Source organism: Streptomyces sp. NPDC059994 (assembly GCF_042737755.1).
Classification (GTDB): Bacteria; Actinomycetota; Actinomycetes; order Streptomycetales; family Streptomycetaceae; genus Streptomyces.
Genome location: NZ_JBHWUR010000006.1, coordinates 56,797 through 114,467 on the forward strand (window position 1 = coordinate 56,797; position 57,671 = coordinate 114,467).

General features: G+C 70.5%; 38 protein-coding genes and 5 pseudogenes (2 of these 43 only partly in view). 15 read left to right on the forward strand and 28 right to left on the reverse strand.

Annotated features, from left to right (window positions below):
* Position 1: a 1-nt sliver of a polysaccharide pyruvyl transferase family protein gene (locus ACFWA7_RS05495; protein ID WP_385534452.1), read on the reverse strand. It extends 1,232 nt beyond the left edge of the window; just 1 of its 1,233 coding nucleotides falls inside the window; only part of the start codon is in view: it crosses the left edge, with 1 base visible at position 1; its stop codon lies off the left edge, out of view.
* Positions 1 to 945, reverse strand: partial view of a glycosyltransferase family 2 protein gene (locus tag ACFWA7_RS05500; protein WP_385534450.1) — the 5' portion only. It extends 3 nt beyond the left edge of the window; the window shows 945 of its 948 coding nt (coding positions 1-945); the start codon lies at positions 943 to 945; its stop codon lies beyond the left edge, outside the window. Before ACFWA7_RS05500 ends, ACFWA7_RS05495 begins: the two co-directional genes overlap by 4 nt.
* The gene (locus ACFWA7_RS05505) at positions 942 to 2,252 is read right to left on the reverse strand and encodes a hypothetical protein (protein ID WP_385821251.1); all 1,311 of its coding nucleotides are present in this window, start codon (positions 2,250 to 2,252) and stop codon (positions 942 to 944) included. The genes ACFWA7_RS05500 and ACFWA7_RS05505 overlap by 4 nt, the downstream gene beginning before the upstream one ends.
* A gap of 5 nt (positions 2,253 to 2,257) precedes the next feature.
* Positions 2,258 to 3,580, reverse strand: coding sequence for a DUF4910 domain-containing protein (locus tag ACFWA7_RS05510; protein WP_385534446.1), 1,323 nt, complete (start codon positions 3,578 to 3,580; stop codon positions 2,258 to 2,260).
* On the reverse strand, positions 3,568 to 4,602 hold the full coding sequence (locus ACFWA7_RS05515; RefSeq protein WP_385821145.1) for an NAD-dependent epimerase/dehydratase family protein: 1,035 nt from the start codon (positions 4,600 to 4,602) through the stop codon (positions 3,568 to 3,570). Before ACFWA7_RS05515 ends, ACFWA7_RS05510 begins: the two co-directional genes overlap by 13 nt.
* Positions 4,603 to 4,605: 3 nt before the next feature.
* Complete coding sequence (locus ACFWA7_RS05520) at positions 4,606 to 5,253, reverse strand: PIG-L deacetylase family protein (protein WP_385821147.1); 648 nt, start codon at positions 5,251 to 5,253, stop codon at positions 4,606 to 4,608.
* Positions 5,250 to 6,044 (reverse strand): glucose-1-phosphate cytidylyltransferase, encoded by a 795-nt coding sequence (locus tag ACFWA7_RS05525; RefSeq protein WP_385534440.1) that lies wholly within the window; start codon positions 6,042 to 6,044, stop codon positions 5,250 to 5,252. Before ACFWA7_RS05525 ends, ACFWA7_RS05520 begins: the two co-directional genes overlap by 4 nt.
* Positions 6,041 to 7,276, reverse strand: coding sequence for a class I SAM-dependent methyltransferase (locus tag ACFWA7_RS05530; protein WP_385821149.1), 1,236 nt, complete (start codon positions 7,274 to 7,276; stop codon positions 6,041 to 6,043). Before ACFWA7_RS05530 ends, ACFWA7_RS05525 begins: the two co-directional genes overlap by 4 nt.
* Positions 7,273 to 8,514 carry a glycosyltransferase gene (locus ACFWA7_RS05535; protein ID WP_385534436.1) on the reverse strand — a complete coding sequence of 414 codons (1,242 nt, stop codon included), beginning with the start codon at positions 8,512 to 8,514 and terminating at the stop codon, positions 7,273 to 7,275. Before ACFWA7_RS05535 ends, ACFWA7_RS05530 begins: the two co-directional genes overlap by 4 nt.
* A gap of 2 nt (positions 8,515 to 8,516) precedes the next feature.
* Entirely contained in the window at positions 8,517 to 9,821 is a 1,305-nt protein-coding gene (locus ACFWA7_RS05540) for an O-antigen ligase domain-containing protein (protein ID WP_385534434.1), read from the reverse strand.
* Between the two features lies 1 nt (position 9,822).
* Positions 9,823 to 11,355: a right-handed parallel beta-helix repeat-containing protein gene (locus ACFWA7_RS05545; protein WP_385821151.1), complete on the reverse strand. Its 1,533-nt coding sequence runs from the start codon at positions 11,353 to 11,355 to the stop codon at positions 9,823 to 9,825.
* Positions 11,356 to 11,363: 8 nt separating this feature from the next.
* Positions 11,364 to 13,322, reverse strand: coding sequence for an alginate lyase family protein (locus ACFWA7_RS05550; RefSeq protein ID WP_385821153.1), 1,959 nt, complete (start codon positions 13,320 to 13,322; stop codon positions 11,364 to 11,366).
* Entirely contained in the window at positions 13,319 to 15,508 is a 2,190-nt protein-coding gene (locus ACFWA7_RS05555) for a bi-domain-containing oxidoreductase (RefSeq protein ID WP_385821155.1), read from the reverse strand. The genes ACFWA7_RS05550 and ACFWA7_RS05555 overlap by 4 nt, the downstream gene beginning before the upstream one ends.
* A 24-nt stretch (positions 15,509 to 15,532) precedes the next feature.
* Entirely contained in the window at positions 15,533 to 17,461 is a 1,929-nt protein-coding gene (gene asnB / locus ACFWA7_RS05560) for an asparagine synthase (glutamine-hydrolyzing) (RefSeq protein WP_385534426.1), read from the reverse strand.
* A gap of 3 nt (positions 17,462 to 17,464) precedes the next feature.
* Entirely contained in the window at positions 17,465 to 18,994 is a 1,530-nt protein-coding gene (locus ACFWA7_RS05565; RefSeq protein WP_385821157.1) for a Wzz/FepE/Etk N-terminal domain-containing protein, read from the reverse strand.
* Positions 18,991 to 20,388, reverse strand: coding sequence for a Wzz/FepE/Etk N-terminal domain-containing protein (locus tag ACFWA7_RS05570; protein ID WP_385821159.1), 1,398 nt, complete (start codon positions 20,386 to 20,388; stop codon positions 18,991 to 18,993). The genes ACFWA7_RS05565 and ACFWA7_RS05570 overlap by 4 nt, the downstream gene beginning before the upstream one ends.
* Entirely contained in the window at positions 20,385 to 21,665 is a 1,281-nt protein-coding gene (locus tag ACFWA7_RS05575) for a glycosyltransferase family 4 protein (RefSeq protein ID WP_385821161.1), read from the reverse strand. Before ACFWA7_RS05575 ends, ACFWA7_RS05570 begins: the two co-directional genes overlap by 4 nt.
* On the reverse strand, positions 21,655 to 22,971 hold the full coding sequence (locus tag ACFWA7_RS05580) for a nucleotide sugar dehydrogenase (protein ID WP_385534420.1): 1,317 nt from the start codon (positions 22,969 to 22,971) through the stop codon (positions 21,655 to 21,657). Before ACFWA7_RS05580 ends, ACFWA7_RS05575 begins: the two co-directional genes overlap by 11 nt.
* 73 nt (positions 22,972 to 23,044) lie before the next feature.
* Entirely contained in the window at positions 23,045 to 24,523 is a 1,479-nt protein-coding gene (locus ACFWA7_RS05585; RefSeq protein ID WP_385534418.1) for a sugar transferase, read from the reverse strand.
* 530 nt (positions 24,524 to 25,053) lie between these two features.
* On the opposite strand from ACFWA7_RS05585, the gene ACFWA7_RS05590 reads away from it, so the two are divergent.
* Both ACFWA7_RS05590 and ACFWA7_RS05595 read left to right on the forward strand, forming a co-directional pair.
* Complete coding sequence (locus ACFWA7_RS05590; RefSeq protein ID WP_385821163.1) at positions 25,054 to 25,278, forward strand: hypothetical protein; 225 nt, start codon at positions 25,054 to 25,056, stop codon at positions 25,276 to 25,278.
* A 483-nt stretch (positions 25,279 to 25,761) separates the two neighbouring features.
* A complete protein-coding gene (locus tag ACFWA7_RS05595) occupies positions 25,762 to 25,974 on the forward strand; it encodes an RICIN domain-containing protein (protein WP_385821166.1) in 213 nt (70 codons plus the stop codon).
* A gap of 26 nt (positions 25,975 to 26,000) precedes the next feature.
* On the opposite strand, the pseudogene ACFWA7_RS05600 reads toward ACFWA7_RS05595, so the two are convergent.
* From ACFWA7_RS05600 to ACFWA7_RS05610, 3 genes and pseudogenes are all read right to left on the reverse strand, one after another.
* Positions 26,001 to 27,026: pseudogene (locus tag ACFWA7_RS05600) on the reverse strand (endo-1,4-beta-xylanase); the annotation flags it as partial.
* Between the two features lie 242 nt (positions 27,027 to 27,268).
* Complete coding sequence (locus tag ACFWA7_RS05605) at positions 27,269 to 28,690, reverse strand: endo-1,4-beta-xylanase (protein WP_385821168.1); 1,422 nt, start codon at positions 28,688 to 28,690, stop codon at positions 27,269 to 27,271.
* 120 nt (positions 28,691 to 28,810) lie between these two features.
* Positions 28,811 to 29,848: a LacI family DNA-binding transcriptional regulator gene (locus ACFWA7_RS05610; RefSeq protein ID WP_385821170.1), complete on the reverse strand. Its 1,038-nt coding sequence runs from the start codon at positions 29,846 to 29,848 to the stop codon at positions 28,811 to 28,813.
* Positions 29,849 to 30,027: 179 nt separating this feature from the next.
* Between ACFWA7_RS05610 and ACFWA7_RS05615 the strand changes: the two genes are divergently transcribed.
* Genes ACFWA7_RS05615 through ACFWA7_RS05630 form a run of 4 tightly spaced genes read left to right on the forward strand, consistent with a single transcriptional unit; the run spans position 30,028 to position 35,430 of the window.
* On the forward strand, positions 30,028 to 31,320 hold the full coding sequence (locus ACFWA7_RS05615; RefSeq protein WP_385821172.1) for an ABC transporter substrate-binding protein: 1,293 nt from the start codon (positions 30,028 to 30,030) through the stop codon (positions 31,318 to 31,320).
* Complete coding sequence (locus tag ACFWA7_RS05620) at positions 31,317 to 32,213, forward strand: carbohydrate ABC transporter permease (protein ID WP_385821174.1); 897 nt, start codon at positions 31,317 to 31,319, stop codon at positions 32,211 to 32,213. Before ACFWA7_RS05615 ends, ACFWA7_RS05620 begins: the two co-directional genes overlap by 4 nt.
* Positions 32,213 to 33,031, forward strand: coding sequence for a carbohydrate ABC transporter permease (locus ACFWA7_RS05625; protein WP_385821177.1), 819 nt, complete (start codon positions 32,213 to 32,215; stop codon positions 33,029 to 33,031). The genes ACFWA7_RS05620 and ACFWA7_RS05625 overlap by 1 nt, the downstream gene beginning before the upstream one ends.
* Positions 33,028 to 35,430, forward strand: a complete 2,403-nt coding sequence (locus ACFWA7_RS05630; RefSeq protein ID WP_385821178.1) for a beta-glucosidase — start codon at positions 33,028 to 33,030, stop codon at positions 35,428 to 35,430. The genes ACFWA7_RS05625 and ACFWA7_RS05630 overlap by 4 nt, the downstream gene beginning before the upstream one ends.
* 119 nt (positions 35,431 to 35,549) lie before the next feature.
* On the opposite strand, the gene ACFWA7_RS05635 is transcribed toward ACFWA7_RS05630, so the two are convergent.
* Both ACFWA7_RS05635 and ACFWA7_RS05640 read right to left on the reverse strand, forming a co-directional pair.
* Positions 35,550 to 38,024, reverse strand: coding sequence for a glycoside hydrolase family 9 protein (locus tag ACFWA7_RS05635; protein WP_385821180.1), 2,475 nt, complete (start codon positions 38,022 to 38,024; stop codon positions 35,550 to 35,552).
* Between the two features lie 249 nt (positions 38,025 to 38,273).
* Positions 38,274 to 38,492 carry a hypothetical protein gene (locus ACFWA7_RS05640; RefSeq protein WP_385534401.1) on the reverse strand — a complete coding sequence of 73 codons (219 nt, stop codon included), beginning with the start codon at positions 38,490 to 38,492 and terminating at the stop codon, positions 38,274 to 38,276.
* A 487-nt stretch (positions 38,493 to 38,979) separates the two neighbouring features.
* Here ACFWA7_RS05640 and ACFWA7_RS05645 point away from each other — a divergent pair, with 487 nt between their 5' ends.
* Positions 38,980 to 41,904, forward strand: a complete 2,925-nt coding sequence (locus ACFWA7_RS05645; protein ID WP_385821182.1) for a glycoside hydrolase family 48 protein — start codon at positions 38,980 to 38,982, stop codon at positions 41,902 to 41,904.
* Between the two features lie 96 nt (positions 41,905 to 42,000).
* Here ACFWA7_RS05645 and ACFWA7_RS05650 read toward each other — a convergent pair whose 3' ends face one another.
* Positions 42,001 to 42,417, reverse strand: a complete 417-nt coding sequence (locus tag ACFWA7_RS05650) for a DUF4986 domain-containing protein (RefSeq protein WP_385821184.1) — start codon at positions 42,415 to 42,417, stop codon at positions 42,001 to 42,003.
* Here ACFWA7_RS05650 and ACFWA7_RS05655 point away from each other — a divergent pair.
* The 3 genes and pseudogenes from ACFWA7_RS05655 (at position 42,416) to yicI (ending at position 46,786) form a co-directional block, all read left to right on the forward strand.
* Positions 42,416 to 42,853 carry an acetylxylan esterase gene (locus ACFWA7_RS05655; RefSeq protein WP_385821253.1) on the forward strand — a complete coding sequence of 146 codons (438 nt, stop codon included), beginning with the start codon at positions 42,416 to 42,418 and terminating at the stop codon, positions 42,851 to 42,853. The two genes, ACFWA7_RS05650 and ACFWA7_RS05655, sit on opposite strands and share 2 nt — an antisense overlap.
* A gap of 174 nt (positions 42,854 to 43,027) precedes the next feature.
* Positions 43,028 to 44,507 (forward strand): annotated as a pseudogene (locus tag ACFWA7_RS05660) (family 1 glycosylhydrolase).
* Entirely contained in the window at positions 44,504 to 46,786 is a 2,283-nt protein-coding gene (gene yicI, locus ACFWA7_RS05665; protein WP_385821186.1) for an alpha-xylosidase, read from the forward strand. Before ACFWA7_RS05660 ends, yicI begins: the two are co-directional and overlap by 4 nt.
* Here the strand turns inward: yicI and ACFWA7_RS05670 are convergent.
* Together ACFWA7_RS05670 and ACFWA7_RS05675 are read right to left on the reverse strand one after the other, a co-directional pair.
* Positions 46,740 to 48,550: pseudogene (locus tag ACFWA7_RS05670) on the reverse strand (MFS transporter). The gene yicI and the pseudogene ACFWA7_RS05670 sit on opposite strands and share 47 nt — an antisense overlap.
* A gap of 149 nt (positions 48,551 to 48,699) precedes the next feature.
* Positions 48,700 to 49,251, reverse strand: coding sequence for a hypothetical protein (locus ACFWA7_RS05675; protein WP_385821188.1), 552 nt, complete (start codon positions 49,249 to 49,251; stop codon positions 48,700 to 48,702).
* A 161-nt stretch (positions 49,252 to 49,412) separates the two neighbouring features.
* Here ACFWA7_RS05675 and ACFWA7_RS05680 point away from each other — a divergent pair, with 161 nt between their 5' ends.
* From ACFWA7_RS05680 to ACFWA7_RS05690, 3 genes are all read left to right on the forward strand, one after another.
* Complete coding sequence (locus ACFWA7_RS05680; protein WP_385821190.1) at positions 49,413 to 50,552, forward strand: serine/threonine-protein kinase; 1,140 nt, start codon at positions 49,413 to 49,415, stop codon at positions 50,550 to 50,552.
* 142 nt (positions 50,553 to 50,694) lie between these two features.
* Entirely contained in the window at positions 50,695 to 51,045 is a 351-nt protein-coding gene (locus ACFWA7_RS05685) for a hypothetical protein (RefSeq protein WP_385534389.1), read from the forward strand.
* Positions 51,046 to 51,971: 926 nt separating this feature from the next.
* Positions 51,972 to 53,456 carry a UDP-N-acetylmuramoyl-L-alanyl-D-glutamate--2,6-diaminopimelate ligase gene (locus tag ACFWA7_RS05690; protein ID WP_385534467.1) on the forward strand — a complete coding sequence of 495 codons (1,485 nt, stop codon included), beginning with the start codon at positions 51,972 to 51,974 and terminating at the stop codon, positions 53,454 to 53,456.
* Between the two features lie 341 nt (positions 53,457 to 53,797).
* Here ACFWA7_RS05690 and ACFWA7_RS05695 read toward each other — a convergent pair.
* Positions 53,798 to 54,369: pseudogene (locus ACFWA7_RS05695) on the reverse strand (hypothetical protein).
* Positions 54,370 to 54,542: 173 nt separating this feature from the next.
* Here ACFWA7_RS05695 and ACFWA7_RS05700 point away from each other — a divergent pair.
* Together ACFWA7_RS05700 and ACFWA7_RS05705 are read left to right on the forward strand one after the other, a co-directional pair.
* Positions 54,543 to 55,357, forward strand: a pseudogene (locus ACFWA7_RS05700) (ABC transporter substrate-binding protein); the annotation flags it as partial.
* A 1,377-nt stretch (positions 55,358 to 56,734) separates the two neighbouring features.
* Positions 56,735 to 57,076: a DUF5713 family protein gene (locus ACFWA7_RS05705; RefSeq protein ID WP_385534387.1), complete on the forward strand. Its 342-nt coding sequence runs from the start codon at positions 56,735 to 56,737 to the stop codon at positions 57,074 to 57,076.
* The last annotated feature ends 595 nt before the right edge of the window (positions 57,077 to 57,671 follow it).

Here is a 57,671-nt window from a genome sequence, read left to right on the forward strand (position 1 = left end):
CGGCTGCCTCCCCTCACGGCCGGCGACGAGGGCGTCGACGGAGACAGTGAGCCCGCCCGGGCCGACCGGGGCGCGGTCCTCGACCCGCTCGCCCGCGCCCGGCCGGACCCGGCTGGTCATCCACGCGGCCAGGTGGCGGTAGCACGCGCGCCGTTCGGCCGGGGACAACGGCGCCCGCCGGATCGCCGAGGCGAAGCCCCAGACGTACTCGGCGAGCAGTCGGGGCGTCGGGTGCAGCGGCCCGGCCCGGCGCGGGTCCAGGTTGACGCACCGGGAACGCTTGGAAGGGTTCGCCCGCTCGGCGCGGTTGGGATGGTCGCGGCGGAAGTACAGCAGCTCGGGCACCTGGTGGAAGGGCCCGTGCAGAGTGATCTCGGCGACGAACGTGCGGTCCGCGTGGTGGTAGCTGTCGAGCGGCTTCACCCGGCGCAGCGTGTCGGCCCGCATCACCCCGTAGAAGTCGTCGCCACCCGGCTCGAACAGCAGACTCCGGAAGCGCTCCGGCGCGTGCGGCGAGTCGGTGGCGAGCCCGTACTCGTAGGGGACCTTCACCTGGCCGTCTCCGTCGATGACCGCCTGGCCGGTGTGCGCGAGGATCACGTCGGGCCGCTCGTCCAGTGCCTGAACGCAGCGTCGCAGCAGGTCGCGGCCGTAGAGGTCGTCGTGCGAGGCCCACTTGAACAGCTCGCCGCGGCACTCGTCGAACACATGGTTGTGGTTCGGCGTGGCGCCGATGTTTTGGGGCAACCGGAGGTACCGGATGCGCGAGTCCTCGGCTGCGTACTGGCGGCAGATGTCCTGGGTCCCGTCGGTCGAGGCGTTGTCGGAGATGACCAGCTCGAAGTCCTCGTAGGTCTGGCCGAGCAGGGCGTCGAGCGACTCGGCCAGGTATTCCTCGCCGTTGAACACGGGCAGGCCGATGCTCAGCCTGGGTTGGGCGGTCATGAGGTCCTCACTTCGGGGATGGAGTTGAGGTGGCGCTCGCGCAGGGCGGACCGCAGGTGCAGCCACCACACGGCCGAGCCGCTGACGGTCGCGGCGGCGACGCCCCAGGCCGAGCCGACCGTGCCGGCGACGGCCGCCCCGCCGAGCCCGCCGCTGACATAGCAGGCGGAGGCGAACAGTTGGGAGCGCAGGCTGCGCCGGGCCGCGCCGAGCGCGCGCAGCCCGGCCGCCGCGCCGGTGCCGAGGCCGGCGCCCGTGACGGCGAGGGTGACCGGCACGATGAGCTGCGAGGCGGAGTGCCAGACGCCGCCGAGCACGAACTGGCCGAGCCGGTCCGGCATCAGCAGCAGCGCCCCGCCCCAGAGCAGCGCGGCGGCGGCCTGCCCGCCACCCAGCAGGAGGCAGAACCTGCCAAGGCGGTGCGGGGCCTGCCGCAGCACCCGTGCCGCCTCCGGGACGGTGACCAGCGAAAGACCCATCAGCACGGCGAGGAACGGGCCGAGCAGGAGCTCGGCGCCCCGCACCGCACCCACCGCGCCGACCCCGACGATCGCGCCGAGCCCGTACGCCCGCAGCTGGCTCGCGCCACTGAGGCTGACGTTCTCGACCAGGTACCGGTAGCCGAGATCGCGCTGCTCACGAAGCCACCCGCGCGCCTCGGTCAACCGGGGCCGGATGCCGGACTGGATGTAGCCGTACCCCGCCGCCACCGTGGCGGACGCGCCCCAGGCGAGCACGAAGGCGGCCACGCTGCCCACGCGGGCCGCCACCATCAGGGCCGGTACGAGCGCCACACCCCACACGACGTCATTGACGAACGCCTTCCGCCCGGTGCCGGCGGCGAAGAACGAGAACCGCCAGGCGTCCTGCAGCAACAGCCCAGGCATCGTGAGACCAAGTGCGGCGAACGCGAGCCCCACGCGGCCGCCGAGGCCGAGCCCGACCACCAGACACACCGCGCCAATGGCTGCGCCGACACCGAGTGCGGTACCCGACGACCGGGCCACCGCCCCGCGCCAGGACGCGTCCGGCACGCCGCTGAAGCGCACCACGAGGGGATCGGTGGCCAGCCCGCGGGAGACGTTGAGCACCACGCCGTAGGTCACCCAGGCGAGGCTGAACACGCCGAACGCGGTCACCCCCAGGGAGCGGGCCACATAGACGCCCACCACGAAGTTGCTCACGCTGGAGGCCGCCTGGTCGGCCAGTCCCCAGGACAGGCGGCCGACGAGGGCCCGCTTGGCGGTCCGCCGGGCTACTCCGGGCGCGTCTGCCGGTGTCGTCGTCCTCTCCCCCTCGGTGGTCATCGGCGTCATGCCTTGATCAGCCCGGCGCCGTGCAGGGCGCCGGCCGCGGCGGCGACGGCGCTGAACGACAGCCCGGACCGCTCGGCGACGTCCAGCAGACTGTGCTCGCCGTCGGAGAGATTGAGCACCCAGAGCATGGCCATCTCGGCCTGCTTGGTGTCGCTGCGGCCGCCGAGCGCGTCGTACAACCCACGTCGGCCCAGCTGTGGTTCGCCGTAGGGGCTGAGGTTGACGTACCGCCGGTTGCGGTCCAGGACGGCGAATGCCTCGCGGCAGACGGCGAGCGTGTCCGCCATCGCCTCCGGGGAGACGAAGTCCAGGTTGTCCGCCGAGGTGTGGTACTCGGGGTAGCCGGCGTACGGGGTCCGGCTGAGCGAGCCCACGCCGAGGTCGAACCCGGGCGAGCAGAACTGCCGCTCGTCATAGCCGTACGGAGTGAACTCAGCGACGCGGTGCGGGCGTTCGGATGCGAGCAGCACGTGCCGCATCACCCGGTCGATCTCCGCGTCGCCGCGCCTGCTCTGTTTGTACGTCAGCTGCCCCGAGTCGCCCGCGCAGGCCAGCACAAGCCCGTGCTTCACCCTCCCCCGGGCTCTCGGCTCCGCTTGAGCAGGGGATACCCCATTCACCCGCTCCGCGTTGCGGGCCAGCCAGGTGATCGCCCCGATGGTGCCGGGCGCGAACAGGAACCGGTAGGTGTAGTACGGCGTCTGCTCCGCCAGCGCCCGGGCCAGGAACGTCGCCACCGCGATGCCGGCCAGGTTGTCGTTGGCCAGCGACGGGTGGCAGACGTGGCAGGAGACGATCACCTCGTCTGGGACCTGCCCGGGGATCACGTGCTCGGCGTAGGTGAGGTGGCCGTCTGAGAGCGTGGAGTCGATGCGCACCTCGTACTCGCCGTCCGGCAGCGCGTCCAAGGTCTCCTGGGCCAGGCAGAACCCCCAGTCCGGCTTGTAGTAGCTGGTGCGGTACGGCACCCAGGCCGGGTGGTCCGGCAGGGTGTGCAGGTGTCCGCGCAGCTCGGCCAGCGGCATGGTCGCCGACACCGGCACGCTGTAGCCGAGCACGTGCAGGCTGGACGCCGCGAAGTCGACGACCCGGTTGCCGGTGGTGTCGGCGATGTATGCGTCCCGGATGTTCCACTCCTGCGGCACCGTCCAGTCGAGCACCTGGGTCCCGGTGGGCACCTCGTGCACCTGCAGCGGAACGTACTCGCCGACGATGTCCAGGGTGGCGCGCACCCCGTCGCCGGTGATGCTCCGGCACAGCGGGTACAAACGCTCCACCAGCGCGTGCATCTCCGCGCCGACCGGGGTCATCGGCGCCACCGCAAGGTGTCGTCGACGGCACCGGCCTCGGACGCCGCGCGCAGCACGGCCAGCCGGGTGAAGCGCCGCTCGAAGTCCTCCCGGGTCAGCCCGTGTTTGCGGTAGGCGTCGGCGAGTTCGAGCGCGCCCTGCTTCACCGTCCACTCGCAGTCGAAGCCGGGCACCGCGGCGCGGAACCGCGAGAAGTCCACCCGGTACGACCGGGGATCGGCGCCGGTCTCCCCGGTGATCACCACCCGCGAGCCGGACACCGCCTCGGCGACCTGCTCGGCGATCTCGGCGACCGTGACGTTGTTGATCTCGCTGCCGATGTTGAACGCCCGGTCGTGCACCGCTTCCCGCGGCGCGGTCAGCGCGGCCGCGAAGGCCCGTGCGATGTCGGCGGCGTGCACCAGCGGGCGCCAGGGGGTGCCGTCGGAGAGCACAAGCACCTCGCCGGACAGGAGCGCGTGGCCCACCAGGTTGTTCAGCACGATGTCGGCGCGCAGCCGGGGTGAGTAGCCGAAGGCGGTGGCGTTGCGCATGAACACCGGGCTGAAGTCGCCGTCGGCAAGCTCATGCAGGTCGTCCTCCACCCGCACCTTGGACTCCGCGTACGGCGTCACCGGGCGCAGCGGGGCGTCCTCGGTGACCAAGTTCGACAAGTCCGGGTCGCCGGCGGCGCCGTAGACCGAGCACGTTGACGCGTACAGGAAGCGCTGCACCCCGGCCTCGCGGGCCAGCCGGGCGAGGCGCACCGACGCGTGGTGGTTGATGTCGTAGGTGAGCTCCGGCGCCAGCGATCCCAGCGGGTCGTTGGACAGCGCGGCCAGATGGATCACGGCGTCCACCCCGGCCACGTGTTCGGCCGTGACGTCGCGCAGGTCCACCCGCCGCCCCGGCGGGTCCGCGGGCGGCGGGCCGAGCACGCAGTCGGCGAACAGGCCGGCGTCAAGGCCGACGACCTCGTGCCCGGCGGCCGTGAGTACCGGGGCCATCACGGTGCCCAGGTAGCCCTGGTGTCCGGTCAGTAGTACGCGCAAGGTTCATTCCCCCAGGTTGAGCGTGAGTTTGGTGACGGCGAACGCCTCGGCGTATCGCTCGTGGCATTCGATGCCGCGGATTCGTGCAAGGCCGAGGAAGGCCTCCCGGTCGTACCAGGGCCGGTGCCGCTGCGAGGGGTAGTGCTCCTGCAGCAGCCGCACCTTTTGTTCGGCGATCTCCGGCGACAGTGGCTGGTACGCCGCCGGACGGCCGAGATCGCCGTCCCATTTGACGATCTCGTAGCCGAGTACCAGGTGGTCGCGGAACGCGGTGGGCATCAGCTTCGCCAGGCCGCGGTGGTCCTGGTGCGCGTCGTCGGTGCGCGGGGCCAGGATCAGATCCGGGTCGGTCTGCGCGCGCAGTTCCTCGACCGCGGCCTTGGCCTCGTCCCAGTGCACGGGCAGCCGGCCGTCCGGCAGTTTGTGCACGGTCAGCCGCAGGTCGGCGCCCGGGCAGAAGGCGGCGAGCGCGGCCTGCTCCTCCTGCTCACGCTCGCTGCCACCGCCGGAGAGCACCAGCGCGTCGATACGGATACCCGGCCGCGCGAGGCACAGCGTCAGCAGCGTGCCGCCGGCGCCGATGGCGATGTCGTCGCAGTGCGCGCCCACCGCGACGATCCGGTCCAGGCGCCCGGCCCCGAGCCGGATCACGCGCTAGCCCCCGCGCCGTCCCGCTCCCACACGGCCCACGGGCGGTCGCCCCTGGCGTAGGCGTCGTCGAGCGCGGCCCGCTCCTTCACGGTGTCGGTCGGCTTCCAGAAGCCGCGGTGCTGGTGCGCCACCAGCCGCCCACGCTTGGCCAGTTGCCCGCATCCGTCGGCCACCAGGTCACCGCCCTCCGGGATGTGGTCGAAGACCTCCTGGCGGAGCACGAAGTAGCCGCCGTTCTCCCACAGCGGCATGTCGCTCACCGCGGTGATACCCCCCACCAGGCCGTCATCGCCCAGGTCCACGCAGTGGAACGAGGACTGCGGCGGCACCACCATCATCGACGCGCCCGCGTCGCGCCGGGCGAACTTGTCGATCATCTCCGGCAGTGGGGCGTCGGTGAGCACGTCGGCGTAGTTGGCGAGGAACATCTCGTCGCCGTCCAAGTGGTGCCGCACCCGGCGCAGCCGTTCCCCGATCGGCGACGCGATTCCGGTCTGCGCGAACGTGATCGTCCAGTCGGCTATGTCGGTGGACAGCAGCTCGGTCCGCCCGCCCCGCAGCACGAAGTCGTTGGACGTCGTCTCCTCGTAGTTGAGGAAGAAGTCCTTGATGTGGTGAGCGCCGTACCCGAGGCACAGGATGAACTCCGTGTGCCCGAAGTACGCGTAGTAGCGCATGACGTGCCAGATCAGCGGCCGCGGGCCGACCATCGCCATCGGCTTGGGCACGTCGTCGGACGTTCCGTTGCGCATACGCAGCCCGTAACCGCCGCAGAACAGTACGACCTTCATCGCTTGACCTCGACAATGCTCAGTTCCGGTATCGGGAAGACCAGCCGGCCGCCCCAGTCGTGCACGAAGGACAACTGCTCGACCAGCTCGGCCCGCAGGTTCCACGGGAGGACGAGGACGTAGTCCGGTCTGTCGGCGGCTATCCGCTCGGGCGGCAGGATCGGGATGCGGGTGCCCGGGGTGAACCTGCCGTGCTTGTAGGGGTTGCGGTCGACCGTGTACGGGAGCAGGTCGGGCCGGATGCCGCAGTGGTTGAGCAGGGTGTTGCCCTTGCCCGGGGCGCCGTAGCCGACGACCGTCTCGCCGCGCTCGGCCGCCTCGATGAGGAACCGCAGCAGGTCCCTGCGCACCTTGGCCACCCGGGCGGAGAACTCGGTGTACCCGGACAGCTCCTGCAGCCCGGCGGCCTTCTCCCGGTCCAGCACATCGCTCACACGCCGGGACGGCTCACCGGCCACCTCGGCCGGCCGGGCCCACAGCCGGATGGAGCCGCCGTGCGTGGGCAGCAACTCGACGTCCACGAGCGTGAGTCCGCCGCTCGCGAGCGCCCGGGTCGCGGAGGCGACCGTGTAGTACTGGAAGTGCTCGTGGTAGATCGTGTCGTACTGGTTCTCCTCGATCAGGGTCAGCAGGTGCTGCACCTCGATGGAGACCCAGCCGTCGTCGGCGACCAGGGCGCGCAGCCCCTGGGTGAACCCGACCACGTCGGGGATGTGCGCGTAGACGTTGTTGGCCACGACCAGGTCCGCCGGGCCGTGCTCGGCTCGGACGGCCGAGCCGGTGGCCGGGTCCAGGAACTTCGTGAGCGTGGGCACACCCGCGTCCCGCGCCGCGGCGCCGACGTTCACCGACGGCTCGATGCCGAGGCAGCGGATCCCGCGGTCCACCACGTGCCTCAGCAGGTACCCGTCGTTGCTCGCGACCTCGACCACGAAGGCGTCGGTGCCGAGACCCACCCGCTGTACGGCGTCGGCGACGAACGTGCGCGCGTGCTCCACCCAGGAGGTCGAGTAGGAGGAGAAGTACGCGTACTGCGTGAACGTCTCCTCCGGCGTGATCAGCGGAGGGATCTGCGCGAGCCAGCAGTCGGTGCAGACCCGCAGGTGCAGCGGGTACGCCGGCTCCGGCTGGTCCAGTTGGTCCGCGGCGAGAAAGCTCTCGCACGGCGGGGTCGCTCCAAGATCGACGACGCTCGCCAGCGCCGCCGAGCCGCAGAGTCGGCATCGTGTCATTTACTGCCCCCCATTGATTCCCTCCCCACCGGCGGCGGGCTGTCCCCGCCGCCGGACCGACCCGCGATCGCGGTGCGGTACTCATCCACCAGGCGCTCCAGCCCGACGGCCGGGCTGAAAGCCTGCTCGTAACGGCGCCGGGCCGCCTGGCCCATCTCCCGGTTGGGGGCGCGCTCGGCCGTGATCCGTCGCAGGCAGGACGCGAGCGAGGCGGGCTCGCCCGGCCGGTGCAGCAGCCCGGTCACCCCGTCCTCGACGAGTTCGACGAAGGCGCCGTGACCGGCGGCGACGGCCGGGACCCCCGCCGCCATCGCCTCCACGACCACCAGGCCGAACGCCTCCAGCCACGTCGAGGGAGCCACCACGGCGACCGATTGCGCGATGGCCTGCCCGCATTGGGCCGGGTCGTACAGGCCGACGTACCGCACGTCGTCCCGGCCCGCCGCCCAGGCGGTCACCTCTCGCTCCAGTGGCCCCGCGCCGGCGACCACGAGCGGCACGCCCACACCGCCGTCCGCGGCGATCTCGTCCCACGCGGCCATGAGCAGCCGCACGCCCTTGGCCTCCGCGAGCCGGCCGAGGTAGAGCAGATGCTCGCCGGCGCCCGATCGGCGGGCGCCCGGTTCGGGCACGAAATTGTGCTTCACCGCCAGCCGCTCGGGTGGCATGCCCGCCCGCACCAGGACGTCGCGCTGCGCCGCGGAGATGCAGAAGAACCGCTCCACGCCGGACCACCACCGCCGCCGGTTGACCGACAGGCTGACCGCGAGCGGCACCGTCGCCAGCCGGGAGCTCCGGTAGCAGCCGTGCCGGACGGCGGGCAGCGGCGCCGACCCGACGCACTCGGTGCACGGCCGGCCGTCCCGCTGCAGTGTGCCGGGCGGGCAGACCTGGGTGTAGTTGTGCAGCGTGGCGACGGCGGGCACGCCGGCGTCGGCGCAGGCGGCCAGCACCGCGGGCGACAGGAGCGGGAAGACGTTGTGGACGTGGACCACGTCCGGCCGTTCGGTGCGGAGCCGTGCGGCGAGCTCCGAGCGGACCGCCGGGTTCCACGGCACAAGCAGTGGCACCGCGGCCTTGGCAAGCAGGGACCGGGCGGCGATGTCGTCGCTGCGCCGCTCGAACACCTCGACCCGGTGTCCGGCCGCGCGCAGCAGCTCCACCTCCTGGTCGACGACCTTGTTCTCCCCGCTCGGCTGCGCCGAGGAGTAGCGGTTGTGCACCACGAGGACGTGCATGCTCAGGTCACCTCCGATCTCTGGGCCCATCGCGGGACGCGTCGTCGGGGGACTGCGGGCGTCGAGAGGGGAGTGGCCGCGGCAGGTGCCGCCAACAGCGAGGCGGCCACGGCCAGATGCAGCAGATAGGGCGAGGCGTCGCCCAGCCCTGCCTCGGTGTACGACGCGATCGCGCAGTAGCTGATCAGGAAGATCGCGCAGGCCCTCGACAGCGACGGTGGCCGCAGCAACGCGACGCCGCCCAGCACGATGATGATCGCCGCCACCAGGCCGACGCCGGTCAGACCCTGCTCGTTGTAAACGGCCAGCCAGCTGTTGTCGATCGGCAGCCCGCCGAACGACTTGTCGCCCAGGCCCACGCCGAACATCTCCTCCGCGGTCGTGCGGGGCGCTGCCAGCAGGGCGTCCCAGACCTTGGCCCGACCGGTGAGGTTGGAGAAGTTCTCCTGGCTCTGTCCGCGCAGGAACCACGCCTGTAGCGCCGAGGCGAACCCCACCGCGGCCACCACGGCGCACAGCACCGCCCAGGTGAAGAACCGGCGGGCTGCGGCGCTGGTCAGGACGAGCGAGCCGATCGCCAACGTCAGCCCGATGAACAGGCCGAGCGTGGCGGTGCGGGTATGGGTCAACGCGAGCAGGATCAGTGACGGCACGATGACCACCGCCGCGCCCGCCCGGTCGGTCCGGCGGCCCAGTACGAGCAGCACGGTGAGCCCGATGATCACCGCGGCGTACTGTCCGATCTGCGGCGGGGTGAGCGGCCACAAAGCGCCGACCAGGCGCCCGCCGTAGAGCTCGGGCATGGCCGCGCCCGGTGAGACGACCAGGCCGGCGGCCACCGAACCGAGCACCGCGAAGTACATCCGGATGTGGTGCCGGACCAACGTCAGGCCGCCGTCCCACCAGCGGCTGAGCAGCCACAGCGTGCCGACGAAGAGAGCCAGCCGGGCGCACCGGAACAGCGCCCCGAACCCGGACTCCAGGTGCGCGCTGGAGATCACGCTCGGCACCAGCAGCAGGGTGAGCAGGAACAAGAAGGCCCCGGCTTGGATGCGCAACCGGAGATTGAGCGCCAGCGCCAGCGCGAACGCGGCGACCAGCGCGCCCATGGTGACCAGCTGGATGAGGGAGCGGGGCAGCGGGATGATGGTCTTCGCCCCGGCGGAGCCGAGCGTGTTGAGGATCAGCAACCCCCAGACGATCCCGACGATCCTCGGTGTGCCGGCCGGGCGCGGTTCGGCGCCGGGCTGCGTGCCCGCCGTATCCGGTCCGCCCGGCAGCCCACCGCGCATCAGGTTCCCGCGCATCTCAACCACCGGCCTGTGGGGCGAAGGTGCTGCCCGCGTCCTGCTGGTACGGCGTGCCCTGCCACTGCCCGGAGTCGAGCACCCGGCTCGGGTCGTGGGCGACGAATTTCCATGGTCCGGTGTAGACGTTGTCGTGCCAGCGGTTGTGCTGCTTGAGGGTGATCGCCTCAGCGACCCGCTCGCCCTGGTACGGCGACCAGTCCGGATAGGTGCCGTAGTTGGCCAGCACCGCCATGCGGTCGCACTTGACCGTGCAGTCGACGACCGAGGTGTCCAGCACGAAGCGGTTGTTGTGGATGTCCACCCGCTGGGTCTTCCACCGGCAGTCGGTGTAGAGCGGTGCGGTGGTGATCGCCGGCCGCGCGCAGCGGTCGGAGTGCGGCACCAGCAACGTGCAGTCGCCGGACGAGGTGTTGGCCGGGCTGTTGCAGAACCGGTCGGCGTTCTCCCACAGGGTGATTCCGGACCAGTTGTTCTCCAGCACGTTCCGGTCGATCTCGATCTTGTCCGTGCGGGCTCGGATCCGTGGTTCGCCGCCGGACTCGGACAGATAGATGGTCGGATACGGGAAGGTGTCGCCGCGGTCGGCGTACTTGCGGCCCTGGACCCAGTTGTTCCGCAGGATGGTGTTGTTCCGGATGACCGCGTTGTAGCTGGTCTCGTAGATCAGCGCGGCACCGTCGTTGGCTTCGAGCACGTTGTCCTCGACGCGGAAGTCGTTGTTGTTGGTGTCCGCCCATAACCCGGCTCCGCGGTTGTCGTGCACCCAGTTGCCGCGTATGTCGGCGCCGTTGACGGCCCAGAACTTGACGCCTCCGGTGCAGCCGCAGCCCGGCTTGCGCCGCTCCCAGTCGTCGGTGTTGTTGGCCACGATCTCGTTGCCCTCGATCACCAGGCCGCTGATGGGGTCGCCGTCCTTGTACGCGTTCATGCCGTACTGGCCGTTGCCGCGCAGGCAGCTGGCGCGTACCTGCTGGCGGGCCCCGGCCATCAGCCCGGCGCCGGAGTTGTGCTGGATCGTCGCGTGCTCGATCACCCACCCGTCGGCCGAATCATGGTTGACCACGCCCTCGTTCTGCGGCGCGACGAATCCCTGCACGCTCAGGTAGCGGATGGTGACGTTGCGAGCGGTGCCGCCGAACGCGTACTGGTTGGTCTTGCGGCCGTCGAGCACCGCGCCTGGCGCGCCGAGGTAGATGTTCCCCTCCTTGGGGATGACCTGGGCGTAGCGGTCCGGTTCGAGCGTGTGCTTGCCCGGTCGAAGCCAGAACGTGGTGTTCGGGGGGCTGCTCTTGGTCTTCGCAGCCAGGTCACCGGCCACCGCGGGGTCGACCGTCACCGCGCCCGCCGGTGCCTTCGACGGCCCGGCCGCGGGCTTGGCGCACACCCTGGCAACGGATCGGGCTGCGGACGTGGATGGCGCGGCCTTCGGCTCCGCCCCGGCGTCCGGCGTGCTCTTACAGCCGGTCGCCGCCAGCAGGGCCAGCGCCAGCGGTGCCGCCGCCGACGCCCAGTGCCGCCTCTTGATCCCCACGCGCCCCCCTAGCCGCGGAACCTGAGCACGGTGGTGAACCCCTGCGTGCCGTCGGCGAAGCCGGTGCCGACCAGCGTGGTGGTGGGTTCCCTGCGCCCGAAGCCGGCGGAGTACCAGCCCAGCGGCGGGTCACTCTCGCCGCGATGTGCCCGCCAGGACAGCTGCCCGGGCAGGTCGAGCACGGCGGAGCGGTCATCGCCGTCCCGGGTCCAGGTGAGCACCGCCTGGTTCCCCGCCAGGTCCGCGGCGATCGCCGGGCCGAGGTGGAACGCCAGGTGCACCGCCCGGCGCGGGCCGCGCACCTCGTCAACCACCCGCAGCTCCTTGGCTGCGGCGGTCAGCTCCACCCGGCGGCGGTGCACGGAGGGCTGGTAGCCGTCGTGCTCGGCGCACCAGCGGGCCACACCCTCCTCGGATGGGTCCGCGACCAGGACGCGGCTGCGGGCATGCCGGGTCCACAGGAACGGTCCGCCGGAGACGGACTGGTCACCGCCGTCCAGTCGCAGGGTGTTGTGGCCGAGGGTCGACCGGAAGTACTTCCGCCACTCGGGCTGCCCGTGGTAGCAGTACGTCCCCGGGTCGGCGAGCACGTCGATCCCGTCGTGCCGGACCTCCACGGACAGCGCGTCCGCGTGGGCATGCGCGGCGATGGACAGGAAACCGTGCGGACCACCGTCGCAGCGGCACCAGATCTCTTCCGGACCGCGCAGGATGGTCATGCCCGCGTCGGCGAAGTGGCCTGGTCGGCTTGGAGGGCGGGTCACGGCCGGTGCGGTTTCGTCTTTCGAGTACGGCCGGATGAGCGCGGCCAGCAGCGGGGTGCGCACATCGGTGGCGGTCACGTCCGGCCACCAGGCGAGCCGGCCGAACACGGCGTCCCCGGTCGCCAGGAGCGAGGCCCAGCGGTCGGTGCCCGCGCCGTCCACGACCAGACCGTGGCCGTCGTCCGCGTCCCCCTGGCGCGGCGGCCGCAGCCGGCTGTCCACGATGGCCGCGAGCGCGTCGGTCATCCGCAGCAGCACCAGCCGGATGGACGCGGGGACCGGCACGTCGGCGGCATCCGCCTCGGCCACCGCGGCCAGACCGAGCTCCAGCACCAGTCCGTGGTACTCGGTGGCCAGTTCGCGGTTGAGGCCGGAGGCGAAGGTGTTGCCGCGCAGGTGCCGCTCCAGCGACCGCAGCGCGCCGGCCCGCCAACGCGCCGAGGAGGGGAACCACCCGAACGCGCAGGCCGCGGCGAACTGCCCGGCGGCCTCGGCGATGACGTGGTTGTTCGCCGAAGACCCCCGGCTGGGGAAGGCGGCCAGCCAGCGCTGGTGGTGCCAGATCTGGTTTCGCGCCACCGGGTTGTCCTCGAACAGCCCGGCCGCGCCCGGCCAGCCGTCGAGCAGCCGACGGATCCACACCCAGGAAAGCAGCCGGATGCCCAGCTCGATGCCGCTGATCCAGTGCACGCCGCGCAGCGGTGCGTTGGCCGCCCACCACAACCGCAGGTGCTGGGCCACTCGCTCGGCGTACCGCTCGTTCCCGGTGATCGCGTAGGCGGCGGCGAGCACGGTGAGGTACTGATGCCGGGACAGCTCCCAGATCTGCTTGATGTCCCCGACCGCGTCCTCGTTGCGGTACGGCACGTCGAAGGCGTAGCCCCACGGAGCCCGGCGCCCGGTCTTCGGGTCGCACCACCAGTCCGGGTCGGCGAGGTCGTGGCGGTCCACCCCGAAATACTCGGCGTGCCCTTCCATCAGCCGGTCCGCGGCCGCGATGAGACGTTTCGCGGCGTCCGGTGGCACTGCGGCGATCGTCCCGGCGGGCAGTACCGCGGTGAACCGGGCGCCGGTCACGCGCGGGCAGTTCGGCCGCGCCGACCGCCACCGCCGCCTGCGCACCGCGTCGCCCGCCCGGCCGCCGACCTCCCGTGGTCCCATCCGGGACAGCCGCCGTAAGTACCAGCCCGCGCTCATGGTCATCGCGCTCTCGCCAACGTCACGGGTGCGCCGCCGACCAGGCCGGACTGCACGGCGAGGGTGGCCGCCGTGGTGGCGACCAGCGACTCCAGCGGCACCGGCATCGGCCCGCCGGTCCGCACGGCCTTGATGAACGCGGCCAGCTCGGCGTTCTGGCCCTTGTCCCGGGCCTTGGGCAGCCGTGAGCTGACCCATTTCTTGCTGCCGTACACCGAGGCACGGACGAAGTCGTCGAGCCGCAGCACCTTGCCGTCCGCGATGAGGTCCAGCGTCTCCTTGGGGAAGCCGGTCGCGCCGGTGGTGACGTAGCTGATGGTGGCGGTGGACCCGTCCGGATAGCGCAGCACGACCTGCAGGTCCTCGTTGCCGGACGCGGCGACCGCGTACACCGATACCGGGTCGGCCCCGAGCAGCCAGCTCGCCGTGTCGATGAAGTGCCCGCCCTCGCCGGCGAACCGCGAGCCCTCGGTGCCTTGGTGGAGGTACCAGCTGCCGTGCTGCAGCCGGCCCGCGTTGACGAGGTAGCGGAGGCTCGCCGGACCGGTCCGGGCGCCGAACCGCTTCCTGGCCTCCTGCAGCAGCGGTGCGTACCGGCGGTTGAAGCCCACCTGCAGCCGGTCGTTGCCGGACTCCTCCACCGCCGCGAGCACGCCGGCCAGCTCGTCCTCGGTGAGCGCCAGCGGCTTCTCCACGAACACCGCCTTGCCGGCGAGGAGCGCTCTCCGGGTCAGTTCGGCGTGCGAGCTGTGCCGGGTGACGACGAACACCGCGTCGATGGACGTGTCGCCGAGCACGGCGTCGAGATCGGTGGTGGCCCCGGCGAAGCCGAACTTCCGCTTCGCGTTGGCCGCGGACAGCGCCGTCGTGGTGACGACCGTGGACAACTCGACGCCGTCGCGCTGGGCCAGGTGCGGCAGCAGCATCGACGTCGCGTAGTTTCCCGCGCCGACGAACGCCAGCCGCACCGGCGCCTTGGCGGACCGGGCCGGGGCGGATGCTCGGCCGCCGCGTCGCACCGCGGGCACGGCCACCGCCGGGGCCTCCGCATCCCCCGCTTCCTCTTTCTGCTCGGGGTACCGGAACAGCACAGCCACGGCCTTCAGGTCGCCGTCCTTCAGGCGCTGGTACGTCTCGACGGCGTCATCGAAGTCGGCGATGTGGGAGACCAGGGGCTCCACGTCGACGCGGCGGCGGGCGAGGAGATCGAGGAAGCACGCCAGGTTGCGGCGCTCGGTCCAGCGCACGTAGCCGATCGGGTAGTCCCGCCCCTCCAGCTCGTACTCCGGGTCGTAGCGCCCGGGGCCGTAACTGCGCGAGAACCGGACGTCGAGCTCCTTCTCGTAGTACGCGTTCCACGGCAGGTCCAGGCGGCACTTGCCGATGTCGACGACCCGGCCGCGGTCCCGGCAGAGCCGGGCGGCCAGCTCGACGGGCTGGTTGCTGCCGCCGCCGGCGGCCAGATACACCTGGTCCACGCCGTGACCGCCGGTGAGCTCGGCGACGGTGGCTTCCACGGCCGTGGACGCGGGATCGCCGCAGGCCGCAGCGCCCAGGCGCTCGGCGAGCTCGCAGCGCACCGGGTCGGGGTCGGCCCCGACGACGCGGACTCCCGAGGCGGCGAGCAGCTGGACCACCAGCTGTCCGATCAGCCCGAGGCCGATGACCAGCGCCACGTCGCCGAGTTGTGACTCGCCGCGGCGGACGCCCTGCAACGCGATCGATCCGACGGTGCCGAAGGCCGCGTGCCGCGGCGCGAGGCCGTCCGGCACCCGGGCGTAGAGGTTCTTCGGTACCCAGTTCAGCTCGGCGTGCAGCGCGTGCTCATTGCCGGCGCAGGCCACGAGGTCGCCGACCTTCACATCGTCGATCCCGGTGCCGACCTGCTCGACCACCCCGCACAGCGAGTAGCCCAGCGGCGTGTAGGAGTCCAGCTTGCCCATCACCTTGCGGTAGGTGGCGGGCACCCCGTTGGTGGCCACGCTCTGCATGACCTTGGCCACCTGGTCCGGCCGGGAGCGGGCCTTGCCCAGCATCGACATCCCGGCCTCGGACACCTTCATGAGCTCGGTCCCGGTGGATATCAGCGAGTAGGCGCTGCGGACCAGCACACCGCCCGGCTTGCACCCCGGCACCGGCACATCGAGCACCGCCAACTCGCCACTCTTGTAGTTCTGCACAACTTGTTTCACCCGAGCTCCTCTTGTTTCAACGCGTCAGGCCGCCCGGCTCTGGCCGGAGCCAGAGGTCGCGCCGCGATACCAGTACTCCAGGGTCAGCACATGCCACAGATGCTTGGAGAAGTCCCGCTGCCCGGCGGCGTCCTCGGCGACCATGCGCGCCAGCGCGTCGCGGCGCAGGAGCCCGGAATTGACGAGCACGCCGTCGTTGACCACCTCGCGCACCAGCGGTGCCAGATCCCGGCTCATCCAGGCGCGCAACGGGGCGCTGAACAGGCCCTTGGGCCGGTACACGATCTCCCGGGGGAGGATCGAGGTGGCCGCCTCCTTGAGGACGGCCTTGCCCTGCCGTCCGACGATCTTGCGATCACCGGGCACGGCGAACGCCGCCTTGACCACCTCGACGTCCACGTACGGCACCCGCACCTCGGTCGACGCGGCCATGCTCGACCGGTCCGTGTACGTGAGGTTCAGACCCGGCAGGAACATCCGGGCGTCGCCCAGGCACATGCGGTTGACGAAGTCGTCGAGGTCGTTGTCCTGATAGATGTCCGCGTGCTCGGTCAGCACGTCCTCGACCGTCCCGGCCAAGTCCGGATGGACCAGGGCGAGCAGCTCGTCCTGGTCGTACATGGTGTAGCTGCGCCGGAACGCGGTCTCCTCCGGCAGATCGGCGAAGGAGAGGAACCGCTTCGCGAAGCGCACCGACCGGTACCCCCGGCGGGAGGTGGCGACCGGCAGCCGGTCCACGGCCCTGGACAGACCGCGCCGAAGGGGGCGCGGAATGCGCTGGTAGCGCAGCGCGAGCAGGTTGGCCAGGTGCTTGCGGTAACCGGCGAACAGCTCGTCGGCGCCCATCCCGGAGAGCATCACCTTGACCCCGGCCTCCCGGGCGGCCGAGCAGATCAGGAAGGTGTTGATCGCGGCGGGGTCGCCGATCGGCTCGTCCAGGTGGTACGTCATCTCCGGCAGCAGGTCGAGCACATTCGGAGCGATCTCGATCTCATGCAGGTCGACGCCGAACTGCTCGGCCACCTGCCGGGCATAGCGCAGGTCGTCCGGCATCGCCTCGAACTTGGCGTCCTCGGCGCGGAACCCGATCGTATATGCGGAGATCCCGGGTCGGTCGCGGGCCGCCAGCGCGGTCAGGTAGCTGGAGTCAAGACCGCCGGAGAGGAAGGTCGCCACGGGTACGTCGGAGAGCAGATGGCGCCGAGTCGACTCCTCGACGATGGCGGCCACATCCGGCTGCTCGCCGCTCAGAGCCTGCTCCCGGGCCTCGGCGGCGACGTCACGGAGGTTCCAGAACCGGCCGCGCTCCACCCGGCCGTCGGGCCGGCACCTCAGCCAGCTCCCCGGCGGCAGCTTCTCCGCTTCGCGGAACGCGCAGCGCGAGTCCGGCACCCAGTAGTACAGCAGCGAGGCCACCAGCGCCGCATGGTCCACCTGCAGCGACCCGCCGGTCACGGCGGCGAGCGCCTTGAGTTCGGAGGCGAAGACCAGGCCCGTACCGCGCCGGAGCAGGAACAGCGGCTTGATGCCGAGCTGGTCGCGGGCGAGCGCCAGTTCACCGGTTCGCTCGTCGAAGATCGCGAACGCGAACATGCCGCGCAGCCGGGGCAGGCAGTCCGTGCCCCAGCGCCGCCAGGCCTCAAGCAGCACCTCGGTGTCGGAGGTACCGCGGAAGCGCACCCCGGCGGCTGCCAGTTCGGCACGCAGTTCGGGCGCGTTGTACAGCTCGCCGTTGTACGTCAGGGCGAGGCCGCCCGAGACCATCGGCTGGGCGCCGGTCTCGGACAGGTCGATGATGGCCAGCCGGCGGTGCCCGAGGTGCACTTCGCCGTCACCGGCGGAATGGTTGTACCGGCCCGCCCCGTCCGGACCGCGGTGGGCGAGGGTGTCGGTGAGCCGGTCGGTCACGGCCTTCCCGTCCGGCCATTGGTAAGTGCCTGCGATGCCACACATGTTCTACCGCGCCTCCTGGTCGCTGTCCGGGACCCGTGCGGCCGGCATCGGCGGCCGCTCCGTCCGCCGCCGGCCCGTTCCGTTCTGCCGGGCCAGCCACTCGTTGTGGCCGCGCAGCGCGGTGTGCAGTCCGTCCCACAGGGTGCCGTCGGTCCGGTCACGCGGATCGGGGTCGATCAGCACCACACCGATCACCGGAATGCGCTGGTCAGCGAGCTGCCGCGCCACGGTGTGCAGCCATGCGGCGCTGCCGTGCCCGGCACGCACGACGAGCATGGTCTGGCTGCCGAGGTACTGGAGGTCGGTCCACGCCGTGCCGGGAGCGACCGAGCCGACGCCGAGCCGGCGCTCCTCATGCAGCACGGCCGCGGAACGCTCGCCGCTGACCACGGTCGGGCCTCCTGGCTTCTGGCGGCTGTTGGCGAGCTGCGGGCCGGGCAGACCATCGATGATGACCACTGGCCCGTCCGGCGCCAGTGCCTCGGCGAGGTCCAGGGCGATCACGCTCGTGCTGTGCGCACAGCCCAGTTCCAGCAGCGACACCGGCTCAGTGGAGCCGCGCACGGTGCGGGCCAGGGTCGTGGAGAGCCGTTCGCGCGCCACCCGGGTCCGTCGTCGCCGCCACAGCCTGCCCGACCGCAAGGACGCGCGGGGCAGCTCCGCGATGACCGAGGCGCCCAGGTTCGCCGCGATCTCCCGGCGCAGCACGGGGCGGTCCGCCACCACCGTGCCGACCGCGGCCAGCGCGAGCCCGAGGACGAGCCCGAGGACGAGCCCGATCGCTGCGTTGGTGACAGCGGCCCTGGGCAGGGAGTGCTGCACCGCGCGCGGGCCGTCCACGATCTGCGTGCCGGCGATGAGCTTGGGCGTGCCGGTGCGTGCCTCCGCGGCGCGCTGGTCGAAATCGGCGATCCGCGAGTTGAGCTCGGCCCGGCGGGCGAAGAGCGACTCGATGCTCGCCGACGCTTTCGGGTCGCCCCCCGGCGATCGGTTCCCGATCGCCTTGTTGACCTGGGCGAGTTCGTCCCGCATGCGGTCACGCTGGTCGAGCAGCGCCTTGGCCTCGGCCTTCGCGGCCTCCTGCATCCGTCTCACGTGGTCCGCGACGAAGGCATCGGCCAGCGCCTTGGCCCGGGACACGGCTTCCGCGTCGCTGTCACCTGTCACATCGATCTGCAGCAGGTTGTTGGTCAAGCCGGTGCCCCGGTAGTTGCGCATGAAGTCTTCCGGGTTTTCCGGGGACTTGAGGGACTGCAGGGCCTTGCTGGCGATCCGCGTGGTCCCCAGCAGCGCGACGTCGGTGCGGATCAGCGTTCCGGGGTCGTTCGGCTGGTCCTCCTGATGTGTGACCAGCACCTTGGTCACCGCGGTCGGCGGCGGCGGCATCAGGACCGCCATCGCCGCGCCGACCAGCAGCCCCAGCAGCGCCATGGTGCACCAGAAGCGGCGGCGCCTGCGAACCGCCACCACCAGCGCCTGCAGGTCCAGCAGCGGAGCGGCGGCCGACGACTCCGAAGTCTTGCTCGTCGTCACACAGAACCTCCGCTCGCGTGGCCGCGAACCGCGAGCGCCGGCGTTGCGTGATGCGGAGGAGGGCCGGCAGTTCGCGTCGGACACGCCCGGACCGTGGCGGCGACGACGATGCCGACGACCTCATGCCCTGCGTCCGCACACGCCTCGGCGATGCCGGCGAGCTCCTCTGCGGTCCAGCTGCCCGCGCTGAGCACGACCAGGGCACCGGACTCGGTGTCGCGGTCCGGCACCATCGGCTGGGACACCGGAACTCCCACCACCCGCAGCATGGGGTATCCCCTGCTCGGAGAGCTTGGGGAAGGACCGCTCCTGGCCTCGGCGACGAGCTGCCCGGCGGCCCGGTGGGCGATCTCGTCGCCGTCCGGTACGACCACCAGCAGCCGCCGGGGGGCCGGCAGTTGGTCCCGGAGGCGAGCGCACACCCGCCGGTAGCGGATCTGCCTGCTGGCCTCGTCGCCGGACGTCTGCGGGGTCGGTATGTCCCACCGGGTGTCGACGCCAAGCAGCCGGCGGATCCAGGCCCGTGGGTCACGGCCTTTCGGCCGGTGCGCGGGCTGTTCATCAGGTACGTCGACGGTGCCCAGGATCGCCGAGCCCAGTGCCGCGGCGATCTCCGGTTCGGTGCGCAGTCGGCGATTCACCCGTGCGGCGGTGAGATGGCCGATGACCGCGAGCACGAGGAACAGCAGCGCCCCGGCGACGATGAGCTGCATCCTCGTCGGCGGTGCCTCGCCGGTCGGCCGGGCCGCCGGCCCCATGACGACCATGCCGGCCTTGTTGACCGCCGGGTCGGCCTGGTCCAGTTTCTTCATGGCCTCCTGCAGCGCGGTACGCAGCTTCTCGAGTTCGGTGCGGGCCTGCACGCTCTCCACGGTCTGTCCGGGATCGGCCGCATTGGCCAGGTCGGTGATGCGGCGGTTGGTCTGCTCCACCTTCTGCCGCAGTGCCTCGGGCCCCGCTGCCGCGTCGGGGTCGGTGTTGTCGCCTGCGATCCGCGCGGCGAATGTGACGAATTGCTGGGCCAACTGGTCGGAGAGCCGCTGCGCGCGCTCCGGGGTGTCGGCCGTACCCGAGATTTTGATGATGTTCCCGTCGGCGGCCTTGGCGCTCACTTGATCCCGCAGCTCGGCGCCGCTGACGCCGGTCCAGCCGAGCGTGGTAGCCGCACGGTCGACGACCGCCGAACTGGTGGCGATCTCCGCCTGAGTCAGCAGCTCGCGCTCCTCCCACTGCCCCGGCAGCAGTACCGATGCCGACGCCGTGTATCGCGGCGGAAACAGCATCGAGGTGCCGTAGCCGACGAGCGCGCCCATCACGGTGAGGATGGCGAGAAGCCGCCACCGCCGGCGGAGAATCCGCCCGACCGTGACCAGGCGTATCGGGTCATCGCTCAACGGCGCGGCCTCCTGCTTGTCCGGACCGGGTCGCCCGCAGATGCCGGAGTGCGGTCACGGCAGGCAACGGCGTAGGCGGCGAGCAGCGACGCTTGTGAGTTCCGCCAGGAAAGCCGCCCGCTGATCCGCTCCTGGCCGATCTTGCCCATCCGGGCCCGCCTCTCCGGATCGTCCAGCAGCAGCGCGATGAGCTTGGCGAATCCGGCCTCGTCGTTGGCGGGTGCGTAGACGGCGGCGTCACCGGCGGAGACTCGCGCCTCCCGGAGGTCGAAGGAGACGATCGGTCGGCCCATCGCCATGTACTCCAGGACCTTGTTCATGGTCGACACGTCGTTGAGCGGGTTGTGCGGGTCGGGGGAGAGGCACACGTCCGCGGTGGACAGGTAGCGCACGAGGTCGGCGTCCGGAATGCGCCCGGTGAACTGCACCTGCTCGGAGAGCCCGAGCCGCCGGGACAGTTCCACCATCGCGTCGAAGGCGTCGCCGGCGCCGACGAACACCGCATGCCAGTCGGTCCGCCCGAGCTCGTCGCGCATCTTCGCAAGGGCCCGCAAGGCGTAGTCGACGCCGTCCTGAGGGCCCATGACGCCGAGGTAGCACAGCAGATGAGGCTTGCCGCGCTTCAGCTCCGGCTCGGGCGGTACCGGTTGGAACCGGTCGGTCTCGGGCGCGCTGCGCACCACGAAAACGTCCGCCGGTTGCCGACCGCCACGGCGTATCGCGACGTCCCGGTAGCTCTCGTTCGTGGCGAGCACGACGTCCGCGGCCCGGTAGGTCAGCCGTTCCAGCGCGCACACGGCGCGGTAGAGCAGATCTTCGCCGCGGTCGAACCGGGAGAGGTACAGCTCGGGTACCAGGTCGTGCTGGTCGAAGACGAACCGCGCGCCGCGCCGCTTCAGCCACAGCGCCGGCAGGAACAGCAGGTCGGGCGGGTTGCAGGCGTGGACCACGTCGACCGGACCGACCTTGCGGGCCAGCCGGACCGTATGCCACAACGCCGATCCGTACTCCCGCAGGTAGCCGGCCGGCCCTCCGGTGGCCGCGCGCAAGGGGTAGCGGTGGATCCGCACCCCGTCGATCTCCGCCTCCGGCTCCGTGTCCCGCTTACTGCCCTGGGGACAGATGACGTGCACCGTCCAGCCCGCGTCGCGCAGCGTCGTGCACTCCTGCCACACCCGCCGGTCGAACGGCACCGACAGGTTCTCCACCAGGATCAGCGCGCGCCGGTCCGGCCGGTCGCCGCCGGCTGTGTCACCGAACGATGTGTTACCAAGCAAGGCCCACGTACCCCGGTTCGGCCCGGCGCGCCTCGGCGTCGGGAAGGTGGATGAGGTCGACGATCACCGGTCCTTCGCCGTGCGGCAGCGCCGACAGCACGGCCGGATCCCTGGTCCCGACCAGGCACACCTCGGCGTGCTGGAGCACCTCCTCGACGGAGTCCGCGAGCAGCTGCGCGAGGTGCGGCAGCCGGCTCTCGATGTACTCGCGGTTCGCGCCGATCAGCCGGGAGAGGCTCACGTTGGCGTCGTAGATCCGCAGGTCGTAACCCTTGCCGAAGAGCCTCTCCGCCAGCTCGACGAGCGGGCTCTCGCGGAGGTCGTCGGTGCCGGGTTTGAAGGACAACCCGAACAGGCCCACCCGGCGCCTGCCGGTGCGCTCGACCAGGTCCACCGCGCGCTGCAGATGGTCGGAGTTGGAGGGCAGCACGTGGGCGAGGATGGGCACCGAGACGTCGGCCCGCTGCGCCGCGTGGACCAGGCTGCGCAGGTCCTTGGGCAGGCAGGAGCCACCGAAGGCGAAGCCGGGCCGCAGATAGGCGGAGCTGATGTTCAGCTTGCGGTCGGCCAGGAACACGTCCATCACCTGGTGCGAGTCCACCCCGAGCGCCTGGCACACCGCACCCAGCTCGTTCGCGAAGCCGATCTTGAGGCCGTGGAACGCGTTGTCCGCGTATTTGATCGCCTCGGCCGTCGGGACCGGCACCCGGAACACCTCGCCGGGCAAGCCGTCGTACAGCGCCATCACCGCGTCGCCGCTTGCCGGGTCGAGCTCGCCGATGACGGTCTTGGGCGGGTCGAAGAAGTCCCGCACGCTCGTGCCCTCGCGCAGGAACTCCGGGTTCACCGCGACCCCGATGTCCACCCCGGCCGTGCCGCCGACGTACTTCTCCAGGATCGGTACCAGCAGGTTCAGACAGGTGCCCGGGAGCATGGTGCTGCGGAACACGACAGTGTGCCGCCCACCCCGCTCGGCCAGCACGGCGCCGATCTGCTCGGTGACCCGCTCCAGGTAGGTGGTGCACAGGCTGCCGTTGGGCTCCGACGGCGTGCCCACGCAGATCAGCGACACCTGGCTGCCCATGATCGCCTCGCGGACGTCGCCGGTAGCGCGTAACGCTCCACTGCGTACGACCTCGGCGATGAGCTCGCCGATCCGTTCCTCGACCACCGGGGCCTTGCCTTCGTTGACCAGGTCGACCTTCACCTGGTTCACGTCCACCCCGATGACCTCGTGCCCCATGCTGGCCAGGCACGCGGCCGACACGCAGCCCACGTAGCCGAGCCCGAAAACGCTGACCCTCATGACCCGTTCCTCCCCCCAGGCAGGCCCATTCGGCCTGCGGTCCGCGCGTCGGCCGGACGACGACCGCCGCGCATCAGTAGGCCCCCTGCCCGTAGAGCACCGCACGCAGCGTCTTCCACAAGATCACTGTGTCCAGGGCGAGCGACCAGTCCTCCACGTACCGCAGGTCAAGGCGGACCGCCTCTTCCCAGGGCAGGTCGCTGCGTCCGCTGATCTGCCACAGGCCGGTGAGCCCGGGCTTGACAAGGAGACGCCGCCGGATGTCCGGGCCGTACGCAGCGGACTCCTCCGGTAGCGGAGGCCGCGGACCGACGAGCGACATCGATCCGGTGAGCACGTTGAGAAGCTGCGGGAGCTCGTCGATCGAGTACCGGCGCAGTACTGCTCCCACCCGGGTGACCCGCGGATCCCGGCGGAGCTTGAACAGCAGGCCTGCGCCCTCGTTGCGGTCGGCCAGTTCGGCACGTGCCCCGTCAGCCCCGGCGACCATGGTGCGGAACTTGAAAATGGTGAACTCGCGGCCGTCCTTGCCGACTCTGCGCTGGCGGTAGACCGCTCCACCCCGGCTGTCCACCAGCACGAGCAGCCCGACGAGCACCATCAGCGGCGCGAACAGCATCAGCAGGATCGCCGCGCCCATCCGGTCGACGACCTCTTTGACCGCCCGGCGGCCCCCGGTGAAGGTCGGCATGCTGACCCGCAGCAGCGGGATTCCGAGCACCGCGTCGACGTGCAGCCGCGGGCCGGCCACCTCCATCAGTACGGGAGCCACGACCATCTCGGCGTCGCTGCCTTCGAGGTTCCAAGCCAGCCGCTGCAGCCGGTCCGGTGACCAGTGCGGGTCCGGTGTGACGGCGACGACACGGTAGCCGTCGCGGCGGACGTGGCCTGCGACGTCCGTCAGCCGGCCGACGACCGGCACGCCGTCCAGTTGGTCACCGTCGAGCCCGAGACCATCCGTCGTGCATACCGCTTCCACCCGCCAGCCGAGGTGCGGGAACTTGCGGGTTCGGGTGATCAGGTCGCGCACGGTGGCCGGGCTCCCGGCAGCGAGCACCGGTCGCAGGCACCGTCCTTCCTTCCGCTGTTTGTGCAGCCAGAGGCGCAGCAGATACCGCGCGGACATGGTGGTGAGCGCGATCGCGGGAATCGCGACGAAGATCCAGAGCTTGATGTTGCGCGAGGTGAGGGCGATCCCGCCGAGCGCCAATACGACGGCCGCCGTGAACAGTGAGCGTCCGAGCCGGCGGAATTCCTCGGCGCCCTGGCCGAGTACGGCCGGAGCCCACGCCCGGCTCACCGCAAGCGTTCCCAGCACCAGCAGCTCGGTGCCGAATGTGAGAATTCCCCACTTCTCGTGCCAGTTGGCCGCGTCCCGGGCCCCGAAGAAGATACCGATCGCCGCCACCACGAAGGCGGTGGCCAGGGTATCGCTGGTGATCACGGCACGGCGGTACCGCTGCTCCCAGTCGATCTCCGGCTGACTGATTGTCCCGTTCGCCAGACGTCTTCGCGCCGACGGAAACGGGCTGATTAATCCCCCCTGCCGCACAGGACCCCCCAGGTCACCAGTGGTTCGACGTGTTCGCCCAACACTGCCCCTCCCCCCGGGAGGCCCCCGCCCCCCGCACCGTTTCTCCCCTCGGGAGGCCCACGCCCCCCGCGCATGAAATCCCGGCTATTCAGCGCTACTTGAACAACCCACCCTGGCGACAGCAGGCTCGCATCCCCTGCCAGACTCCCGAGGCGCGCGGGAACCCGTCGAAACCTCGGGTGCTCCCCGCACCCGAAGCCCTCTGTCGGGCTCCAAGAATTGATCACCCCCATGTCTGGCGCCGGGGACGCGACTACTGACTGTCCCTAACGCCGGACCTATAGATCATTATTGGTCGCCTCGTACCCGAGCAGCTGAAGCACGGACAATCTAGAGCATCAGAGCCAGCATGTAGAGGGGATGTGTGTAATTTGTGCTCAGCTTTCTTTGGGACTGGATCCACCGATCAGTGACCGCCTACAGGTGCCTTCACGCCACCGCGCGCTGCAACAGCTCGCGCGGCCCCCGGGCGCGGCTTCTGCACGGAAGTGTTCGGCGAGCTGCAGCGGGCCTTCTACGGCGCCCGGTTGGGCAACAACTTCCCGCTGTTCGTGCACTACAGCGTGCCACTGTGGGTGCCCGAGGTGGCCGGGGCGATCGACCCGGACAACGAGGCGAACGACTTGATCGTGTCGGTGTTCGCGGCATGTCCAAAAGCGAGCGCAACCGCCTCAAGGCCCGGGTGCATGCCGCGATGTCGGCCCGGGCACTGATGGAGGGTCGCGGACAAGAACAGCTGGTGCTCGAAGTACGGGGGCAGCCTGATCAAAATTTGTTTACGCTCATTTGACACTCATCTGCTCGTAGAGTCTGGCTGGAAATCTCGAAAACAGGACCTGACCTTGGGGTTTATCCCGCAGGGACCAATTGCGTATCTTCCCGATGACGCATTACGTGGAGTGCATGGCGATGGCTGGGGTGCGTCAGGGCTGGGGCGTCGTCGGAGCCGGCCCGATCCCGCTTCGGGTCGTGTGGAAGCCCGTCCTCACCGACGCCGCCGAAGAGGTGGATCGCCGGACTCAGCGCACTCGGCCGGCCGGTGATCGCCGCCTGGGCGCGGGCCGCCGTCGGCCGCCACGCCGCACGCAGTCCGCGCCTTGCGCGAGACTGGGCGCGATCAAGATCTTGTTTCGAGACGCCAATACATCCCATGTCATGTCGGTTTTGCGCTGGAGCCGTTGGGCCTATCCGGGGCTGTGGACGCGGGGGCGGGGTATCCGTCGCGGGCGCCTGTCGGCGCCGCGCACAGCAAGGACTACCAGCTGGCCGCCGTCCACAGCGGCAAGTGCGTCGACGTCAGCAACGTCTCGACCACGGCCGGGTCGCTGATCCATCAGTGGACCTGCGACCCGGCGAGCGCCCTCGGCACCAAGAAGAACCAGATCTGGCGGCTACAGGGCAAGAGCTGACACCCGGGACAGCGTCACTTCTGCCGAGCGGGAGTGCCGCCGAGCGTGGTGAGGGCCGCGTAGTACGCCGACTTCTTGTTGCCGCCGCCGTCGAAGAGCAGTGGTTTCTCGCCGCTGCGCCAGGAGTCCGTGTCCCGGATTCCCCATACGGTGATGCCGGTGCAGCGTGCGACGTTCATGCAGGCCCTCACCGTGTTCGCGTATGCCGTCGGCGGTGCCTGGGCGATGTCGAGTTCGGTGATCTGTACGTCGACGCCGAGCGCGGCGAAGTTCGCCAGCGTGGTGCCGAAACTCGCGGGCGGGCCGCTGGTGCCGAAGTGGGCCTGGAGGCCGACGCAGTCGATGGGCACGCCCCGCGCCTTGAAGTCGCGGACCATGCGGTACACGCCCTGGGTCTTGGCGCTGTTCCAGTCCTCGATGCTGTAGTCGTTGTAGCAGAGTTTGGCCGACGGGTCGGCCGTGCGGGCCGTCCGGAAGGCCGTTTCGATGAAGCCGTCGCCGAGGACGTTCTGGAAGACGGAGGAACGATGCTGTCCGCTGCCGCCGTCCGCGAAGGCCTCGTTCACCACGTCCCAGGAATGGATCCTGCCTTTGAAGTGGGCCATCTCCGCGGCGATGTGGTTGTTCATCACGCCGCGCAGGGCGGTGGCGTCGGTGAGGGAGCCGACCCAGCCCGGCAGTTGGGAGTGCCATACGAGGGTGTGGCCACGGACCTTCTGTCCATGCGCCAGGGCACGGCTGACGATCTGGTCGGAGGGGCCGAAGTTGAACGATCCCCGGGACGGTTCCGTGGTGTCCCACTTCATCTCGTTCTCCGGCGTGACCCTGTTGAAGTCGCGGTCCAGGATCGTCGTGTACGTCCTGTCGTTGAGCTTGTAGGCCGCCACGGCTGTCCCGAAGTACCGTCCGGACTGGGCGGCTTGGGCGCCCAGGGTGGAGGCCCGGGCGGCAGGGGGAGTCGCGGTCGCCGTGCCGATCGACGCCAGGGTGGCGGCGGCCAGTAAGCCCAGCAGGCAGGCGCGGCGTGAGCTGGGTCGGTGCGGGTGCTTCATGGTTCTCCGTAGGTTGTTGGGCGGTGGGGGCACGTCTCCCCAGCAGTTCGAGTTGGCCTGCGTGAGCAGACCCATGCGGTAGGGGAGTTGGGAGTGGTCGCCGCCGGAATCCGGCGAGCGCCCCTGGTACACGTACTGCGTATGTCAGGGGTCGATCGTCAGTGTGGTCATTGCTTGAGCGGAGCATCTCGCCGTTGCCCGCGACCCCGGGGCGGCGTGCGGGCCCGTGAGGGGAAGGGCCGTCAGGCGGTGTTACAAGGGGCGCCGTTGAGGCTGAACAGGGTGGGGAGGGAGGTGTTGCCGGTGTGGGTGGCCTGGAAACCGAACGAGGTGGAGGCGCCGGGGGGCAGCGTGCCGTTGTAGCTGAGGTTTCCGGCGGAGACCCGGCCGGTGGCCGGGGTGAGGGAGGCGTTCCAGCTACTGGTCACGGTCTGGCCGGCGGGCAGGGTGAAGGCCAGGGACCAGCCGTTGATCGTGGTCGAGCCGGTGTTGGTGAGGGTGATGTCCTCCGTCAGGCCGGTGTTCCAGGCGTTGACCGAGCTGGTCACCTTGCAGGAGGCGCCCGGGGTGGTCGGCGTGGGGGAGGGGCTGGTGCTGCCGCCGAGGGCGGTGGCGGATGCGGTGTAGGCGGGCTTCGGCCGGTAGTTGGCGTCGTACAGGGTGGCGTCGCCGTAGCCGGGGAAGGTGCCGGGGATCCAGGAGTCCGCGTCGCCGACGCCCCACTGGGTGATGCCCACGCAGCCGGTGACTGCCAGACAGGTGTTGACCACGCCGGCGTAGTCGTTCGCCTGCTGGGTGAGACTGGCGGTGGTCGCCGGGAGCTGGATACGGTCGTCGAGCTCGGTGATCGCGACGTTGACGCCGAGCGCGGTGAACCGCTGGAGGTTGGCCTTGAAGGTCGAGGGGACCTGGCCGAGGATGAAGTGGGCCTGGAAGCCGACGCCGTCCAGCGGGACGCCCTGGCTCTTGAGTGATTTCACCAGGTTGTACATGGCGTCGCTCTTCGCGTTCCGGCCCTCGATGTTGTAGTCGTTCAGATACAGCTTGGCGTCCGGGTCGGCGGCGCGCGCGGTGCGCAGAGCGTCGGCGACGAAGCCGCTGCCCATGGCGTTGTAGAAGGCGTCGGTGCGGAAGCTGCCGTCCTCGTTGAACGGCTCGTTGACCACGTCCCAGGCGTAGAGCCTGCCCTTGTAGTGAGTGACCTCGTTGGTGATGTGGTTCTCCATCGCGGCCTTCACCTGTGCGGTGGGCAGGCTGCTCACCCAGGGCGGGAGCTGGCTGTGCCAGACCAGGGTGTGGCCGCGCAGCTTCATCGAGTGGGCCTGGGCGAAGGAGACGAGCCTGTCGGCGGGGGCGAAGTCGAAGTTGCCCCGCGAGGGCTCGGTGGTGTCCCACTTCATCTCGTTGCCGGGGGTGAGCATGCCGAACTGGCTGCCGGCGACGGCGGTGAGTGCGGAGTTGTCGAGGTCGCCCTGGGTGATGGCGGTACCGAAGTAGATGCCCTTCGCCTCGGCGAGCGAGCGCAGGCTGGTGTCAGCGGCGCCGGCCCGGCCGGTGGGCAGCAGGGTGGCGGCGGCCAGGGCTGTGACTGCGGTGACGGCGGCGGCGCCGAAGGCGCGCCGGGCATGCCTGGGGCGGGGGAGGCGGAGCGTCCGGACTGACACCGGCGTGGTCCTTTCTCTGTGAGGGAAGAGACGGACGTGCGGTGGGGCGTGGAACGCGGACCGTGCGGAGAGACCGAGTAGTCGAAAGTTTCGGTCTCCCCGCCGATTCAGTCGGTGACCCTAGAGGCGGGTTGATGCTCCGTCAACCGTTCGGGACGGTGTCTGTGGCGGGGCGGTGCTGTTCCGCTCGACCAGGCTGGTGGCCAGGTCCACCCGCAGGGTGCCGGGCCGGGTGTCTCGGGCGAGGTCGATCACCATGCGGGTGGCGACCTCGGCCATCTCGGTCAGCGGCTGGCGGACGGTGGTGAGCGGAGGGCCGACCCAGCGGGCCAGCGGCAGGTCGTCGAAGCCGACCACGCTGAGATCCGCGGGGATGCGCAACCCCAGCTCACGGGCGGCCTCGTAGAGCCCGAGGGCCTGTAGGTCGTTTCCCGCGAACACGGCGGTCGGCCGGTCGGGCAGGCCCAGCAGTTCCAGCCCCACCCGGCGGCCGGCCTCGTGGTGGAAGTCGCCTTCGCGGACCAGCTCCGGGTCGTACGCGATGCCTGCCATGTCGAGGGCCGCCCGGTAGCCGTCGGCCCGGGCCCGGCTGCACATCATCCGGCTCGGCCCGCCGATCAGGCCGATCCGGCGGTGGCCGAGGCCGAGCAGGTGCCGGGTGGCGGCCAGACCGCCGTCCCAGTTGGTGGTGCCGACGGCGGGCACCCCCTGGCCGGGGTCGCCGGCCGGGTCTATCACCACGAACGGGATGTCGCGGCCGGCCAGTTGTTCCTGCTGGGAGCGGTCCAGGCCGGACAGGACCAGGAGTACGCCGGCGGGGCGACGGGCGAGCACTCCGTCCACCCAGGACTGGCCGGGGGTCAGCCGCCCGGAGGACTCCGAAAGGACGATGCTCAGCCCCTCGTCGCGCGCCACGTTCTCGACGCCGCGGATCACCTCCATCGCCCAGACGCTCTCCAGCTCGTGGAAGACCAGTTCCAGCAGCGGGCTGCTCTGGGTGCCGCGCCGCCGCCGGTAGCCGTGTCGGCGCAGCAGCTCCTCGACCCGCTCCCGGGTGGCCTGGGCGACGTCGGCTCGGCCGTTGAGGACTTTCGAAACAGTCGGGGCCGAGACCCCCGCCTCCCGTGCGATCTCGGCGAGCGTCGCGGCTCTGGTCACGAACTCCTCCTGCACTGCCCTGCTGGGCGAACTGCGCTGTGGGTGGCTGTCGGCACGGATGCTAGCCGGTCGGCCGGGCGGATCGGATCCCGCCCGAACTCTTGACGGACGTCGAGGGTGGTCCTAGTTTTCCCACAACATTCGCCAAGTTATCCGAAACATTCGAATGAAGGCAGAGTATGGGATCGAGATTCGCCGCGATCGTCGCGGCCACCGCACTCGTCCTGGGCATGACCGCGGCGTGCGGATCGGGTGGTGGCTCCTCCGACGCGGGCTCCGGGACGATCCACGTGATGGTCTACGGCGACGCCACCAACAAGGTCGAGAAGCAGATCGCCGAGACCTTCAACAAGACCTCCAAGGTCAAGGTGGTGCTCGACACCGTGCCCGGCGCGGACTATCAGCAGAAACTGCAGACCGTCATCAGCACCCCACATGCCCCGGACGTCTTCTTCAACTGGGGCGGCGGCTCCATCCAGCCCTTCGTCAAGGCCGGCCTGCTGCTCCCGCTGGACGGCTTCATCGCCAAGGACCCGGGACTGAAGAGCAACTTCCTGCCGTCGGTGTTCAACTCGGCCGTCGTGGACGGCAAGCCGTACGGAGTGCCGATGCGCGGTACCCAGCCGGTGCTGCTCTTCCACAACAAGAAGGTGCTCGCGGACGCCGGTCTGACCCCGCCGCGGACCTGGGACGAGCTGGTCGCCGCCACCAAGGTGCTCAAGGCCAAGGGCAAGACGCCGATCGCGCTCGGCGGCGGCGACCAGTGGCCCACCCTGATGTGGTTCGAGTACCTGTACGACCGGATCGGCGGGCCCGGCCTGCTGCAACGGGCGGTGAGCGGCGACCGGTCCGCCTGGGCGAGCGAGGACAGCCGCAAGGCACTGGCCACCCTCAGGGAACTGGCCGACTCCGGCGCGTTCGGCAGGAACTACGACTCCGTCAAGTTCACCGACGGCGGCTCCCCGGCCCTGGTGGCCAAGGGCAGGGCGGCCTTCGAGCTGATGGGCTCCTGGTACTACTCCACCCAGCAGGACGCCAACCCGGACTTCGCCAAGTCGGGCCTCGGGTACACCGGCTTCCCCACGCTCAACGGCGGCAAGGGCGACCCGGCCGACGTGGTCGGCAACACCAACAACTTCTACTCGGTGCTGAAGAAGACCAAGCACCCGGAGGCCGCTGCCGCCTTCCTGAAGCAGATGTACTCCGAACAGTTCGTCAAGGCGCAGCTCGCCGTGGGCAACCTGCCCACCACCGTCAACACCGTCGACTTCCTCGACACCGCGGCCAGCCCCGCGTACTCCAAGTACCAGTACGAACTGGTCAAGGCCGCACCCTCGTTCCAGCTCTCCTGGGACCAGGCGTACCCACCGAGCGCGGCCACCCCGATGCACACCGCCATCCAGCAGTACTTCGACGGCAAGCGCGATGCCGACGCCTTCATCAAGGCCATGCAGGCCTTGCCCACCTCATGACGCGGGCCCCGAAGTCCGGCACGGGCGTGGCCCGCCCGGGCTTCGTCTGGGCGGCGCCCGCCGCGGTGTTCTTCCTGCTGTTCGCGATCGCGCCGCTGGTCCTGGTCGCCGTGCTCTCCTTCACCAGCTGGGACGGCATCAGCGAGCCGCACTTCAACGGCCTGGACAACTGGGTGGCGCTGATCCACGACCCGGTGATGGGCCAGTCGGTCTGGACCACGTTGCTGCTCACCGCCCTCGGCGTGCTCACCCAGACGCCGGTCAGCCTCCTGCTCGGCGTGTGGGCCGCCGGACACCAGCGCAACCGGGCCGTGCTCTCGGCGGTCTACTTCGTACCGCTGCTCCTGTCGGCGACCGCCGTGTCCGTGGTGTGGCGGGCCGTGCTGGACCCCAACTTCGGCGTGCCCTCCCAACTGACCTGGCTGTTCGGCGACGGCAACCTGCTCGGCAGCCGCAGCGGCGCGCTCGCGGTGCTCACCTTCGTGGGGATGTGGCAGTTCACCCCGCTGCACGCACTGATCTACCAGGGCGGTGCCCGGGCCATCCCCCAGGTGCTCTACCAGGCTGCCGCGGTCGACGGGGCGGGCACCGTCCGGCAGTTCTTCCACATCACCCTGCCGCAACTGCGCAACACCATCATCACCTCGATGGTGCTGATGGTGGTCGGCGGACTCACCACCTTCGACACGGTGCTGATCCTCACCCAGGGCGGCCCCGGCACCGACACCACCGTCAGCGCCTTCTACATGTACCAAAAGGCCTTCAAGAGCTACGACTTCGGTGCCGCCTCGGCCATCGCCCTGGTCCTGGTGGTCGTCGCCACCCTGATCTCCCTGGCCGTGGTCAAGTTCTCCGGCTACGACCGCATGCGCGGCACGGCGGAGGGCCTGTGATGCGCGGACGCCCCAACTACCTCGCCGGATTCGGCTCGTTGATCTGGCTGCTGCTGGTCGGCCTGCCGCTGTACGTGCTGCTGCTCGCCACCTTGCGCACCCGCGCCGACTACTCCACCAAGGGACCGCTCAGCCTGCCCGCACAGTGGACCCTGCGGAACTACGTCACCGACCTGTCCAACGGCTTCGGCCGGGACTTCCTCAACACCCTGACCGTCACCGCCAGCGTGGTCGCCCTCGTCCTGCTGGTCGTCCCGCCGCTCGCGTACGCCATCGTACGGGCCCGGGGCCGCGCCACCGGCTGGGTGTTCCGGCTGTTCCTCCTCGGCCTGGCGATTCCCGCCCAGGCGGTGATCGTGCCGATGTTCTATCTGATCAGCAAGGCCGGGCTGTACGACCACCTGATCGGTGTCATCCTGCCGACCGCCGCCTTCTGCCTCCCGGTCTGCACCCTGGTCCTCACCGGCGCGATGCGTGACATCAGCCCCGAGCTGTACGAGGCGATGGCGATGGACGGCGCCTCCCCGGGCCGGGTCTTCCGGCAGCTGGTGCTGCCGCTGTCCAAGGGGGGCCTGTCCTCCATCGTGGTCTTCGCCGCCCTCCAGGCGTGGAACGGCTTCCTGTTCCCGCTCATCCTCACCCAGTCCGACTCCACCAAGGTCATCACCCTCGGCCTGTACGAGTTCCAGACCGAACACGGCGTCGACGTACCCGGACTGCTCAGCGCCGTGGTGCTGTCCATGCTGCCCATCCTCGTCGTCTACCTGTTCGCCCGCCGCGCCCTCGTCCAGGGCCTGACGGGCGTGGGAGGAAAATGAGCGCCACCCCGCCACCCGCCCCGGACGGCGTTCCCGTCTGGCGGGACGCCACGCTCACCCCGCAGGCCAGGGCCGACGCCCTGATCGCGGCCATGACCCTGCGGGAGAAGACCGCCCAGCTGATCGGCGTCTGGGTCGGTGCCAGCGACGAGGGCGGTGAAGTCGCCCCGCACCAGCACGAGATGGAGGACCCGCCCGACCTCGACACCCTGCTGCCGTACGGGCTCGGCCAGTTGACCCGTCCCTTCGGCACCGCACCGGTCGACCCGGCGCTCGGCGCCCTCTCGCTGATGCGCACCCAGCGCCGGATCACCGCCGCCAACCGCTTCGGCATCCCCGCCCTGGCCCACGAGGAGTGCCTGGCCGGATTCGCCGCCTGGGGCGCCACCGCCTACCCCGTGCCCCTTTCCTGGGGCGCGGCCTTCAACCCGGCACTGGTGCGGCGGATGGCCGCCGCGATCGGCCGCGACCTGCGCGCCGTCGGCGTGCACCAGGGCCTCGCGCCGGTCCTCGACGTGGTGCGCGACGCCCGCTGGGGACGGGTCGAGGAGACCATCGGGGAGGACCCGTACCTGGTCGGCACCATCGCCACGGCCTACGTCCAGGGCCTGGAGTCGGCCGGGATCGTCGCCACCCTCAAGCACTTCGCCGGGTACTCCGCCTCCCGCGCCGGACGCAACCTCGCCCCCGTCTCCATGGGCCCGCGCGAACGCTCCGACGTCATCCTGCCGCCGTTCGAGATGGCCGTCCGCGAAGGCCGCCCCCGCTCGGTCATGCACGCCTACACCGATACGGACGGTATCCCCGGCGCCGCCGACGAGAACCTGCTCACCGGACTGCTCCGGGACACCTGGGACTTCACCGGAACGGTGGTCGCCGACTACTTCGGCATCGCCTTCCTCAAAACCCTGCACGGCGTCGTCGAGGACTGGCCGGAGGCCGCCGCCCTGGCCCTCGCTAGCGGCGTCGACACCGAACTGCCGACCGTGAAGACCTATGGGCAGCCCCTGCTCGACGCCGTCGCCACCGGGCTCGTCCCGGAGCGGCTGATCGACCGGGCGCTGCGCCGGGTGCTCGTCCAGAAGGCCCAGCTCGGTTTGCTGGACCCGGACTGGGACCCCGTGCCCGACGTCCTCATCGACACCGATCCGAGCGACCCGGAGGCGCTGCGCGGCACGGTCGACCTCGACCGGGCCGCCAACCGAGCCCTCGCCGCCGAACTCGCCGAACAAGCCGTGGTGCTGCTGCGCAACGACGGCCTGCTGCCGCTGCGCGCCCCCGCCCGGATCGCGTTGATCGGCCCCAACGCCGACGAACCCACCGCCGTGCTCGGCTGCTATGCCTTCCCGGTGCACGTGGGCGGTCAGCACCCGAAGGTGCCGCTGGGTATCGAACTTCCCACTCTGAGCGAGGCGTTGCGGGCCGAGTTCGCCGGGAGCGAGGTGCGGACGGTGCGCGGGGTGGCCGTCGAGGGCGCGGATGCCGACGGCATCTCAGAAGCGGTCCGTGCCGCTCGGCAGGCCGACGTGGTGGTGATGGCCCTCGGTGACCGGGCAGGCCTGTTCGGCCGAGGCACCAGCGGCGAGGGCTGCGATGCCGAATCGCTCGAACTTCCCGGCATCCAGGGCAAGTTGCTGGACGCGTTGCTGGACTGCGGCACTCCGCTCGTGGTCACCCTACTGGCCGGGCGGCCGTACGCGCTGGGGCGCGCGGTGAGCGAGGCTGCGGCGATCGTCCAGTGCTTCTTCCCCGGCGAGGCGGGCACACAGGCTGTGGCGGGCGTGCTGAGCGGACGGGTCAACCCGTCCGGCCGGCTGCCGGTCAGCATCCCCGCGCACCCCGGTGTCCAGCCGTCGACGTACCTTGCCGCCCGGCTCGCCCAGGCGAGCGTTGTCTCCAGCACCGACCCGACACCCGCCTACGGATTCGGACACGGGCTCGGCTACAGCGAGTTCACCTGGTCGGGGCTGGCGGTGGAGACCGACGAGACCGGCACCGACGGCGAGTTCCGGCTCGCCTTCGAACTGCGTAACGTCGGCGGCCGGGCGGGCAGTGAGGTCGTACAGCTGTACCTGCACGATCCGGTGGCGAGCGTGGTGCAGCCGGTGCAGCGGCTGATCGGCTACCGGCGGATCGAGCTGGCCGCGGGCGCCGGGTGCCGCGTGGAACTGGCACTCCCCGCCGACCTGGCCTCCTTCACCGGCCGCGGGGGCCACCGGATCGTCGAACCGGGCGCGCTGGAAGTACGGATCGCCGCCTCCAGCACCGACGCCCGCTTCACCGTACCGCTGCGCCTGACTGGCCCGGTCCGCCCGGTTGACCACACCCGCCGCCTCCACCCGACCGTCACCGCGCAGGTTCTGCCTACGGCCAAACCCGGTGTGACACCGATGAGTTGAGGAAAGCGGTCCGGGTGGGGCTGTTGCTCTGAGGCAACAGCCCCACCCGGCAAGGGATGTCGACGCCCGCAGCGGTGATGCCGGGGCGGCGGCCCTGCGCGGTGTGGTCGTCCGGTCGCTCAGGAGCAGAGCACGCCGTTCAGGGTGTACCGCGTCGGTGCCGTGTTCGTACCCGAGTACGTCGCCTGGAACCCGAGACTCCTGCTGTCACCGGGCGCCAGCGCGGCGTTCCACCCGGCGTCGCGGGCCGTCACCGCGGCGCCCGACTGACTCACCGTGGCGTTCCAGGCGCTGCTGATCCGCTGATCGCCCGCGAAGCTCCACCCCAGCGTCCAGCCCGAGATCGCCGACGCCCCGGTGTTCTTCACGGTCACCGTCGCCGTGAACCCGTTGCCCCAGGAATTGTCGACCCGGTACGTCACCGCGCAGGACGCCGGCGGCGCCGCGTCGTCGTCCACCTCCGTCGCCGTGAACGTCGCCGACCGCACCCCCGGCCCGCCGACCGTGAACGTCGCGCTGTCCGACACCGCGTCGGCGTCCTGTGCGGCGGACACCGAAACCTGCTGCGCGGTTGCCCAGTTGGCCGGTGTGAACACCAGCGTCGTACCCGTCGTCGCGGCCAGATCCTGGTCGCCGGAGCTCCGGGCCACGGTCACGGTGACGCTCTGCGCCGGCGCGGCCGAGAGCCGCACCCCCACTGGCACCGAGCCGCCCTCCGGGACGGTCACCGCCGCCGGTGCCACCCGCACCTCGGGCACCGCCGGGGTCCCGCGCCGCTCCGCCGCGAAGGCCGCCAGCCATGCCAGCGAGGCGTTCCAGTTGATCGCCACCTCATTGGTGGAGTACGAGCCGATGTCGTCCACGTAGCACGCCGCCGGCGCGCAGCCCGGGAGCTTGGCCTTGGCCACCGGGTCCTCCAGACCCGCGTTCGGACCGCCCGCGAAGGAGCCGGCCGGCGGGTGCGGCAGCGAGGCGTCGTTCTGGTGTGCCCAGAAGCGATGGTGCTGGTTCTCGGAGGAGCGCTCGCCGTAGCCGGTGACGTAGGAGAGATCGAGGGCATTGCGGCCGAGCAGGTAGTCCATCGATTCCAGGGCTCCGGCACGGTACTGTTGCCGGCCGGTCAGCTCGTAGGCGACGGCCAGAACCATCGCGTTGTTGGCGACGGAGCTGTTGGAGCCCCAGACATAGCCGGTGGCGGGGATCGGCACCGCGTAGCCCTGGCCGGCCAGGGTGGAGAGGTAGCCGTCGGCGGCCGAGGTCAGCAGGCCGCGCACCCGGGTCAGGTCGTCGGCGGGCAGGTCGACGCCGGGGACGGTGGCGAGGGTGATCCGGCCGAGCGTCGCGGTGCCGCCCCACCAGAACCCGTCGGCGGGCTTGGCGTGATGCGGGGAGGCGGTCACGGCGTTCCGGTACTGCGACTCGCCGGTGGTGGCGAGGAGTTCGGCCGCCGCCCAGTAGAACTCGTCCGAGACGTCGGCGTCCTCGTACGCGCCGCCGCCGGTGTTGTCGGTCGCCGGGGCGAGCACGTTCGGGTTGGCCTTGGCAGCCGCCCATGCGCGGCGGGCGGAGTCTAGGCAGCGCGCGGAGAAGGCCGCGTCGTACGGCGCGTACACCCGGGCGCACTGCGCGGCCGTGGCTGCCAGGTTGAGCGTGGCCGCGGTGGACGGACTGTGCAACTCGCGTTGCCTGTCGTCGAGTTCGGGGCGGGTCGGCAACGCGGTCCACTCGGCGTCGTGCAGCTTGTGGAAGGCCATTCCGGCCATCGGTCTGCCCGCCGGGACCTGCATCCGCAGCAGGAACTCCAGCTCCCAGCGGGCCTCGTCCAGCACGTCCGGTATCCCGTTGCCGCGCTCTGGCACCCGCAGCGTCGAGTCGCCGAGCGCCGCGTCGCCGCCCGAACGCCGCGCCCGCTCATAGGAATTGACGATCTCCCAGACGGATATGCCACCGTTGACCACGTACTTGCCCTGGTCGCCCGCGTCGTACCAGCCGCCGCGCGCGTCCAGCCGGTAGTCGCACACCCCGGCCTGGCAGGGGGCGCTGGTGTCCCCCTTGTTCGGGGCGACGCCCAGGTGCCCGGCGGGGCGGTCATAGGCGGCGCCCGCGAGGGCGGCGTCGATCGCGATGCCGCTGCGCTGCTGGTAGAAGAACGACATGCTGTCGGCGCGCAGCCCGTCGTACAGCGACGCGGAGATGTCGAACGGGTGGCTGGACCGGCCGCCGACGACCAAGGTGAAGCCGGTGCCGACAGCGGTGTACGCGCCGAAGTCCACCAGGTGCGTGGACTGGCCGGACGCCTGGTCGGCGCCGCGCACGGTGGTGGCGCCCGAGGCGACCACCGTGCCGGAGGAGTCGCGCAGCTGCCAGGGGAGCGGACCGGTCGCGGAGCTGACCACGGTGGCCCGCTTGGGGCCGTCGGGCAGGTAGCCGAGCTGGTTGACCCGGACGGGGACGTCGGCGGCATCGACGGTGGCCGGGCCGGCGGAGTGCGCCGGAGACGCGGTGGCGGTCAGGCCGCCGGTGGCCAGGACGAGGCCGGCGACCGCGGCGACCGCATGACGTAGCACGCCGCGGGCGGAGGTGACAGGGGGCACGGGTGGGGCCTTCCTGTGGTGGGGGGCTTGGGGCGGGGAATGAGGTATGGGAGCGCTCCCAATCCATCAAGCCAGCCTTGCGCAGTACACGTCAAGTCATCGGCAGGGAAGGGAAGTTGATCCACGCCGGTGAAGGGTGCGGGTCAACTGCCGGACCCTGCCACGGCTGGGCCGGGATGGGCGATCTCGCGGGGGCCCCGTGGCCCTTGAGGCCTTGGGGGAGGACCCGCACGTCCCAGGCGCCGAGGCTCACCGACCTGTCGGCGGGGACCGGGGCGCTGTCCAGGACGTCAGGTCCAGCCTGGGAATGAGCTGGTGGCGGTCGTCGACCCGGATCGCGACCCGGTCGACGAAGCCGTGCGAGCGTGCGCTCGCGCTGGTTTCCCGAGCCGCCGGGCGAACGGGGCCGATGGCCCGGCGCGTCAGCTCCTGGCTGAGGTCGCCGGAGTGCGTGAGCCCGTCGGCCATGAGGACGGTGTCGCACCGGCGTCGCGTATCGACCTTGGAGGTCGCCCCGTTGAGCTCGAACGTCGCCGGTGCAGGGAGCTCTGGGAGCCGGTGTCCCACCGGCCGGTGACCGAGCACTCCACCATGCGGGGCGGGGTGGCTCCCTCGGCCGTCGCCACGGCCAGGCCAAACCGCCGACGAGCACGAGCGCACCGGGCGGCTGAGAGTAGTGAACACGGGGTGTCGCATGAGCGACTCCTTGCAGCTTGGCGCGCCGTGACCGGCGCGTCGGCTGAAGGGAACCGCTCCCACTGGTGCGAAGGAACGTAGCGTCCGATGGCGGAAATGCCCAGGGGTGCGGCTGGACTTTCCCCACTTGAACCGTCGAAAGCTTTCGACGCTTCACACACCTTGACCGCACGCGAGGCCGTCCCCACTATGGGAGCGCTCCCACTGGGTTCAAGACCTGAATTCTCCCGAGCCGCAAGCCGCAAGGAGGAACCAGTACATGGATCCCGGACACAGGCGCAGAGCCGTGCGGCGGGGGTGGACCGCCGCCCTGGCCGCGCTCGCCTTGCCCCTCACGATGCTCGCCACCGGCACCGGCACCAGCGCCGCGCACGCGGCGGCCGTCCGATGCAGCGTCGACTACAAGACGAACGACTGGGGTTCCGGCTTCACCGCCGACCTCACCATCACCAACCGCGGCACTGACACCATCGACGGCTGGACCCTGACGTTCGCCTACGGTGGGAGCCAGAAGCTCGCGAACGGCTGGAACGGCACCTGGTCCCAGTCCGGCCAGACGGTCACCGTGAAGGACGCCGGGTACAACGCGAAGATCGTCGCGGGCGCTGCTGTCTCCACCGGTGCGCAGTTCGCCTACAGCGGCACCAACACCGCGCCCAGCAGCTTCGCGATCAACGGCACCACCTGTGCCGGCGCGCACCAGCCGCCCGTCACCGTACTCACCAGTCCGAGTGCGGGCGCGGTCTACACGCAGGGGGACGCGGTCCCGCTCGCGGCGACCGCGGCGGCGGCCGACAACGCGACGATCAGCAAGGTGGAGTTCTACGACGACACGACCCTGCTGGGCACCGACACCAGTCCTCCCTACACGTTCTCGGCCTCCAACTTGGCCGTGGGCAGTCATTCCCTGCTGGCGAAGGCGTACGACAGCCTGGATGCCTCCGCGGAATCGACCCCGGTCGGCATCATGGTCGCCTCGGGACCCGCGGTCGTGGCCTCGCCCACCCAACTCGCCGTCCAGCAGGGCAAGTCGGGCACGTTCTCGTTGAAACTGTCGAAGCAGCCGAGCGCGAACGTGACGGTGAGTACAGCTCGCACGGGCGGCAACGCGGGCCTGTCGGTTTCCAGTGGCTCGTCGCTGACCTTCACCCCGTCGAACTGGAGCACCGCGCAGACGGTGACCATCGCGGCGGACTCCTCCGGCACGGGCAGCGCGACCTTCACCGCCTCGGCGGCCGGCCACAGCAAGGCGACGGTCACCGTGACGGAGCTGCCCGCGTCCAAGACGTACGACGCCCGCTTCCTGGATCTCTACGGGAAGATCACCAACCCGGCGAACGGCTATTTCTCACCCGAGGGCATCCCCTACCACTCGGTCGAGACGCTGATAGTCGAGGCCCCGGACCAGGGTCACGAGACCACGTCGGAGGCCTACAGCTACCTCATCTGGCTGCAGGCGATGTACGGCAAGGTCACGGGTGACTGGTCGAAATTCAACGGCGCGTGGGCCCTCATGGAGAAGTACATGATCCCCACGCACGCGGACCAGCCCACCAACTCCTTCTACAACGCCTCGAAGCCGGCGACATACGCACCCGAGGAGGACACCCCGAACGAGTATCCGGCGAAGCTGGACACGTCGGTGCCGGTGGGATCGGACCCGATCGCGGGCGAGCTGAAGTCCGCGTACGGCACGGACGACGTCTACGGCATGCACTGGCTCCAGGACGTCGACAACGTCTACGGCTACGGCGACACGCCCGGCGGTACCTGCGAGGGCGGGCCGACGCGGACCGGGCCGTCGTACATCAACACCTTCCAGCGTGGCCCGCAGGAGTCGGTGTGGGAGACGGTGCCTCAGCCGACCTGTGACGCCTTCAAGTACGGCGGTACCAACGGGTACCTGGACCTGTTCACCGGCGACAACTCCTACGCCAAGCAGTGGAAGTACACGGACGCCCCGGACGCCGACGCGCGTGCGGTGCAGGCCGCGTACTGGGCGGACATGTGGGCCAAGGCACAGGGCAAGGGCGGCGACGTCACCGCGACCGTCGGCAAGGCCGCGAAGATGGGCGACTACCTGCGCTACGCCATGTACGACAAGTACTTCAAGAAGATCGGCAACTGCGTCGGGCCGTCCACCTGCCCTGCCGGGACCGGAAAGGATGCCTCGCAGTACCTGCTGTCCTGGTACTACGCATGGGGCGGCTCCACTGACACCGGTGGCGGCTGGGCCTGGCGCATCGGCTCCAGCCACGCGCACGGCGGATACCAGAACCCGCTGGCCGCGTACGCGCTCAGCTCCAACGCCGACCTGAAGCCCAAGTCGGCGACAGGTGCTGCCGATTGGAGCACCTCACTGACCCGGCAACTGGAGTTCTACCGCTGGCTGCAGTCGGACGAGGGCGCCATCGCGGGCGGTGCGACCAACAGCTGGGCGGGCCGTTACGCGGCACCGCCGGCCGGGAAGCCGACGTTCTACGGCATGTACTACGACGAGCAGCCCGTCTATCACGACCCGCCGTCCAACCAGTGGTTCGGCTTCCAGGCGTGGTCGATGGAGCGGGTCGCCGAGTACTACCAGCAGACCGGGAACGCCAGTGCCAAGGCGGTCCTCGACAAGTGGGTCAAGTGGGCACTGTCCAAGACCACGATCAACCCGGACGGCACGTACCGGATCCCCTCCACACTCCAGTGGTCGGGCCAGCCCGACACCTGGAACGCCTCAACGCCAGGAGCCAACAGCGGACTTCATGTCACCGTCGCCGACTACACCAACGACGTCGGCGTGGCGGCCGCGTTCGCCAAGACGCTGACGTACTACGCCGCCAAGTCCGGTGACCCGGTGGCGAAGACGACGGCGAAGGCGCTGCTGGACGGCATGTGGAACAACTACCAGGACAGCCGGGGCATCGCCGTCCCCGAAACCCGCGCCGACTACAGCCGGTTCGGCGACACGGTGTACGTGCCGAGCGGCTGGAGCGGCAAGATGCCGAACGGCGACGCGATCAACTCCTCGTCCACCTTCGCCTCGCTGCGGTCCTTCTACAAGAACGACCCGGCCTGGTCGAAGATCGAGGCTTATCTGGCGGGCGGGGCGGCGCCCTCCTTCACGTATCACCGGTTCTGGGCCCAGGCGGACATCGCCATGGCCATGGGCTCGTACGCGGAGCTGCTTGAGTAGCCCCGCCCAGCACTCCGTGTGCGCGACCCCGTCGTAGGGCGACGAGGTCACCGGGCCGGGCGGCGCCCACCTGTACAGGGGCCGCCCGGCCCTCCCTCAACGCCGCACCTGATGGCTGTCGGCGAACAGTACGAGGGTGACGGACTCATCTGGTCGCGCGTCCACGTGCTCCAGGGTGAACGCCGGCCGGTCCGGGGCGAGTCGGCGTACGCCGGCCGCCGGATCGGAGGTGCTCGGGGTGAGCACGACGGGCAGCTGCTCCAGGGGGCGCGGCGGGCCGTCGGCGACATGTCCCATCCTGGAGTCGCCGGCGAAGAGCCCGACCAGGTCGACCCGGTCGCCCTCGGCCGCGAGGACGCCGGGTCCGAAGGGGAACGACACCCACGGCGAGCCGCCGGGGAGCAGCTCGGCGCTGATGCGCGGGCCAAGGCGCACGGTGATCGTGTCCCCTACGCGCCACTGCCGCTCCAGACGCAATCCGTGGCGGGTGAGCGCCGGGCTGCCGGCGATCATGCCGTGGGTGTACGCGGGGCGAGCGCGAGGGGGTGGCGCCCGACCTGGCTGCCAGGCGTCACCCCGTGCTGGTCGTCCCCGCGGGCTGATCACCGACTGCGTGCGCGCCGTGGACGCAGTCGCGCAGCTTCCGGGCCCCGACAGCGACCGGGTCGTGGTGAGCGGCGGCAGCCAGGGCGGCGGTCTGGCCCTCGCAGTCGCCGGCCTCAACGGGGACCGCGTGGCGGCCGTGATGCCGGACGTTCCGTTCCTGTGCCACCGGCCGCCAGGTGCGGATCCTCCACGCCCGCCCGCCGCACGACGCCCACGCCCACCGCCACACCGGTTCGGACCTGGCGCTGACCACCATCCGACGGCGGCCGTCGGGGGCGGTATGGAGAGGGAGGTCCGAGGACAGGTTGCTGAACCCACTACGCGGGCGACGACCGGACCATGACGGTGTGGCCCTTCGCCGACCACGGCGGCGGCTATGGCTCCAACCCGCCCGCCCAGCTCTCCTGGCTGCTCGACCTCGGGCTGGCGCCGCAGCTGTGACCGCCGTGCGCGGAATCCGGCCCCCGACCGGCCGGGACCCGCGACGATCCCCGAAAGACCCGTGAGGTACCGCCGCATGAGCATCCCAGCCTTCCCGGACCTGCCCCGCGACTTCCGTTTCGGCGCCGCCACCGCCGCGTACCAGATCGAGGGCGGCCACGACGAGGACGGCCGCGGCCCGTCCATCTGGGACACCTACAGCCGCACCCCGGGCCGAACCCTCGGCCGCGCCACCGGTGACACCGGCTGCGACCACTCTCATCGCTACCCCGAGGACATCGCCCTGCTCCGGGACCTCGGCGTCGACGGCTACCGCTTCTCCATCGCCTGGCCGCGCCTCCTGCCGCAGGGAACCGGCCCGGTCAACCCGAAGGGCCTGGACTTCCACGACCGGCTGATCGACGAACTGCTCGCCGCCGGGATCGCCCCTGCCGTCGCCCTGTACCACTGGGACCTGCCGCAGGCCCTGGAGGACCGGGGCGGCTGGCGCGTGCGGGGGAGCGCCGAGGCGTTCGCCGAGTACGCGGCAGTCGCCGCCGAGCGCTATGCGGACCGGGTCGAGCGCTGGATCACCCTCAACGAGCCGTTCTGCTCCGCCTTCGTGGGCTACGCCGAGGGCCGGCACGCCCCCGGAGCCCAGGAGGGCCGCGGGGCGCTGGCGGCCGCCCACCACCTGCTGGTCGGCCACGGCCTCGCGGTCCGGGAGCTGCGCGCGGCCGGCGCCCGCGAGGTCGGTATCACCCTCAACCTCGACCGCCTGCACGCCGTCTCCGACCGCCCCGAGGACCTGGCAGCCCTGCGCCGGGCCGAGGTTCTGCACAACGAGGTCTGGACCGGGCCGCTGTTCGCCGGGCGCTACCCCGAGCACGAGGCCGAGACCCGGGAGGGGCTGGCCGACGGTCCCTGGCGGCGGCCGGGGGACCTGGAACTGATCGGCGCGTCGCTGGACTTCGTCGGAATCAACTTCTACCGGCCGATCACCATCGCGGCTGCCCCGCACCGCGAGGGCGACCCCGAACTGCGCACCGCCATGGACATCGGCGTCGCCGAGCCGAACCCGTACGGTACCCGGCTCACCACCATGGGCCGGCCCGTCGTCCCGTCCGCGTTCACCGAGCTGCTCTGCGACCTCCACTCCCGCTACCCGCGGCTCCCGCTACCCGCGGCTCCCGCTACCCGCGGCTCCCGCTACCCGCGGCTCCCGCTACCCGCGGCTCCCGCTACCCGCGGCTCCCGCCGCTCTGGATCACCGAGAACGGCTCCGCCGAGGCCGACAGCGTCGCCCCCGACGGCCGCGTCCACCACGCGGAACGGATCGACTACCTGGCCGGCCACCTCGCCGCCGTCGCCGACGCCGTCGCGGCCGGGGTCGACGTACGCGGCTACTACGTGTGGTCCCTGCTGGACAACTTCGAATGGGCCCGCGGCTACGGGCAGCGCTTCGGCCTGGTCCACGTCGACCACGACACCCTGACCCGAACCCCAAGGACAGCTACCGCCGGTACCGGGGCCTGATCACCGCGCACCGCGCGCGGACGGAGGAACCTGCCCGATGAAGTTCACCGACGGCTACTGGCTGATGCGCCCGGGTGTCACCGCGCGCTACGCCACCGAGGTCGCTGACGTCCGGACCGACGAGGACCGGATGACCCTCTACGCGCCCGTGAAGCACGTGCGTGGCCGCGGTGACACGCTCAACAGCCCCCTGCTGACCATCGAATGCCGGTCCCCGGCCGAGGGCGTGATCGGGGTACGCACCACCCACCACGCCGGCTCGGTGCGGCGTGGGCCGGAGTTCGCGCTGCCCGGCTCCGAACAGGGCACCGGGAAGGTGCGCCGGGACGGCGACGTGGTGGAGCTCTGCGCCGGTGAACTGACGCTGCGAGTGGACACCGCCAAGCCGTGGCAGCTGGAGTTCAGCGCCAAGGGGCGGGTGCTGACCTCCGTGGGTGAGCGCGGCACCGGCTTCGCCACCGACGGCGACGGCCGCCACCACATGCTCGGACAACTCTCCCTGGGCGTCGGCGAGCTGGTCTACGGTCTGGGAGAGCGTTTCACCCCGTTCATCCGGAACGGGCAGGTGGTGGACATCTGGCAGGCGGACGGCGGCACCAGCAGCGAACAGGCCTACAAGAACGTCCCGTTCCATCTGACCAACCGGGGCTACGGTGTCTTCGTCAACCACCCCGGCAAGGTCCGTTACGAGATCGGCTCGGAGTCCGTCGGCCAAGTGCAGTTCAGCGTCGAGGACCAGTCGCTGGAGTACTTCGTCGTGCACGGCCCGACCCCCAAGCGGATCCTGGAGCGCTACACCGCGCTCACCGGCCGCCCCGCGCTGCCGCCGACGTGGGCGCTGGGCCTGTGGCTGACCACCTCCTTCACCACCGAGTACGACGAGGGCACCGTCACCCGCTTCGTCGGCGGCATGGCCGAGCGCGGCATTCCGCTGAGCGTCTTCCACTTCGACTTCTTCTGGATGCGCGAGTACCAGTGGTGCGACTTCGTGTGGGATCCGGAGGCCTTCCCGGACCCAGCCGGCATGCTGGCCCGGCTCAAGCGGCAGGGCCTGCGCATCTCCGCCTGGATCAACCCCTACATCGCGCAGAAGTCGGAGCTGTTCGCCGAGGGCATGCGCGAGGGCCACCTGGTGCGGCGCCCGGACGGCAGCGTCTGGCAGTGGGACCTGTGGCAGCCGGGCATGGCCCTGGTGGACTTCACCAACCGCTCCGCCCGCGACTGGTACACCGGCAAGCTGCGCACCCTGCTGGCCATCGGTGTGGACTGCTTCAAGACCGACTTCGGCGAGCGCATCCCCACCGACGTGGTCTGGCACGACGGCTCCGACCCGGAGCGGATGCACAACTACGACACCCACCTGTACAACCAGGCGGTGTTCGAGCTGCTCCGCGAAGAGCGCGGGGAAGGGGAGGCGCTGCTGTTCGCCCGATCCGCCACCGCGGGTGGCCAGCAGTATCCGGTGCACTGGGGCGGCGACTGCGAGTCACACTTCAACGCGATGGCGGAGTCGCTGCGCGGCGGACTTTCTCTCGGCCTGTCCGGCTTCGGCTTCTGGAGCCACGACATCGGCGGCTTCGAGGGCACTCCGGACCCCGCCGTCTTCAAGCGCTGGACGCAGTTCGGCCTGCTCTCCTCGCACAGCCGACTGCACGGCAGCAAGTCCTACCGGGTCCCGTGGGACTACGGCGAGGAGGCCGTCGAGGTCACCCGCGAGTTCACGCTGCTCAAGCACCGCCTGGCCCCCTACCTCCAGCACGCGGCCCAGCAGGCGCATGCCACCGGCCTCCCGGTGATGCGCGCGATGGTGCTGGAGTTCCCGGACGACCCGGCCGCCGCCACGCTCGACCGGCAGTACCTGCTCGGCGACGACCTGCTCGTCGCCCCGGTCTTCACCGGGGACGGCACGGTCGAGTACTACGTGCCCGAGGGGCCATGGACCAACATCCTGACCGGCGACCGGGTCACCGGCCCCCGCTGGGTCCGTGAACAGCACGGCTTCCACACCCTGCCGCTCCTCGCCCGCCCCGACTCCGTCATCCCGCTCGGGGCGGACGACCAGCACCCGGTCTCCGCCTGGGCCGACGGAGTCGAGCTGCGCGTCCACGCCTTCGCCGACGGCGCCGAGCGCACCGTCGTGATCCCGCGCACCGAGGGCCCTGGTGAGGCTGCCCGCTTCCAGCTGCGCCGCACGGGCAACCGCCTCCGGGTGACCACCGACTGCCCGCATCCCTGGCAGCTGCGGATCGGCGGCCCGGACGGCGCCCTGCACGTCAACCCCGCCGGCACCGGTGAGGCAGACGTTCCCTACCCGGCCTGAGTCCGACATCCCGACGCGAGGTCCCCCGCTCCACCGCATGGGCGCACGGGACCTCGCCCCTTGCCGCCCGGTCCACGCCCGGAAGCGCCCCTGCGGAGCCGGACCCAGCGGGTGCCTCTCGCGTGCCGGCCGTACATCTCACCCAGGAGTCGTCGAGGCGAGCCCAATCGAAGTGGTTCGATTCTCCAACCCGAGGCACTGCCTCCTGAATTCGCGAGGATGAGCAGGTCGCGCCGAGCGTGGCCCTGGGGTGGGCTACGGCCGCGCCGGCGACGCGGCCGTGGAAGGTGCCAGTGCCTCGGCGGCCCGTTCGAGTGCCGCGTCCTCTTCGCTGCTGGCCCGGAGCTGCGGCTGGGCGGCGGGACGGCCCTTGGGCAGGAAGACGGCGAACGCCAGCCCACCGGCCACCGCGGCCGTCGCGATCAGGAAGGAGACGCGGAAGCCGTGCATGGTCGGGAGCGCGGCGGAACCGAAGTCCTGCGACGTGTTGGCGAGGACCATGCCGATGACCGCGCTCGACACCGATGTACCGATCGAGCGCATCAGGGTGTTGAGGCCGTTGGCCGCGCCCGTCTCGGACGGGTCGACCGCGCCGACGATGAGCGCGGGGAGCGAGGAGTAGGCGAGGCCGATGCCCGCGCCGACGACGACCGAGATGACGATGGTCTGCCAGGCCGCGCTCATCAGGCCGAGTCCCGCCCCGTATCCGATCGCGATGATCAGCATGCCGAGGATGAGGGTGGTCTTGGGGCCGTACTTGGCCGAGAGGCGGGCGTAGACCGGGGCGGTCAGCATCATCGTCAGGCCGAGCGGGGCCACGCACAGACCGGCTACGACCATCGACTGGCCGAGGCCGTACCCGGTGGCGGAGGGCAGCTGGAGCAGTTGCGGGAGCACGAGTGAGATGGCGTAGAAGGCGACGCCGACCATCATGGAGGCGAGGTTGGTGAGCAGTACCTCGCGCCGGGCGGTGGTGCGCAGGTTCACCAGCGGCGCCTTGACACGCAGCTCCATCACGCCCCACAGGACGAGAACGAGGACCGCCGAGCCGAGCAGGCCGAGCGTGGTGGTCGACCCCCAGCCCCAGTCGCTGCCCTTGGTGATCGGGACCAGCAGCAGGATCAGCCCCAGGGAGAGGCCGAGCGCGCCGAGCACGTCGAAGGTGCCCTCCGCTTTGACCTTGCTCTCCGGTACGAACAGGAGGGTGAGCAGGATGGCCACTACGCCGAGGCCCGCGGAGCCGAAGAACAGGGTGTGCCAGTTCATGTGCTGGGCGACCAGGGCCGCGAGCGGCAGCGCGAGTCCGCCGCCGACGCCTATGGAGGAGCTCATCAGGGCCATCGCCGAGCCGAGCTTCTCGCGGGGCAGCTCATCGCGCATCAAGCCGATGCCGAGCGGGATGGCGCCCATGGCGAAGCCCTGAAGGGACCGGCCGACGATCATCACGAGGAGTTCGCTGGTGAAGCCGGCGATCAGCGAGCCGACCACCATGATGGCGAGGCTGGACAGGAGCATGCGGCGCTTGCCGTACAGGTCGCCGAGCCGGCCCATGATCGGGGTGGCCACGGCGCCGGCGAGCAGCGTCGAGGTCATGACCCAGGTGGCGTTGGAGGGTGAGGTGCTGAGCAGCTCGGGCAGGTCCTTGATGACCGGCACGAGCAGCGTCTGCATCACCGCGACCGTGATGCCGGCGAAGGCGAGTACGGGGACGACACCGCGTATGCCGCGCGGTGCGGCCTCCTGGTCGGTCGTCGGCTGGGACATTACGGGGCCTCCGGAGGCGGGAAGAGGTCGACGGTTGCACCTGGGCTGGGTACGTGTGACTCAAACCCGTTTCCCCAGGCGACTATTCCGATGGGCTCCGGTGAATTCCGTAGGAGCAAGAATCTTGACCTGGATGGGTAACGCTTGACCTATTCATTGCCCTGTCTGCTGGGCGGGATCCGGCCCGTGGGGCGCGGGGGAGGGGGCGGTTGCTGCGGCGGGCTGCCCAGCAGTGATTCGGGCAGACAGGCGGGGCCGCGTCTCCAGCTGTCGATGAAACGCAGCCCGAACCGCGTGAGCAGTGCCGCGAGATCGTCAAGCCGGTCCGGGGCGATGACGCCGTTCAGCGAGGTGGCGGCACCGTCGACCGGATCGGCTTCCAACCGGCACCAGCTGGTCTCGATTTCGTACCCTTCCCAGGAGGAAGATCGGGACCGCCACCCGGCCCGCACGAAATGCTCGGCCACCCGCGAGGCGTCACGGCTGTCCGGCAGCAGCCCGCACAGGTTGTTGTCGCTCTCCGCCCACCTGTCATCCGGAGCCGGGCCGTCATCAGATAGGTCCACATCCTGGGTCGCACTGCCTGGGGCCCCGCCCTGCCGAATCGCCTCCCGCATTGCGGGCAGCAGGGGGGCCGCAGGCGCAATGGCCCTGGCGGGCTGGCTCCTGGTCGAACGGGCGGGCAGCAGGGGGAACGGCACGGCATGAGTCTCATGATCTCGCGTCAGATATCTGGATGATCATGACTGTTGGAAGGTGCACCTGCGCGCCGAGGGGTGGGCCGTGTGAACCCGCCCGCACGTGGACCCCTACGCTGGTGCCCGCCACGTGGCGGATCTTGGAACAGTACGACGAACGGAGCGTGACAGTGACGGGGGCGTACGGCGCGGAGCTCGTCGGAGAGGTTCTGGGCGGGCGATACCGCGTGACCGCGACGATCGGGCGCGGTGGCATGGGTGTGGTCGCCCGGGCGGTGGACCAGCTGCTGAACCGCGAGGTCGCCGTCAAGGTCCTGCGGGCCTACACCGGCGCTTCCCCGGCCGAACTGGCCGATCTGCGGGTCCGGATGCAGCGGGAGGCGCAGGCCGCCGCCCGTATCCGGCACAGCGGTGTGGTCACCGTGCACGACGTGGTCGAGGAGCAGGGGCTGCCGGTCATCGTCATGGAGCTGGTCGACGGGCCCTCCCTCGACGACGTGCTGGCGGAGCGCGGCCCGCTGGACCCGCGCGAAGCGGCCTCGATCGGCGCCAAGCTGATGGACGCGCTCGACGCGGCACACCGGGCCGGGGTCCTCCACCGGGACGTCAAGCCCGGCAACGTACTGCTTGAGCGCAGCGGCCGGGTCGTGCTCACCGACTTCGGCATCGCCAGCATGGAGACCTCCGGCGATGAGGCCCTGGCCAGGCTGACCCAGAGCGGTCAGATCGTCGGCTCCCTCGACTATCTGCCGCCGGAGCGCGCACAGGGCCGGGAACCGGGTGCCGCGTCGGACATCTGGGCGCTCGGCATGACGCTGTACGCGGCCGTGGAGGGCTCTTCGCCCTTCCGTCATACGTCGGTGTGGTCCACGCTGGCGGCGATCGTCGGCGAACCGCTGCCGGAGCCCCGGCGAGCCGGACCGCTCACCACGGTGCTGCAGGCGCTGATGGCCAAGGACCCACTGCAGCGGCCCGACGCCGGGCAGGCGCGTGAGATGCTGGAGGCGGTCGCCGGGGGCAGGACGGCGGACCTCGCGCCGGCACCGGCCCTCCAGCCCGTCACTCCGCCGGCCTTCGGTCCCGCCGCCGCGCCGTTCTCCCAGCCCACCCCTCAGACCGTCGCCTCCTACACGCCGACCGACGCCTACGGCGCCCCTCCGCAGTCGGGCATGGCGCCTGGCATGCCCGCCGGTCAGGGCAACAAGTGGATCTACGCTTGCATCCAGGGCACGAACACCGAAGGCTGGCTGTTCAGCGGCAAATCCACCCTGGAGGGCGGCACACTCGCTCGCTGCCAAGACTGATCCGCCATTCACCAGAGGGCGAGTTGCGGGTCGCGGCCGGGGCGGGTGCCCGGGATTTCCTTGCGTCGTCATGTACCGGGCGCGCCTCATCCGGGGTTGCTCGGGCGCTGTCCGGCGGTTTTCCGACTGAAAGGGGCCCTCCGTGCCCGTGCTGCGCCGCCCGTCCCGCGTGACGGCGATCTGCCTCGTCCTGGCCGCAGTGTTGCTGGCCACCGGCGCCTTTGCGGTCCGGCAGGGCCCGGCGGCGGGCCTCCTTCCCGAGACGGCGTGGAGCGGCTGGCGGTCCGAGGAAGTGCTGCACTGGTCGGCGTATATCCGCGTCAACACGTGGGCGCACGCCGCCGAGGCGGAGATCCACATGGGCAAGGCCGAGTCGATCACGCTCAAGGCGTACGGCGAGGACGCCCACGGCACCACGAGCATGGACCCCACCGCCTTCACCCTCACTCCCGACGGGAAGCTCACCGGGCGCGAACTCGCTGCCACCGGCTGACACGTGACGGAGTGACCGCTCGACCGCGGGATCCAGTCGAAACCCGGACCTTTGCCAGCCTGACCTGCCGGGTGCAGGCAACCCCGAAGCCTCGACGAGCCCGAGGGGTTTGCTCGGTGCCACCTTCCCGCCCTTCCGCTCCCCCCGTCGGCCCCTGCCCCAGATCCGTTCCCGGCGGCCGGGAGGCCCGATCCGTCGCCGTCCGCGCCCACCCCCGCCGAGGGCGCGTGCACCCCCACCGAGGGCGCGTGCACCACCCCGTCCATCGCCGCCGCCCACAGCCTTGGCGAGTCCGTGGACCGCGAGTGCGAGGACGCGGTAGTCACCGGGCAGGGCCTGGCCGCCCGTCTGGTCCTGGCGGTGGTCCCCGGCGTCCGAGCCCGCCACAAGAGGCTGGCCCTTCCCGCACACCTCTGCGCGCAACACCAACGCCATCCGGCTGAACGAGTCGCCGGGCAACCGGCTGCGCCACCGCACGGCGTTCCTCGCGGCGCGGGTGCCGGAGACAGCGCGACAGCAGTAACGCAGATGTGCGAACGAGCGGTGGGCGATCGCCCCCGTGGCTGGACGTACACTCCACACATGGGTCGCACATGCGCAGTGAGGGAGTGCCTGTTCCAGGCCGCTCACGCCCTGTGCCCGTCCGCCGCGTGCGGGACGGCCGTCGACCCGGTGAACGCGTCGGCGATCTACTGTCGCGCGTTGCACGGCCACGGCTAGCGATTCCGGGCATTCTCGGCATTTCCCAGATCATTCCGCCCCTGCAGGCGGACCGTTCTCTGCGCGACCGCCCCTCCCCACCTCTGTAACCGCACGGCGACGGTCCTCGCCACGATTTCCCGCTTTGTCATCCTTTGGTGCCCAGGCGCCGCCTGCGCGCCGACCGCCGGACGACCGGCAGCCGGTGCATCTTCGAGAGGACCCTTGTGAAGCTGAGCGAGCTGCTCGCCGGGCACGATCATGAAGTCATCGAGGGCGATCCGGAGACGAGGATCACCGGAGGCACCTGCTTCGACGCCCACCGCGTCGCTCCGGGATCCCTGTTCATCGCGGTACCCGGTCATCGCGAGGGCGGCCCCGAGTCCGTCGGACCGGCTCTCGCACGCGGCGCGGTGGCGATACTCATCGACTCCGCGACGGCGCAACTTCCGGTCGGGACGTGGGCGTCGGCAGCCGGTGTATGCGTCGTAGCCGTCGCGGACACGCGCAAGGCGGCCGCGGTCGTCGCCTCCCGCTACCACGGGGAGCCAGGCCGGCAGATGAAGATGGTGGCTGTCACGGGCACCAACGGGAAGACGTCGGTTTCCTCCATGGTGGAGTCGGTGCTGAGGGTCGCCGAGCACGCCAGGGTGGGGGTCATAGGGACGGGCGGCAGCCGGATCGGCGACGAACTGATCCCGATGCCGAGGTCGGTACTGACCACACCGGAGTCGCCGGACTTCCAGTATCTGCTCGGGTGCATGCGCGACCGCGGTGTCGACACCGTGGCACTCGAAGCCACGTCGATGGGCCTGCTGACCCACCGCCTCGACCACTCGTTCATCGACGTAGGGGTGTTCACCAACCTGACGCAGGATCACCTGGACGACCACGGCACCATGGAGAACTACCGGGATGCCAAACTGCGTCTGTTCCAGGGGCTGTGCCGGCGTGCGGTGGTCAACGCCGACGACCCGGTCGGAGCCTGCATCGGGGCGATGATGCCGGGCGCGGTCGTCGCGTACGGCATCGACGCGGAGGCGGACTACCGGGCGACCGACCTCACCATGGACGCCGTCGGCACCCGCTTCACCCTGCATCACGCCGGCCACAGGTATCCGGCGGCGATCCCCCTGCCTGGACGGTTCGCAGTCTCCAACGCACTGGCCACTGTCGCAGCCTGCCACCTCCTCGGGCACAATCTGGCCGGACTGGTCGCCGCGCTTGAGCAGATGCCCCCGATCCCGGGTAGGTTCGAACGCTACGAGACCCCGGACGGTACCTCCGTCATCGTGGACTATGCGCACTCCCCGGACTCACTGGAGAAGGTGCTGACCACCATCCGCGGCTTCGCCTCTGGCCGGGTCGTCACGGTCTTCGGCTGCGGCGGGGACCGGGACGTCACCAAGCGCGCCCGGATGGGGGAGATCGCCGGCACCTACTCCGATCTGTGCGTTCTCACTTCGGACAATCCCCGGAACGAAGACCCCCGGGCGATCATGGATCAGATCGTCCCGGGCCTGCTCGCGAGCGGCACCACTTTCGAGCGGTTCGCCGACCGACGCCGCGCCATCTCCTTCGCCCTGTCCGCCGCAGGGCATGGCGACGTCCTCCTGATCGCGGGCAAAGGCAGCGAGCCCTACCAGATCGTCAACGGGGAACTGCTGCCGTTCAGCGACATGGCGACGGTACGCGAACTCGCCACGCGGTAGGCGTACCGGCCTTCTTGACGCCCGGCGCTGTTTGCAGTGCCGGGCACGAGGACGTGCAACGGCTCCGGTTGCCGACCTGCTGGCTGATGCGAATGGCAGGTCCGCGGCCCTGGCCGGAGCGGAGGTGGTCGTCCGGCAGAAGCCCCTCCTTCAGCCCCCTGGCAGCAGAGGCTGTGGAACACCTCGCCGACGGCAGACGTGCTGCGAGAGGGGGGTACTACACCCCAGAGTCCCTGGTGCGGCGGGCTGTTGAACAGGCGCTTGGGTTCTTCGGGGAACTGCCTGGCGTGGCCCGCGCGGCGTAACGCCATCCCCGCGGTGCAATCACCACACCCCCAAGTTCAGGCTGCAGATACGGAGTCGGCCGCACCCGCGAAGGCCGCCAGCGCAGCGAAGTCATCCTTGAGCAGCCCGAGCCGGGGATCGACGGGGTGCACCAAGGCGGACCCGGGATGGTGAGCGGCGACATAGGCCCGGTCCTGGTCGGTGAGCTCGTCGTCCACCCATGCGAAGGCCTGCCCTGCCGCGTAGGCCACCAGCGGCTTTGTCTTCCAGTGCAGCCCGCCGTGCCGCGCCTGGGCGTCCGCCGCGTCGCCGAAATCGACGTAGGGCAGGGCGGGCAGGCCCAGCGCCGGGCCGATGAAGGAGTTGGCCTCGCCCATCCAGGTTGTCGCCCACACCAGGGTGAAGCGGTCGGCGAGCGCCAGAAGTGCGGGCCCGTGCCCGGGATTGAGCCAAACCCTCAAGGGCTTACGGCGTGCCACGGGCTTGTGCGCCTGCCGAGCCTCCCAACTCGGCGGCATCATCCGATGCGTGGTGTACCCGGGGGGCGTCGGTGTGGCTTGGCCGCGTACGGGTTGAGCGGGCCGTCCACATCGAGGAAGCACAGCGGACCGGCAGTCGAACTGTTCACGGCGACCTCCGTACGTCCCCCGCCGTTGATCGGCGTGACATGACCATAGCGGTAGTGCTCCGTTCGAATCCTCTCGGTTCCCCGCTTCCGACACCGCAGCCGAGGCCGTCTTCGACACCCGCCAAACGAGGAACCGGAGCGCGCGGCACCGCGCACGTGGCGGTCAAGGTGGGATGCCGGCCCTGGGCCTTGAGGGCCGGATGGCCGGCTTCGCCATGCCCGACGACAAGGGCGACCTGAGCGGCGTGCCCTGGAAGGGCGGCTACGACAAGGTCAAGTGGCTCTCGAAGGACCAGCTCACCAAGGAGAACGTCCTGGACGCCCGGGCCGACCTCGTCTTCGCCGGGTGGAGCTACGGCTTCCGCGAAGACGGCGGCTTCACCCCCGACGCGTTGCGCAAGCTCGGCATCCCCTCGTACATCCTCACCGAGTCCTGCCGCAGCAGCCGTACGAAGTCCTCGCGGGGCATCATGCCGCCGCTGGACGCGCTCTACAGGACCTGACCAACCTGGGCAAGCTCTTCGGCGTCGAGGAGCGGGCCGCCCGGCTGATCGCCGACTTCAACAAGCGCGTCGCGGACGTGCGGGCCAAGGCCCCCCGGGGCGCAGGCCGGCCCACGGTCTTCCTCTACGACAGCGGCCGCGACCAGCCCTTCACCTCCGGCCGCTACGCCGCTCCGGAGCAGATCATCACCGAGTCCGGCGGCGTCAACGTCATGCACGACGTGGCGGACTCCTGGACCACGGTGGGCTGGGAGAGCGTCGTCCAGCGCAACCCCGACGTGATCCTCATCTGTGACTACGGCGATGTGAGCGCCGAGGCGAAGAAGAAGTTCCTGCTCTCCTACGCTCCCCTGCGGGACGTCGCCGCGGTCAAGAACCGGCGCATCTTCACGCTTGGCTACGCCGACCTGGTGGAGAGCCCCCGCAACCCGTCGGCGATCGCCCGCTTCGGCGCGTATCTGCGGGAGGTGGCGGGGAAGCGGTGACGGCGGCCCGCACCGGTGCGGCCCACATGTTGCTGATCTTCTCGGAGAACGCCTTGTCGCGAGGGCCAACCGGTTCGGGAGCCTCCCCTGGACCGCCGTGGAAACCGACGGGCGACGGTATACAAGGTCAGGCTGGTCGGATTAGGGTGGCCGTGTGTTGCATCGGCTCGCAATAACCGTGTTGCCACCAGGACCTCGGTGGCCTTGCCAGGTGCGGTTCTGGGTGGATGGCTGCGATGTGGTGGAAGCAGCGGTCCACGAGAGTGGGCGTGGACCGTTTGCGATGGACGTCCTGCGGACGGATCGGCCCAGTCCGCTTGTGGCATCCCGCGCAGCCCGCCGCCTGAGGCTTGGCGAACCCGAGTGCACCGGCGGCTGCTGCGGGTATCTGTCCGCTGTGGTGCAACGCTGCGGAGGACTGGTGGTCTGGTCCCGCTGGGAGGGGCCGTACCGGGATCGGTTGCCGCTTGATTTCCACTTCGACGCAGAGCAGTACGACGCGGAGCTGACCCGTGCTGTCGCGGACCGGCGGTGGGACATCCACCCAGACCCCACTCGGCGCTTGTCAGCCAGCGCTGACGACACGGGGCTCTGAGCAGCTCTGTGGCGTCCTTGCGCGACAAGGCGAGCGGGATGCTGATGCAGGCCGGGGACAATCGGCAGGTCATATCCAACGTCCTCTACGGAACGGTGTCCACCGGTGACCAGCCAGGCGGGGGTGACGACGTTGTACGCCACCCGCGGCCTGGTGACAGCTCTCATTGAGGTAGCGGGTGGCGGCCTTCGAGAGTGACGGAGCACCAGCGGCACGGGGCCTGAGGTTCCGAAGCCTGCCGGGACCCTCATTCCCGGCCGTCCACCACGGCTGAACCGCACCGCTGTAGATATAGCTACCTTCCTCCCCCCGCTGGGTCGGGCCTCGCGGCGCTGTGCCTGGCCCGCAAGAGGCAGGGGCTGTTATCGGCCTTGGAGGCGGAGGGAGACGAGGGTCGGGTCGCGGAGTTCTGCGGGGGCTTGGGGATGGTGGCCGACGGTGACTTCGGCGAGGGTGCTGAACTGTCCGGGGTAGACCATGACGGGCTGGTCGCGGCGTGTGAGGCAGCAGGCGAGTGGTGGGGCCTCAACGGCGCCTTCTGACCGCCCTCCTGCTTCCGGTCGAGGAGCCCCGCTCACCGGCTCGGGGCCGTCCACCACCGGGTGGACGGCCCTGAACCGGAGCGCGGGACCGGAGTCGGCCGGGGCAGCCGAGCTACGTAGCCGCTGGGCCTGTTGTGAAGGTGCTGGTAACGAGCGGTCTGGCATACAGGGGCGGCGTCGTTGTCAGTGGTGTCGTGCATGATCGGTGCGTCAGTTCTTCTACGGGGATGGGGAAGCGCCATGCCGATCACAAACCAGCAGGTAGCAGGGCACGCGTTTCTGCGGCTGATGTACGAGGACACGTATTTCCCCGATCACGTCGTCGACCAGGGCAGGGCGATCCTGCAGCGGCTGTGCGAGCGGATCGAGGCGGAGCAGCCGTCGGATCTGGAGGCCCTGTATGCGCTCACCCAGGCCGCGACGGAGGAGTTCAACCTTCTTGAGTCGGAGTTCGAGGCAGCCGGGAGTGGGATCGAGACGGTTGCGCGTGAGTGGATCGCTGAGGACTTCTGGTTTGCCGCGTCGGCATACGGGTTCACGGACGCCGATGTGGAGGAGCTGATCGCCGGCCGGGACTGGTGAGCGGGGACCGGAAGGTGAGCGAGGACCGGAACACCGTTTGCCGGTCAGAGCCATGCGTTGAGGGCTGCGATCACACGGTCACCTCGTAGCGGACCGCGTGGCGCCCGCCCGGGTTCCCGACCAGTCGCGCGGCCTGGTTATGCGAACGGACAAGCTCGCCATCGCCTATCAGACCGCTTCCCATCTGGCCCTTCGGACAGCAGTCGGACAACACCCACCCGGGAGAATTCCTCCGTCCTGCGAACCGTGCGGACCCGCCACCGTCCAGCTGGCAGAGCAACCGGAGCCTGCTCAGGCCGACCACCGTCCGGGTACTCCTCGTTGAGCTCGGCTCCCGGCGTGGTGGAGTCCATGAGCACGGCTAGGCCGTCCCTGGGCGAGGAAGTGGAGCGCGGGGCGGGCCCGGTCCGCGCTCCACCGGCAGGGGCGGCGTGCGGCGTGTCGATTGCCCGAGATGGGAGCGCCCCCTTATCGGATTTCAGGGCACTGGCGGTCCGCCAGGGTGGCCGCCGCAGTACATGCCGGATCTGCTGCGGCGGAGCCTCAACACGCAGGCGGTGCTGGGCGGCAGTCCGTCCGGCGGCCCCGCTCCGGT

Coding starts and splice junctions, on each gene's coding strand:
- ACFWA7_RS05505 (WP_385821251.1), bottom strand. CDS start 2,252: ATGACCACCGAGGGGGAGAGGACGACGACACCGGCAGACGCGCCCGGA.
- ACFWA7_RS05525 (WP_385534440.1), bottom strand. CDS start 6,044: ATGAAGGTCGTACTGTTCTGCGGCGGTTACGGGCTGCGTATGCGCAAC.
- ACFWA7_RS05530 (WP_385821149.1), bottom strand. CDS start 7,276: ATGACACGATGCCGACTCTGCGGCTCGGCGGCGCTGGCGAGCGTCGTC.
- ACFWA7_RS05535 (WP_385534436.1), bottom strand. CDS start 8,514: ATGCACGTCCTCGTGGTGCACAACCGCTACTCCTCGGCGCAGCCGAGC.
- ACFWA7_RS05540 (WP_385534434.1), bottom strand. CDS start 9,821: ATGCGCGGGAACCTGATGCGCGGTGGGCTGCCGGGCGGACCGGATACG.
- ACFWA7_RS05550 (WP_385821153.1), bottom strand. CDS start 13,322: ATGACCATGAGCGCGGGCTGGTACTTACGGCGGCTGTCCCGGATGGGA.
- asnB (WP_385534426.1), bottom strand. CDS start 17,461: ATGTGTGGCATCGCAGGCACTTACCAATGGCCGGACGGGAAGGCCGTG.
- ACFWA7_RS05580 (WP_385534420.1), bottom strand. CDS start 22,971: ATGAGGGTCAGCGTTTTCGGGCTCGGCTACGTGGGCTGCGTGTCGGCC.
- ACFWA7_RS05615 (WP_385821172.1), top strand. CDS start 30,028: ATGGGATCGAGATTCGCCGCGATCGTCGCGGCCACCGCACTCGTCCTG.
- ACFWA7_RS05620 (WP_385821174.1), top strand. CDS start 31,317: ATGACGCGGGCCCCGAAGTCCGGCACGGGCGTGGCCCGCCCGGGCTTC.
- ACFWA7_RS05625 (WP_385821177.1), top strand. CDS start 32,213: ATGCGCGGACGCCCCAACTACCTCGCCGGATTCGGCTCGTTGATCTGG.
- ACFWA7_RS05630 (WP_385821178.1), top strand. CDS start 33,028: ATGAGCGCCACCCCGCCACCCGCCCCGGACGGCGTTCCCGTCTGGCGG.
- ACFWA7_RS05640 (WP_385534401.1), bottom strand. CDS start 38,492: ATGGCCGACGGGCTCACGCACTCCGGCGACCTCAGCCAGGAGCTGACG.
- ACFWA7_RS05645 (WP_385821182.1), top strand. CDS start 38,980: ATGGATCCCGGACACAGGCGCAGAGCCGTGCGGCGGGGGTGGACCGCC.
- ACFWA7_RS05655 (WP_385821253.1), top strand. CDS start 42,416: ATGCCGTGGGTGTACGCGGGGCGAGCGCGAGGGGGTGGCGCCCGACCT.
- ACFWA7_RS05650 (WP_385821184.1), bottom strand. CDS start 42,417: ATGATCGCCGGCAGCCCGGCGCTCACCCGCCACGGATTGCGTCTGGAG.
- yicI (WP_385821186.1), top strand. CDS start 44,504: ATGAAGTTCACCGACGGCTACTGGCTGATGCGCCCGGGTGTCACCGCG.
- ACFWA7_RS05705 (WP_385534387.1), top strand. CDS start 56,735: ATGCCGATCACAAACCAGCAGGTAGCAGGGCACGCGTTTCTGCGGCTG.